Here is a 55,697-nt window from a genome sequence, read left to right on the forward strand (position 1 = left end):
CCTGTCCTTCCTATCCTGAAAACACGCAAAAAAAAAGCCATATAAAATGGCTTTTTTAGAATGAATACCGTTTTGCGCCGAGATAGCGCTGTTTCCAGTAGGAATTGTTCATGTCGCTGACAGTGACACCGGAATCGTTGGCATTGATAAACTTGTTGTTTCCTAAATAAATGCCGACGTGTGAAGGGCCCGCTTTATATGTTTGGAAGAAAACGAAGTCTCCTCTTGAAGGTTGGCTGACTGGTGACATGACGCTCCAGTATCCGGCTGCGCTCAGCCTTGAGACAGATGTGACTTTGTTCAACGTGTAATAGATGAATCCGCTGCAGTCAAAGCCTGAAGGGTTGTTGCCTCCCCATCTGTAAGGCACGCCGATATGCTTTTCTGCTTCTGCAATCATCCGTTCGACCTTTGCACTTGTCGAAGTGCCGGTTGAAACTGAAGAGTTCGGCGAGCTGGAAGACGGGCTGCCGGATGATCCGGAAGTCGATGCACCGGAGATTTTAAGCTTCTGGCCGACTTGCAGGACATCTGTTTTTAATCGATTAGCTTCTCTGATGCTTTGTACTGTCACATTCATCGAATTTGCAATTTTCCACAGAGAATCGCCTGGTTTAACCGTGTAAGTGGTCGTTTTTGAACTGCTGCTTGTGTTCGTTTTACTTGATGAAGAATTTGAAGACGAACCAGAAGATGTTTTGCTTCCGCTGGAAACCGTTCCTTTCACTTTAAGAACCTGGTTCGGGTAGATCGTGTCCGACTTCAAGTTGTTCAGCGTTTTAATTTCGGCGATTGTCATATTCAAATTATTGGCAATTTTCCATAAAGAATCGCCCAATTTGACTTTGTATGTGCTGCTTGAACTTTGCGAGCTTGAGGATGAGCTGGATGATTTCGAACTGGAACTCGAACTTGAGCCAGAGCTGGAACCGGTGTTTTTCGCGCTTCCTTTAATGACCAGCTTTTGTCCCGGGTAAATCATATCGCTGCTCAGACCGTTTAAGTTTTTAATCTCTTTTACGGTTGTTTTGTAGTCTTTGGCAATCAGCCACAAGGAATCTCCTAATTTCACTGTGTAAGTTGACTTTGCAGTGCTTGAGCTTGAGCTGGAACTTGCGGATTTTGTCTGTGAGCTGCTTTTTGACTTGCCGTCCGGTACTTTTAAAGTTTGCCCGACATAAATAACTGTAGATGAAAGATTGTTGGCTGATTGAAGTGCCGAAACACTGGTATTGTACTCAGCTGAAAGCTTCCACAGTGAGTCTCCGCTTTTCACCTTGATGGTTTGGGCTTCTACCGGTGACGCCGCCAATGAAGTTCCAACTACCGCAGAGGCCGCCAAACCTACTGCTATCTTCTTCTTCATAACCTCTTAACCTCCCGTTTCATTTTCGTTCTCTCTATGTATGCCATTACATTTGCCATTGCTTAAGACTTTATCCAGCCGGTCAGGCAGGTGATCTGATCACCGTATGGATGGCCTTTGGCTGAAAGCCCCCTTTTATATTCTTAAGCAAAAAATGCAATTCACGATTTGTATCGGTCTAATTTATATTTTTTTAATAGTCTTTTTGCCTTTTTACAAATTTCTTATTAAAAATACAGACTGATAGGCACATTGACAAAAATCAACACTTTTTTCAATGCTCGAGATATCGGGTGCTTTTTTTGCAAAGGTTTGAGTTTTAAGTTTTCGGAAATACGATGATCAGTTGTTTTAAAATCAGAGGTTCATGGTGAAAAACAGCGAGAAGGAGTTAACTGGATATGCTGCATGTGCCGAAACAGCCCGAATAGACGCCGTAACATGCGGATTTCTGTGCCGTTTTACAGCCGATTTTCTTTTTCGGATCAAACGGTCAAGCCCAGCGTTCAAGTTGAGGGTGTAAAAACTGCGTATTCTTATTCATTAGTTTACCGTAAATCGCCGATCAATCCTCATCTATTGCCTAATCGAAAAGCAAAGATCAGGATCACTTATACATTTCTACATTTCAGCACAAATTCCTCCACGAAACCATAAATTGACTATATCATACATTTTTTTTTGCCAACATCCGGAATTGGGAGTATCTTTTTTTTAGATCGAACGGCGTTTTACTATTTCATCTATAGATTCTTATTTCCTATCTTAATATAAAGATAAATGTAAAATTAACACTTAATACCCATTCTTTTTTGTATATCAATAGTCGTTATTTACTATTAGAAAACACATAAAAAAACTTCCGGTTTATTACCGCCGCTTTCATGCATGTTTCCTCCTTTTATGACGCATTTTAAGATATGGAGGTGAATCTTCTTGACCATTCAAAAAATATGTCAATATTTATGTACGTGTTTAGGAATTCTTTCTCTTTCCTTTATTTATGTGCAAATGTTTAAAAAAGCAAAACAGGCGAAAAAAGATTGAACAGACATTTATTGCATTTTATACATAACGTGTTATAATTTCTCTCGTTATCCAAAAGAAACGGGGAACTGATATGAGGGAAACAAAGGATTTGCGGGAGAAAACAAGGCAGTTTTTAACGATTTTAATTCCGATTTTGATTACGCAAGCGGGACTGTCGCTCATTACGGTTCTCGACACGGTGATGTCAGGCAAAGTCAGTGCCGCCGACCTCGCCGGCGTCGCAATCGGCTCGAGTTTGTGGACCCCGGTTTATACAGGGCTTGCCGGCATTTTGACGGCTGTAACACCGATGGTCGCCCAACTGATGGGGGCCAAGCGGCAAAAGGATGTCCCTTATACTGTTATTCAATCGATTTATGTGGCCGGAATCATCAGCATTGCCGTGATCGTCTCCGGGTACTTACTGATTGATCCGGTGCTTGAGAATCTCGATCTTGAACAGAAGGTAGCGGTCATCGCAAAGCAATATTTAATCTGCATCGGGCTCGGCATATTGCCGTTGTTTGTTTACAATGTGATGCGCTGCTTTATTGATTCACTCGGAAAAACGCGGGTGACGATGCTGGTTACGCTCTGTTCTCTGCCCATTAATTTTGTTTTGAATTATTTGTTCATTTTCGGGAACTTCGGCTTTCCAAAGCTTGGAGGAGCAGGAGCCGGTATGGCTTCCGCCATCACATATTGGTGCATTTGTCTGATCTCTTTATACATCGTCCACAAAAAGACGCCGTTTCACCAGTTTAGGATTTTTGGAACATTCTATTCATTTTCTTTTGCTGAAAGTATGAAACTGCTGAAAATCGGCATTCCGATCGGTTTCGCCATCTTCTTTGAGACGAGTATATTCGCAGCTGTCACTTTGCTGATGAGCCATTTTGACACGGTCACGATCGCTTCCCATCAGGCGGCAATGAATTTCGCTTCGCTTCTTTACATGCTTCCATTGAGCGTATCGATGACGCTGACAATTGTCGTCGGCTTTGAGGCCGGAGCAAAACGGTTTAAAGACTCGAGAACCTACAGCTATCTCGGCATTTCAATAGCGGTCGGTTTTTCATTATTCACCGCACTCATCATTTTACTGTTCAGAGAGCAAATCGCCGGTTTGTATGCGGCTGACCGGGATGTGCTGCTTCTGACAAAGGACTTCTTGCTGTTTGCGTTGTTTTTTCAGCTGTCAGATGCCATCGCGGCTCCGATTCAAGGAGCGCTCAGAGGATATAAAGATGTTAACTACACGCTTGTCACAGCTCTCGTCTCGTATTGGATTATCGGGCTTCCGGTCGGTTTTGTGATCGGAACGTATACTTCATTCGGAGCTTTCGGGTACTGGATCGGACTGATCACGGGGCTCGCAGCCGGTGCAGTCGGGCTGTTTTTCAGGCTCAAACGCATTCAAAACCGCTATATTCACACTCAAAGCGTGTAAAAAGGTGCCGGGCTCATATGCCCGACACCTTTTTTGATCATTTTAATCATTCCATTGATAGGTCCAAAATGTTTCTTTTTCAAACCATGTCTCAACAACCGGCTCGCCATTGGCGAGTTTTTTCTCTATTTCTTTCATAAAGCCACCTGTTTGAGATTTATGCGCTTTGAGCGCGTTCATTTTAATATCTGCGGCTTCTTTGATATCAAGAACGACGTCAGGTTTGCCAAGAACCTCTTCCCTGTGGTGGGTGATGGCCATGCATAAGACGCGCGGCCGGTCTTCTTTCTTTTTCCGCGATAATGCCCTGATGACCGCAGCACCGCACGCATCATGGTCAGGATGAACGCCGTGTCCCGGATAAAACGTCACAACAAGGCTCGGGTTTACATCATCAATGACAGCCTCTATTCGATCGGCCAGTTTTTCTTCATCCTCGAATTCGAGCGTTTTATCGCGGTATCCGAGCATGCGCAAGTCCTGTACATCCATTTCCCTGCAGGCGTCGATCAGCTCTTGCTTTCTGAGCAGCGGAAGGGTTTCCCTGTTGGCAAAAAGCGGGTCTCCCATATTTCTTCCCATCTCGCCCAGCGTCAGGCACGCGTATGTTACAGGTATATCTTCTTTTCGGTTTAAGGCGATCAAGCCGGCGACTCCGAAAGATTCATCGTCAGGATGCGGCAAGATCACGAGTAAATGTTTTTTCATCTATAACACCTTCTTTTTAGACTGCAAATGGCTTTTTGCTGATTTGAAGCGAAATGGCGAGTTTGCCGCCCGGCAAATAGCCGGCGAGAAGCAACCTTCCTTCATCATCAACCGTATAATCCGTCAGGCCTTCGGCGTAGATCCAGCCGTCTTCGATTTTCAAACCGGCGCGAAATGGCCCCTCGCCCGTGATTTTGGCGCGGGAGCATGTCACCTTCGCGTTTCTGATATACGCCACCACGGTCATGTTCTGCTCATCTTTATGCGCGGAATACGATCCGGTTGTCGTCTCCAAATGAATGTAAACAGGCTGGTTTAAAAATGTTTCCAAAGAAGCCTGCACATCTTCTTTTATTATTGCTTTCATGTTACTCCCTGCTTTCTTCGTTTGTTAATAACTCCAATCGTTCCGTATGCCATTCAATCAGCTTGAGCTTCATATCTGGTTCCAATTGTGAATTCACAATGCGCCGGATTGATTGATAGTATTTTTCGTGCTTCGTCTTTCTGAGCCTTGGATGGGTGCGGAGGTCGTTCAACTCATCATCAATCGCCCGATGAAGCGCCTGCCTGCCTTCTCCGTCCATCGTCCGGTTTTTCCAAAGGGTTTTATACGCCCGGAAAAGCTCTAGTTCGTCTGCCATGACGGAATAACCTCCGAAGTGCTTCAATAATGTTTAATTATACATAATCAGTGCTTATTGAAAAGAAAAAGGGCTTACGGATGAAAGGAATTTTTTCTTTTTAAAAATACCTTCTCCGGTTTCTTCCATTGAAATTGCGAAAGTGTAAACAAAATCAGCGCCGCCCATATGCAGGTAAACGTAAAGACCTTACTGCTGCTGAACGGTTCATGGTAGACGAACACGCCTAAGCATAATGTAATGGTCGGAGCGATATATTGCAAAATGCCGACTTGATAAAGCGGAAGTTTTTTCGCACCTTCCGCAAATAAAAGCAGCGGAATCGCAGTTAACACTCCTGCCAAAAACAGCAGTACCATCATGCCGATGCTCCCTGAAGCGGCTTGAGCCTTTTCCGGATGGCTGAAGAACAACAGATAGATCACTGCAACCGGAGCGATCATCATCGTTTCCAGGGTAAGTCCTATGGCGCTTGAGAGCGATGTCCGCTTTTTCGCCAGTCCGTAGAGCCCGAAACTGAATGCAAGTATCAGGGCGATGTACGGCACGGAACCGTACTGGAAGGCGGAAATAAGCACGCCGAAGGCAGCGAGAAGAACTGCCGCTCCCTGCATCCGCGTCAGCTTTTCCTTTAAAAAGACAATTCCGAGCACGATCGATACGAGCGGATTGATGTAATAGCCCAGGCTCGCTTCAAGAATATAACCGTTGCTGACAGCCCATATGTAGACATACCAATTGATCGAAATCAGAACGGACGACAAAATGAGCGGTACAAATTCCTTACGGTTTCCCGAAAGCGCGCGAAATGCTTTGACTCCGTTTTTCCACTGCCGCAAAACGAGAAGCACGCCGCACATGAAAACAAATGACCAGATAATCCGGTGCGCCAGTATATCGAGCGCAGCCGTCTGATCGAGCACTTTCCAATATAAAGGAAGGAGCCCCCACAGCAGATAAGAAAGCGCTGTGTAAATGATTCCTTTCGTTTGAGATGAATGATTCATGTCTGTTTCTTTCCTTTCTTCTCATCACTTTCCGCACTTTTTTGCATATACTGTACCGTCTATGTGAAAGGAAGTGTGATCGTGTTTGATTGGCAACGCTTTTTTCCATTTCAGCAGTTTTCCAAGGACGGATTAAAAAACGCTGACCCGAAAGATGTGGAGCAGTATATCCACCACATGATGAAAAGCGTTTTCGGCCCGGGGTATGCAGTTCAATTTCCTTTTCGTGACCCTCTCTCAAAAGAAACACAGGCGGCAGATGAATCTGATCCGATTGATATTTTTGAAACGACAAGCCATGTATTTGTTAAAATACCGCTCACCAAAGAACAGCTTAACCTTCTGAAAATTAAACATACTTCACAAACCCTGATCATAGAAAACTACCCTGAAAAAGGGCGGCAGGAAAAAGTCGTTCTCCCCTCTCTAGTGCGCAGAAAGGGTACGAAAGCAATATTTAAAGACGGCATTTTAGAAGTGATGTTCTTAAAAAATGAGGACTTTAACCTGTCTGAAATCGACATCACGTTTTGAAAACGGCCAGCTTGGCAAAGCAGGCTGTTTTTTTTCTTCCTGTACCATTTTAACACTAGTCCTCAAGGATGATCACCTCATTTGCCTGACATGCGGCTGAACTTTTACATTTCAACGGTGGTAGTCATTATTCCTTAAAAAATCTCTGTAACTATTTGCTCTTTCGGCTGTTGTCAGTTAGTCCTTATAATGATAATGGTTCTCAATTTATAAAACAGGAGGATGGATATGAAAAAGAAAATCAGCTTATTGATCACAGCAATGTTTTTGACGATCCTTTGTTTTTCACCTCAAGCTTCTGCAGCATACAACTCACTGCATAAGGGCTACGCCACTTACACGGGGTCGGGTTACTCCGGCGGTGCATTGCTTTTGGATCCTATTCCGTCCAATATGAAGATCACCGCTTTAAATCCGACAGATATGAATTACCGCGGAGTGAAAGCAGCTCTTGCCGGCGCCTATCTGCGGGTTGAAGGGCCGAAAGGAAAAACGACCGTCTATGTGACCGATCTGTATCCTGAAGGCGCGCCGGGAGCTCTTGACCTTTCACCGAACGCTTTTCGCCAGATCGGCGATATGAAAGACGGCAAAATCAACATTAAATGGCGTGTAGTCAAAGCGCCGATTACCGGCAATTTCACTTACCGGATCAAAGAAGGCAGCAGCCAGTGGTGGGCGGCAATCCAAGTCAGAAATCACAAATATCCCGTCATGAAAATGGAATATTACAAAGGCGGAAAGTGGATCAACATGGAGAAAACGGACTACAACCATTTCGTCAGCACCAATCTTGGGACAAGTCCGCTTAAAGTCAGAATTACAGATATCCGAGGAAAAGTCGTAAAAGACACGATCAAAAAGCTGCCGGAAAACGGGACGTCAAGCGCATATACCGTACCTGGAAAAGTACAGTTCCCTGACTGATCGATCCGGAAAGAATGAGACGGCGGCCAAAGGCGAAAAGATTCGCAAGCTTTGGCCGCCGCTTCATATTGGACATCCGGCATTTTAGATGCCAGCAACAATTGGCTTATTGATCAATAGCCCGGTCCCGCCCCTCTGAATGGAGCTGTGCCCGGAACACCTCCGTACGGAACGGCCCCAGGAGCTGACCCGTAGCCGTAATAAGGCGTGCCGCCGTAAGGTCCCGGGTATGGCGGCGGGTAAGCGTAAGGTCTTGGGTAGTTAAAAATCGCACTTCCGAGAAATCCGCCCAGCAATCCGCCGACAAGCGGCGCTCCAAAACCCCAGAATAACGGGAATCTGGCCGGGTATCCGGCAGGACCTGATCTCGAATAAAGCATATGAGGGTTCATTGGCTTTTATCCTCCTTTATGTCTGCCTATAGTAAAGGTATTCATAAAGTCGGGAAACGTTTGGGCTATTCTTCATAAATCATTTTTTTTGTCATTCCGCCGTCCACCGTCAAGTTTGTACCGGTGACAAAGCGATTGTCCGGATCGGTCAAGTAAAAGCATGCTTTGACGATATCCTGAGGGCGGCCGACCCTGTTTGACAAATGCTGTTCGTGGTCAATAGGCCGCAGGGCAGTATCATCACCGGTTTCGATCCATCCCGGGGAAATGCTGTTGACGACGATTGAATCTTTGCTTAAAGACGCGGCCAATGCGTGAGTCAAAGCGATTAAGCCCCCTTTTGACGCGGCATAGGCTTCCGAGTCAGGCTCGGACATAAACGCCCTTGTCGAAGCGATATTGACGATGGCTCCGCCTGTTTTCGCTTCTTTCATTTTTTTGGCGGCTTCTTTTGCGCAAAGAAACGCGCCTTTCAAATTGGTATTCAGAACATCGTCCCATTCTTCCGCCGTCAAATCATAAGGGGACTTCCAAACTGATCTGCCCGCGTTATTAATGAGCGCAGATATCGAACGGCCGTTTCGGGAAGCTTCCTGCATCAGCTGTTTCACATCTTCTTCAGATCCCACATCACAAGCTGCAAACTGAACCCGCGCTCCGGAAGCGGTCAGCTCTTTTTCAAGCTGTTCACCCTCTTCCTTCAGTACATCGGCGAATACGACGATAAAACCTTTTTGAGCATAGGCGGTCACAAGGTCTCTTCCGATGCCTTTGGCCCCGCCTGTAATGACGACTGTTTCTTTACTAGTCAATCCGGTCAGCTCCCTTCCGGATCGCAATGATGCTCGGCCCAGGTTTGTATCTCTCTGAGGACAGGCTCTAGCGCCGTTCCCTTGTCTGTCAATTGATAGATGACTTTTACCGGCGTTTCCGGCAGCACTTGGCGCTCGATTATTTTGCAGTGTTCGAGCTCTTTTAAACGTTCAGCCAGCATTTTTTGGCTAATCATCGGTATCATTTCGGTCAAGTCTTTAAACCGTTTAGGTCCATCCAACAATACATGGATGATCAATCCATTCCATCGTTTGCCGAGTAAAGAAAAGGCGGCTTCCATTCTAGGACACATTGTAAACCCCAATTCTCTCACCCCTCCATATCCAGTTGACAAATATAATGTGTGCCATTAAAATACTCAATAAAGTTACAAAAAGTAAGTTTCTAACTTTTTGTCTGACTCTATCATAACATGTTTAGCCCAAAGGAGGAAGTCACATGTCTTCACAAGAAAACACTGCTCTCAACATTCTGGAAGAGCGTACTTCGATTAAAGAATATGACACAAGCGTTTCCATTTCCAAAGAGGAGCTGACAAAGCTGCTGAGCGTCACAACAAAGGCTCCGTCAGCCTGGAATCTGCAGCACTGGCATTTTACAGTCTTCCACAGCCAAGAATCAAAAGATAAGCTCCTTCCGATCGCGTTCAACCAAAAACAAGTCAGCCAGGCATCTGCGGTTGTAGCCGTGCTTGGAGACTTACAAGCGAACCTGAACGGTGAAGCCGTATACGGCCCTCTGACAGAAGCAGGTTATATGACTGAAGACATTAAAAACACGCTGCTCGGACAAATCAACGGCGCTTATCAAAACAGCGGATTTGCAAGAGACGCCGCCTTTACTAACGCATCGCTCGCGGCCATGCAGCTGATGATTGCGGCTAAAGCTATGGGCTATGACACATGCGCGATGGGCGGCTTTGACAAGCAAGCGTTCGTTAAAGAATTCAACATCAACGAACGTTATGTACCGGTCATGCTGATTTCGATCGGAAAACCGGTCAAACCTGCGCACAAAAGCAATCGTTTTGATGTGTCTGACGTATCTACATGGCTGTAAACACGCTAAAAACCTTAGTCCCCAAAAAGGACTAAGGTTTATTTTTATGCTTTTATATGCTTTTCATACCAGATTTTCGCCTGGTCGATCTCGCTGTGTGTCAGCTGATGACCGCCGCTTTCCCAGTGAAGGAGCACTTGGGCGCCGGCGTTTGTGAAATAGCCGGCAAGCTCGCTTGATTCCTGCGGTGGGCAGAGGGGGTCTGTTTTGCCGGCTCCAATGAACACGGGCAGGCCTGTCATATCAGGGAGCTTGCGATTTCTAAACGGAACCATCGGATGATGCAAAATCGCCCCTTTCAGTACACGTTCATGACGGAACAGCAGACTTCCCGCGATATTGGCGCCGTTTGAATAACCGATTGCGACCACCCGGCTCCTGTCAAAGTGAAATTCATTTGCGGCTTCATCTAAAAACGCTTTTAATTCATCCGTCCGGTCGATCAAATCTTTCTCGTCAAACACCCCTTCTCTCAAGCGCCTGAAAAAACGGGGCATTCCGTTTTCCAGCACATTTCCCCTGACTCCGAGTAAATTTGCATCGGAATCAATCATCCTGCCGATCGGCAGAAGATCGTGTTCGTTTCCCCCTGTTCCATGCAATAACAACAGGGTGGTATCAGAATTCCCTTTCTCATATATATGATTCATTTCCTTTCACTCCTTTTCCCATTTTGTTTCAGCGATGTCATTGCGCCGGTGCTTTCCAGCGGTTCATCAATCAAAAAGCCCCCGTTCGCCCGTCTCTTTCCCATTCTTTTACTCAGCAGTCTCCTGCATGGTGATCCTCTTCATTCTGTTTTATCTCGAATTCAAGATATTAATTATTGTAAAGTTATACTTTCGAATATGCAAGCCAGAACGCCTGTTTAAATAATTTAAAAAATCACTTTTTTCTAATAATTATCTTGTGATTAAATCTGACAACTGCTATGATTATGAACATTAAAATCGCTAAAGGAGGAAAAAAGGTGAATCAACAGCTTTTTAAATGGGTTTTGTTCATCATCCCTTTTGTCGGGCAGCTTGCTTTGCTACCATTTGTAAACCGGATTGATCCGATCGTTTTCGGACTTCCATTTTTTCATTTTTGGCTGGTGCTGTGGATTGTGCTGACACCGATGATCACATTTGCGATTTACAGATTTGAGAAAAGAAACGGAGGTTATGAGTGATGCAGGGAAATTTAACAGCGCTCCTCATCACCGCCGGCATTATTTTGACCGTGGTCTGTATCGGGTTTATCGCCGGCAGCAATAAGCAGTCGCGGAAATCGGTTGAAGAGTGGTCTGTCGGCGGAAGGCGGTTCGGAGGGCTGCTCGTCTGGTTTCTTGTGGGTGCCGACTTGTATACGGCCTACACGTTTTTAGGATTGACAAGCACCGCTTTTACAAGCGGAAGCGTCGCTTTTTTCGCGATTCCTTATTCGGTTTTGGCCTATTTCATCGCCTATTTTTTTCTGCCGAAGATTTGGAAGGTTGCGAAAGTGCACCAGCTCACAACGCTGGCCGATTATGCAAGGGAGCGCTTCAGCAGCAAGCTCCTGTCTTCGCTTGTTGCGATTGTCGGCGTCTTAATGCTGATCCCGTATATCTGCCTGCAGCTCAGCGGAATTCAGGATACGCTTCAAATCGCGGGTACAGGGTTTATTAACGTCAATGTCGTCGTAATCATTTCGTTCGTCCTTGTCGCGCTTTATACGTTTTTCAGCGGCATCAAAGGTCCTACATACACTGCCATTATTAAAGACATTTTAGTTTGGGTGATGATGCTGTTTATGGTCGTTTCGTTGCCGCTCATCCATTTTAACGGCTGGACGCCGATGATTGACAAGCTGGCAAATGAAGCGCCGCATATGCTGACAATCCCTTCTGACGGACCTCGCGGAATCGCCTGGTTCATCACGGCATCGATCGTTTCCGCGTTTGCTCTGTTCATGTGGGCCCATGCGGCGACAGGCGTTTTCACGGCGAACAGCGCGGATGCACTCAGAAAGAACAGTATGTTTCTGCCGTTGTACAATATTGTATTGATTTTAGTCATTTTCTTAGGCTTTATCGCATTTCTCGTACTTCCTGATGACATTAACCCGAGATTTGCATTGCTGTATTTAATTCAAAGTTCCTACGGCGGCGTCACGCAAGGATTCGCCTATTCAACGATTGCCCTGGCAAGTCTGATCCCGTGTTCGATTATGGCGATAGGGGCATCCAACCTATTCGCTAACAATTTATACCGCGATTTGATCAACCCCCGCGTTTCGGGACAAAAGCTGACGATCATCACCCGCTCGATGGTATTCGTCGTCATCGGTCTGGCCCTTTTATTCGGAATGCTGTTCCCGGCAGCGCTTGTAACGCTTCAGCTGCTCGGTGTATCAGGCATGGTGCAGATATTCCCTGCCATCGTCATCAGCCTGTTCTGGAAAAACCAGACGAAGGAAGCGACGATCATCGGTCTTCTCATCGGCCTGGCCGTTACATTTACCGTTTATTTAACAGGTGCCACTTTCGGCATTTACGAAGGCTTCTGGGGGCTTACCGCCAATCTTTTGACCGTTGTCTTGTTGAATCCGTTTTTTGTGAAAAATGTAAAACACAATTCTGTGATCAGCTTTTTGTTCCATGCTAAGAAGGATGTGCAAAAAAGCGCTTGATCACTAAAAAACCCTTGCGCTTCGTGTGAGCGCAAGGGTTTCTTTTATTTTTCTTTTTTTAAGATCTCAATCGCTTTATCCAGCTGCGTATCATTGTCAGCAAGCTTAGCCTGCAGCTTACTTGTCATGCTGATCGTCGTCTCGCCCGTTAGGATGCCTGTCGTTTTCAGCTTTTGGTCTTTTTGAAAAGCCTTAACGGCAGCCTCTGTCTGTGCGTCGAATGCCCCCGTCGCATTCAGCTTATAGCCGAGCGCTTGGAGCATTTGCTGGGCAGCTTTCACTTCGTCTCCGGTGCTGCCTGCCTTATACTCTTTTTTGGAATCCAGGTACGGCAGTTTAGCATAGCTTGGGAGCTCCGCTTTATATTGAGGTTTGATTCCTTTTTCGTGAATCCAGTCACCATTTGGCGTCAGCCACTTGGCAATCGTCAGCTTGACGGTCGATCCGTCAGAGAAGCTCTCCGCATTTTGAACCGTTCCTTTTCCAAACGTATTTTCACCCACAATCGGGATGCCTGAAGACTGGTGAAGTGCTGCGGCCATGATCTCAGCGGCGCTTGCCGTTCCTCCGTTGACGAGAACGACGGTCGGCTTGTTCACTTTTCGCTCCTTCTCAGCTTTGTACACTTCTTTTTTCCCGTTTTTGGATTCAACCTGCATAATGGTTTTGCCTTTATCGACAAACATGTTGCTCATCATAATCGCTTGGTCCATCAGGCCGCCGGGATTTCCTCTGAGGTCAAGCACGAATCGTTCCGCACCTTTTTCAGACAAGTCATCAATGGCTTTCGTCAGTTCCTTAGCGGTATTTTCAGAGAAAGACGTAATTTGGATTTCACCGATGTTGCCGCCGATCATTTTAGAGTACACCGTTTCGATTGGAATCGTATCGCGCTTAATCGTAACATCGATTTGGCCGACGCCTCCCCTGTTGAGAACAAGCTTGACATTCGTGCCTTTTTTGCCGCGGATCATTGCTGTCGCTTCGTTGACGGTCTTGCCTTTTACGCTTTTGCCGTCCACTTTCTGAATTTCATCATGCGGCTTTAAGCCGGCTTTTTCTGCGGGAGATCCTTTAATAGGCGCGACGATTAGAATTTGTCCATTTTTTTCTTCTACTTGGGCGCCGATTCCTTCAAAAGAAGAGGTAATGCTTTCTTCAAAGCTTTTAGCTTCTTTCTTATCCATGTATGTTGAATATGGATCGTCCAAAGCTCCAAGCATCCCTTTAATTGCCCCGTCAGTCAGCTTTTCATCGTCTGCATTTTGATAATAGTCGCTCTTGATTTTGTCGTACGCCGCCATCAGCTTTTCGAATTTCTCGGAGTCTGAAGCGGAATATACTGAACCGCCGCTGCCTTTGCCCACCAGATAAAGCGTCAGTGCGGAGGCGGCGACAGCCGTAATCAATACAGCCAAAAAGAGTTTTAACTGCTGTTTCAAACGAACACCACCTTTTCTTCTTACCATATTATCATGGACGAATCTTTATTCGTCAACTCGAATTACTCAGGATCCGATTTTCCGGTCTGCTGGGATTCGATCGTTTTTCAACCATTATTCCTTTTTTGCATATGCATACAAAAAAGGAGGGATCTCAATTTGAGCGATTATTTAGACATGCTTGCCAGCTTCGGCGTCTCATCCGCTCATCCTGGCGGGATGTCCCTGTCAAAGGCAGTGCTCGCCAAAGCCGGCATCGACCCTGAGCAGCCGATTCTTGATGCAGGCTGCGGAACCGGCCAGACCGCCGCTTATTTGGGGCAGCTGCTGTTTCCTGTCACTGCCCTTGATGCCGACCCGGTCATGATCGATAAAGCCCGACAGCGTTTCAAAAAAGAACAGCTATCCATTCCGATTGTCCACTCTCCACTCGAGGAAATGCCGTTTCAGTCTGAAAGCTTTGCCTGTGTATTATCTGAATCTGTACTGAGCTTCACAGATATCCGGTCCGCTTTACAGGAAATCCGGCGGATTTTAAAACCCGGAGGGATGTTAATCGCGATCGAAGTGTGCCTTAAGGAAGGCAACGCTCTGACAGACGAAGCCAAAAAAGAAATCACGGACTTTTACGGATTCACCGCTTTATATGCCGAGAATGAATGGGTCAATGTCCTGCGGGAAGAAGGATTTTCAAAGGTTAGCATCATCCCTGTCCTATTGGAAGACACAGCAGACCCTGATGACGCCGTCGAAATGGATCTGTCGCCTTCGATTTCCGACAAAAACTATGAAACAATGGAAAAACACCTGCATTACCTGGAAAAATACCGGGATTCTCTTGATCATATTATTTTTATATCACATCTATAAACCATCATTTGTCCTCCTTCTTTCGTCCAACCTTTTCTATTGAAACTATCATAAGCTGACTAGGAATAGATTAGATGATGGAAGGAGCATTCAAGTGGACCGATATTATAGGTTTTGCCACCAAAATGTTGGCAGAGTTGCGAGAATCACCGACAAAGGAGGCCGCGTCCATGTCGGAAGAATCGTCCGTGTATCACCAAGCAAAGTGTATATCGCCCCGATGATCAGACGGGGAGGCCGCGGATTCGCCTACGGATATTACGGCGGCGGATGGGGTTGGGGCCCTGTATACGGACTTGGCCTTGGTTTAATTGCCGGTGTGGCCCTTGCAGGTTTGTTTTTTTGGTAACATGAAAAGGCCGATATCTATCGGCCTTTCCCTTTTATATCTTTTTCACCTGTTTAAAATACTCTTCAAGCGTCAAGCCGCGTTCTTGGATGACTTTAGCCGCTTTTTTGCCTACATAGCGCAGGTGCCATGGTTCATACTTATATTTCGTAATGTCTTCTTTGTTTTTCGGATAACGGATGATATAGCCGTATTTGTAGGCGTTCTTCTCGACCCATTGTCCGTCTTTCGTATTGCCGAAGTCCTCTGATAAGGCGAAGCCGTTGCTTTTGCTGGAAATATCCATCGCAAGTCCTGTCTGATGCTCGCTTTGACCCGGATATGCCACAGCTTCTTTCGCCTTTTCTTCTCCCTTTTGGCTCACTTCGTTGTTATAGATCGCTTTTTGTCTGTCATAGGATCTGTAGCCGGACACCGCAGCCAGTTCATAGCCTTCTTTTTTCGCGGCACTGAACATCTCTTCAAGCGCTTTGGCGGCTTCTTTTCTGATATACCGCTTGTCGATATCCTCGGTAAAAGAAAACGCGACATCAGGCACTGTCAAGTCGCTCGGTGCATAGTTGCCGGGAAGCGCGTACTCTTTATTGACAAGCGCCAGTATGTTTTCCGGATTTTGAATCGTCGGCAGCCCGTCTACATCTTTAATTTGATTAAAATACTTGCTCTCAAGTATGAACTCCTGATCTTCCAGGCTGCTGTCGTCCTTTTGGTCTTTCGCATCTTTGCTTGCATTTGCAGTGTTCTGTGTTTTAGCCGTGTCATTTTGCTTCTGTTCAGTCATGGTACATCCTGTGCCAAGCAGAACCGCTGCACTCAGCAATGAAGCAATCGTCACGTATTTGTACTTTCCGTTCATTCGAATCCATCCTTTTTCAGTGCATGTATCTGGTTACAATGCGGTATCCAGAGCCAGCAGAATCATATCATTAAAGGTCGTCTGTCTTTCTTCTGCTGTTGTTTCCTCGCCGGTAATAACGTGATCGCTGACCGTTAAAATGGAGAGGGCTTTTCGGCCGAATTTCGCAGCTAATGTATAAAGCGCCGTCGTTTCCATCTCGACCGCAAGCACTCCATGTTTGGCAAGCTTCTCAATTTGGCTGTCGTCATTATAGAATTGATCCGCCGTAAACACGTTCCCTGCCGTAACCGGGATGTTCCGCTCACTTGCAGCGTCATAAGCAGCTTTTAACAGGCCGAAGTCTGCGCAGGGCGCAAAGTCGATCGATCCGAATGCCACTCTGTTGATTTGCGAATCGGTTGATGAAGTCATTGCCAGAATGACATCTCTTACATTGACGTCTTTTCTGATCGCACCGCACGATCCGACGCGGATCAGGTTTTTCACATCATAGCTTCTGATCAGTTCATTGACATAAATTGAAATAGACGGCACACCCATGCCTGTCCCCTGTACGGAAACGCGCTTTCCTTTATAAGTGCCCGTAAAGCCGTACATTCCCCGTACTTCGTTATAACATTCAACGTTTTCCAAATATGTATCAGCGATATATTTTGCACGCAGCGGGTCTCCCGGCAGCAGCACCGTTTCTGCAATTTGTCCTTTTTCTGCGCCAATATGTACGCTCATGAATATTCCTCCTGCCTTTTTAAAGCTGATTGGTGATGATGATTGCAGCATCCACTCGCATATGTATTATAAACCAACATCGCGGAAAAAGAAAATAAAGCCCTGCAACGCTTCGGCATCATTCTTTTGTTGTCATGTTTAAAAAAGGACAGGCATACCTTTAAAAAAGAATCATTACGATTAGCTATTTCAGGATGGAGGAAAAGTGATGTTTCGTTCACTTAATAGTTATTTAATCGACTTTACCGGGCTTGTTGTCATCGGTGTTTTGCTATGCCTTGTGTCAGCCGGCGGATCGCTCGCCGCAGGCCTCCCCTTCCAGATTCCGGCTTCCGTTCAGCAGCTGAATACGATTTTCATCAGCATTTTAATCGAAGCTCTTCCCTTTGTATTAATCGGGGTATTGATCGCCGGTTTCATCCAGATTTTTGTAACTGAAGAGCACATCCGCTCGCTTTTTCCAAAAAACAGGTTTTCAGGAGTAATTGTCAGCTGTTTGCTCGGCGCTTGTTTTCCGGCTTGCGAATGCGGAATTGTCCCGATCGTGAGAAGGCTCGTCTCAAAAGGCGTTCCCATCTACGCCGGCGTCGGCTTTCTGTTGACAGGTCCGCTGATCAATCCGATTGTCATCTTATCCACTTTTATGGCATTTGGCAATGATTTGCGAATGGCCGTTTTAAGGGTTGCTGTCGGTTTTGCCGCAGCGGTCATCATCGCTTTTGCGATCAGCATGATGTTCCGCTCCAGCCAGCTGAAAACGGAAAGCAGCATAACAGCTGCACACTGCGCCCATTCCGGCAGACAATCCCCTTTTTCGGAAAAGCTATTTGATATGCTGAAACACGCTGTTGACGAATTCTTTGATATGGGAAGGTTTCTGATTATCGGCGCTTTAATTGCCGCACTTGTGCAAACCTACCTCCCGTTAAAATCGCTGTTTTTGTTCGGAGGGGGCATGCTCGACTCGGCATTGGTCATGATGGGACTGGCTTACTTTTTATCACTGTGCTCTGAAGCGGATGCATTTATCGGCGCCTCCTTCTCCAATTTGTTTCCTTCTTCGTCCATCCTTGCTTTTCTCGTATACGGACCAATGCTCGATTTAAAAAATACGGTCATGATGCTGCATGCGTTTAAGCCGAAGTTCGTCATTTGTTTGTCTATTCTGATCACAGTTGTTGTCTATGTTTGTATCAAATTTGTCAGTTTGCTTTAGAAAGGAGGTTTCACCAATGGTTTTTCAGCCTCGGCAATTTTTGCGCGCACTCGTGTTGGCGGCTTTTTCCGTCTTTATTTTCAAGCTCCATTACACAGGGGAAATTGATAAGCTGATCAATCCGAAATACGATTACACAAGCCTCATCGCCGCAGGTGTGTTTGCGTTTCTGTTTATCATTCAGCTGACAAGGGTCTGGACGGTGAAGGATGACCACTCTGGAGATTGCGGCTGCGGACATGATCATGACGAATCAAAGCCTTTTTTCATCAGGCTGATGCATTATGGCGTAATCACGCTTCCCCTTATCACCGGATTCACCCTTTCCCCGGCTGTACTGAATTCGTCTGTCGCCGCCAATAAAGGGACGATGCTCACCAAAACGGAGATCGCCCCTCAAACCGAAGGCGAAAAGGAACATGTCATGACACCGGAGATTCAGCAGGGGCTCGCCGATTCAGCGATGCCGAAGTCGGCGTATGACCGGAAGATGGAGCAATTTAAGCATGAAAAGCGAATTGTCATGAATGACGATATGTTTGCAGACTATTATGATGAAGTGACAAGCCGTCTTGATCATTACATTGGAAAAGAAATCACGGTCAAAGGCTTCGTCCATAAGGAAGCGGGGCTGAGCGCACGCCAGCTCGTGCTGTCCCGATTTATGATCACACACTGCATCGCAGACGCCAGCCTGATCGGGTTTCTCGCCGAATGGAGCGGCGCTGAGCAATTGCAGCCTGATACATGGATTGAATTGGAAGGAACGCTCGGCAAAGCATCTTATAACGGCGCTGTCATCCCGATCATCCGCACGAAGCGATGGAAGGAGATCAGCGAGCCGAAGCAGCCGTATGTCTACCCGGCCGCGATCAATATGACAGAATAAAGACGACTTTCTCTTGGATAAATAGCGGGGCGTTTAGTCATCCTATTTTTTAGGAAGGAGGTCATAAATGATGGGCAAAAAACAGCGAAACAGAGTCACCGGTCAGAAAAAGAACAACCACATCCCGACAAAGGACGTCATCGCGGCAGAGGATGCACACGAAAAGGAATTCAGCGCCAGAAAACGAAAGAATACAACATAAAAAAACTGCGGACAGCGCTTCCGCAGTTTTTTCAGCTTTACGATGACTGCAGCAAAATGCGGTTGATTTTGCTCCATCCCGTAGACAGCAGTTTATAATAGGTTTTTCCCTTTCTTCCTTCATCGATTAAAACGATGTCGCCTGTTGCAAGGAATCTCGCCTTATAATCATTCGGCACCGTGTCATAAACATTGAAAGTGGAAAATGTCCGTTCCAGCACATCTTCATGGGTTCTGCCGTTTATTTCCGTTCTGTAAACCATTTCATATCCCTTATCTTCACCAAAGCAAGGCGTTTGAAAAATCGTCACATCATAAGGTGTCAGCTTCTTTTTAAACAGTTGAAACATTAACGGCAATACAGATCCCTCCTTTTTTTATACAATTGGCGCTTCGCGGCTCAATCCCTTTGACTACTTTTGTCGAACAAGCGGGTACTTTTCGCCAATTTTTTTGAAGATGAAAAACAGCGCCAGACCGAGAGAAAATCCTGAGATGACATCTGTCATATAATGAACGCCGAGATACATGCGGCTGATGCCGATAAGTCCGACGATAAGGCCTGTCCACATGTAAAGTGCGCGGCTGCGTTGTTGAAAAAAAGGAATGCAGAGCAAAAAGAGATATGCGATAAACGGATATATGCTCGCCGCATTCATTGAATGGCCGCTCGGAAAGCTGTGTGACGATTCGTGGACGAGCGGGTTTATCGCAGGGCGCTCTCTGGCAATCCAGCCTTTTAAAGCTTCATTGGCCGTTCTTTCAACAAAAAACAGCAAATAAAGATACAGTGATGCCGCTGCTTTTTTATAGACGGCAAGTACCAAGGTTAAAGCAAGCATCAGCGGCAGCATGAAGCCGCTTGACCCAAGCTCTGTCACCGCTTTAAAAAACGCTGTGAGAACCGGGTGTCTAACAGATTCGAGAGCTTGTATCACGCTCACATCAAACGATTGAACCGCCGGGATGCGGATAAGAATGGCCATCATTGCAAAGACAGCGGCTGAAAATAGTGCTTTATACATTGAAAAAATCAGTGCCTCCTTGTCATTGTTTTTAAACATTTTACACCCGGCTCCCCCGCCGGGCAAATTTATAAGAAAAACCGGAGCAGGTGCGCCCCGGTCCCTTTTTTCAATCCTCTATATGCTCATCTATCATACATTTTGCAATCAGATAATCAAAGGTGATATCGGCAATTTCGAACAGTTCGTCCTCGCTCGGTATGTAGCCTCTTCTTGTCAGCTCTAGATAAAAAAAATCAGCGATTTCTTCTGTATCTATCATCAGTTCAATTTCTTTCATTGTGATCGCCTCCTTATTCTGATGTATGAGCTGGCATCCGGTTTTATAACCGGTTTGTCATAATGTTTGTCCTCTGTCATATACATGTCGTAACAAGACAAAAGCCGGAAGGGGAAAAGAAAATGATCCAAAAAACGCTTGAAGCACTTGACGGAGAAGGGTTTGACCTGGTATTGGGGAAGGTCTTGAAAGCCATGTTCGGCCTGATTGTGTTCGGCTGTTTTCCTTACTTTTTATATTTGTTGTTTATCATTTGAAATATTCTTTCAGGCTGCTTAACACAAACTCCATCATTTCTTTATATTCCGCATCCTGAAACATTTCATACAATACTTTATAGTCATTGTAAATATCAAGCAGCTCATCCACGACAGCAACAGCCATGTTGCGCTCATGCTCATGCTCCTCGGGATCCCCCGCGAATGGCAGAAACACCTTTTCAGATATCGGTTCATCAAGCTCTTGTCCGGCTTCGCCGACATAATGAACAAACAGAAGCTGATGGACGAACTGGTCCATTTCGTAAGTTCTGAGGACGAGCGTTAAATCTTCTTCTTCGGTTTCAAGCCATTCTCCGTCTTTCAAACGGGTCAGCTCGTAAATGATATCTTCCCAGCCATCCTCCACATATCTCCAAATTTCCGTTCTGTGCCCGGTGATTTTAAACAATTCTTTGCCGTAATCTTTTACATAGACGACATCCCCGATTAAAAATTCATATTCGATATCAAGCTTTTCCGTATCGACAATGACCCCGTCATAATCTTTGTAGAGCTGAAGAGAAGTTTCAAAATAAAGCACTTCATTATGATTGACTTCATACAAAAAATGCTTATCGATTTTATGAACTTTTGTAATCGTTCCGACCGTCCCGTACATCACGACAACGACAACATCCCCGACTTTGAATTTAGGCGCGTTTGACTTCATATTTGGATTCCCCCTTGCCTTGAAGCTTCCGTGTTACGCTTATCGTATGCTGAGTGCTGTTAATTCGCATGGGCTAAGGTTACAAAGCCCGATGAGTTTTCCGAAAAGCCCAGCCGGCTTTAGGCGAACGTAAAAAATCCGCAGTTATTCAGAACTGCGGATTTTTTATCGCTTTGTTTCCGAAATATATTGCTCCCAAGCCTCATCAAATGTCGTCATTGACGATAAATAATCCCCATTAAGCTCAAGGTAAGAGCTGATTTCATCGTAATGAGTTGATGTCTTGGGAAATCCGTGATCAAGATAAGCGTGGTTGGCAAATTCGCTGATCGCGTCCTTCGGTTTCGGATGGCGGTATTTCATTAAATAATGGTAAAAAGACTTCACGGTCTCCCCTCCTGTCCTCTTTTGATGTTCTATTATACAGGGCGTCTGAAAAAATACAAACAAAAAAAACCGGCAAAAAGCCGGCTTCATGAAGAAAAATCAAAGTAATTGCGCTTCAATATGCGCTCTGTTTTCATCAGCGCATCATACGAAACGGACGAAGGCAGTTTTTTTGTATCGATCAAGAGCAGCTGATTTTCAATTTCCCAAGTGACATTGTCCTCCTGATAGACCATGCCGCAGCCTTCGCATTCCACCGCAGGTGTATCGGTGATTTCGATCGCTTTCGTCCCGTCAGGAAGCTCCCAATAAACCGCCGTGCGGGCTTCCCCGGCTTTTTCTTCGCTGCACCATTCACACCTCTTCATTGCACACGCCCCTCAGCTTCGCCTTCTTTTTTTTGCTGGGCAAGGAATTTCTTTTCTTTCAATTCATCGCGCTTTGCCCGGCGGCTTTTCAATGTTTCATGATCGGGCCTTGTGGAATAGCTCTCCCTTCTTTCAAGCCGTTTTAAGCCGTCCGGTGTGTATGAAAGAGCTTGATCCGCATAGATTGCCGATATGCCGATCTCCTCTTTTTCCTTCATTACATCAGGGAAAATTTCGGCAAAATAGTCTTCCGCTCTTCCCGGAATATAGTTCTCAGGCTCAGGATAAGACGTAATGACGCCTTCAAAATTGCGGAGCACAACTTTATCAGGGCTTTGCGAAATCAAGTAATTCGGCTGTATGGCGATTTTTCCGCCCCCGCCTGGCGCGTCAACGACAAAGGTAGGGACTGCATAGCCGCTTGTGTGTCCGCGCAAGCCTTCAATGATTTCAAGACCTTTGGAGACAGGCGCTCTGAAATGGCCGATTCCTTCAGACAAATCGCATTGATAGATATAATACGGACGGACTCTGATTTTCACCAAATCATGCATCAGCTTTTTCATAATGGAAACGCTGTCATTTATACCAGCCAAAATCACGGCCTGATTGCCGACCGGAACCCCGGCGTTGACCAGCTTCTCACAGGCTTCCTTCGCTTCCTTCGTGATTTCGATGCTCGTGTTGAAATGCGTATTCAGCCAGACGGGATGATACTTTTTCAAAATGCTGCAAAGTTTGTCGGTAATCCGCTGCGGGAAGACGACCGGGGCTCTCGTGCCGATCCGGATGATTTCCACGTGCGGGATCGCACGGAGGTTTTTCAAAATATATTCAAGAATTTGATCGTTAATGAGAAGGCCGTCCCCTCCTGAAATCAGGACATCCCTGACATCGGGCGTATCCCGGATATATGCGATCGCCTGATCGAGCTGCTTTTTCGGCACGCCCATGCCGATTTGTCCGGAAAAACGCCGCCTTGTACAGTATCTGCAGTACATCGAGCATTGATTAGTGACGAGAAACAAAACCCGGTCCGGATAGCGGTGGGTTAAGCCGGGGACAGGCGAATCTTCATCCTCATGAAGGGGATCTTCAAGGTCGTATTTTGTTTTGTGCATTTCTTCTGCCAGGGGCACCGACTGCATTCTGATCGGACAGCGCGGATCATCCGGATCCATCAGTGAAGCGTAATATTTAAAGGGATCGTCTTTGTGGAGATTCTCACCCCTTCTTCTTCCTCTTTCGTAAGATTGACGACTTTTTTCAAATCGTCAAGCGTTCTGACGGTGTTGGTCAGCTGCCAGATCCAGTCGTTCCATTTTTCCTCGGGAACATCTTTCCAAAGCTCAATATCCTTCCAGTGCCTTTTCGGCTGAAACAGACCGTTTTCCATCTTTCATCCCCCTATCAGCATTTTCCCTATACTTTTCAGGTTATGTGACCGGTGTGAAAAGTGTCTCTTCAAATATAAAACCCGCGGAAGACCGCTTTTTAAGACCGGCTTAAATTTTTGCACCAGATGTTCATGTTCTCGATGGTTTTATAAATGAGGCAGTTGTTCAAAAGCCGGCCCCTATATGAGTATGATAAATGATAAAGACTGGCGTTCATCCCGAAAGAAGCTGCTCTTGCGATTGAATAAACGTAAAAGATACCCGCTTGTTTCAAATCGGTTTCGAGTGCGGCAATCAGCCGCCTCGTCAATGAAAAGCCCCTGTATTCCGGCAGGACGGCGCAGTCTGTTATTTCCGCATTCCCCAAAACGGGATTCACGTCTGCACCTGCTGATGCAATCACTTTTTCCCCGTCAAAAGCGAGGTAGTAAACAGCCCCTTTCCCCATCGCTTCCTTAAGATATGCCGGATCTGAAACAGGCGCGGGGTATACAGGAAAGACGCAGTTGTAGAGATCGGCGAGACCAGGCGCATCACTGGAGGCGGCCCGCCTGATTTGAAAGGAAGCGTTTTGGGCCTCCGCGATGCGGGGAGTGCTGAACAGCTCTGTCAGCATTTGATCCTGCGCAAGCCAGTCAGCGGTTTTTCGCCTGTCTTCTTTCACATATTTTACGAACACGTCAGCATCATGCCCGTTAAAGTATCCGTCAATTTTCCCTTCCGGTTCAAACGTCCGCTCAAGCAAAGCGTTTCTGTCATTCGTTTTGGTGAAAACGATCATTTTCCCTATGCCGTGTTTTTTTGCTTCTTTCAATATGGCGGGAAAAAATGAACACACATCGCCTTCATAATTGATGATTCTGATTCTTTTACTGAACAAGTCGACATCCGCTTCAAGCGTACAGCTGTCATTGCTCCATTTTTCCACCATATTTAACCTCCAAAACAGCTGATCTTTTCACCGTTCATAATCACACCAATTCATAATAAACAGGCTGATGATTTTGGCTGACTGAATCAGGGCGTCTTTTTCAATGTATTCATTTGCCTGGTGAGCCATTTTCGTTTCTCCCGGACCGAAGACGATGACAGGGGTGCCTCCGGCGTGCGACAATATTCCGCCGTCTGTCGCCCACGGGGAAGCTTCGATTAGGGGATCGTTTGCCGTGATGGTTTGATAGGCGGATTTCAGCACTTTCGTCAGTTCATGGTCTTCAGCCAAATCGTTTGGGAGCCACATGGCGCCGAACCATTCTATGTCAACAGGGTAGTGTTTAAACCATTCATCATGGTATTGAAGATCATTGAGCCAGTTTTCAAACTCGGACTGGACGGCTTCAGGAGATTCGTTCGGAGCGATTCCGCACCTTCCTTCCAGTGTCACCGTGTCAGCGACCGATGAAGGCCATGCGCCTCCTTTGATCGTGCCGATGTTAATCGGAACCGGAATCGGGATATTGTCATACAAAGAATCTGTTATTCTCTTATTCCTGACCTGTTCAAGCTGGCGAAGCGACTGGATGACAAGCATGCTTTTTTCAATGGCGCTGACACCTTCATATCTTGTGCCGCCGTGTGCAGAAAGCCCTTTGACCGTGATTCTGAACCACATCGACCCCTGCTGCTTAATAAACATTTTCATATTTGTCGGCTCGGGAATCAAAGCGCCGTCCGCCTTGTAGCCCCTCATGACGGCCGCCAGCGTCCCGGCTCCGCCACACTCCTCGTCTACGACACTTTGAAAAATCAGGTCTCCTTTTAATTGAACCCCGCATTGCTCCAGCGCTTCCATCGCCATTAAAAGAGCCGTATTGCCGCCTTTCATGTCAGTTGTGCCCCGGCCGTATATCCGTCCTTGCTTCATGACCGGCTGAAAAGGCTCCGTCTCCCAGTCTTTTCTGTTTCCTTCAGGCACGACATCGATGTGTCCGTTTAAGATCAGCGATTTCCCGCCGCCCTTTCCTCTTTTGACAGCCGTAATATTCGGGCTTTCTTTAAAGCTTGTTCTGTCTGCTTTAAACAGCGGGTGCTGTTCCAATTGCTTCATGCTCGGCTCCCAGACATCGATTTCAGCTTCGAATTGCCTCAGTTTCTCCAGGACGACAGCTTGGGCGGTAAATTCACTGCCCATTGTGCTTTTTTCTCCGACGAGTTTTTTCAAAAGGCGAACCGCTTTTTTCTCGTGCGAATCGATCCAATCGCACACCTTTCTCTCTATGTTCTCCATCCAATTCCTCCTCTTACGAAAGCGGCAGTTCGATCCGGACCTTTCCATCCGTCAGCCGCAGCACATCATCAAGATCCTCTTCATTCATCAGCTCTTTTAATACAAAGCCGCCGCTGTCAATGGTGATCACGGCTTTTTCTGTAATCACCATGTCAACGCAGCCTTTTGCAGTCAGTGGCAGAGTGCAGTCGGCGACAAGTTTGGGGGCGCCGTTTTTATCGGTATGGCTCATCACGACAATGACTTTTTTCGCCTTTTGGGCAAGCTCCATCGCCCCTCCCATTCCAGGAACCTTTTTGCCGGGGACGATCCAGTTGGCCAGATCCCCTGACTGGCTGACCTGCAGAGAACCAAGAATCGTGACATCAATCGCGCCCTTTCTGATCATGCCGAACGACAGAGCCGAATCAAAATAAGAAGCGCCTTTTACTACGGTGACAGGCCAGCCTGCCGCATTGCAAAGATTCTCATCTTCCCTTCCTTTTTCAGGCGACTCGCCGATGCCGAGAAGCCCGTTTTCAGATTGGATCATAACGGAAGTGCCCGGATCTAAAAAATTGGGAACTAAAGACGGAATGCCGATGCCCAGATTGACAATCATTCCGCTTTTGATTTCGCGGGCCGCCCGTTTTGCAATTCTCTCCCGCTCTATGACTCCCAAACCCATTTCCAGTTCACCCCTTCCGTTTCAGCGACACCTTCGACAAAAACACCGGGTGTTACAATTTCTTCTTCATCCAGCTCTCCCAGGGGAACGATCCGCTCCACTTCGGCAAATGTCCGATCAGCAGCCATCGCCATAAGCGGGTTCATGTTACGCGCCGTTTTGTCGTAGATGATATTGCCGAATTCATCGGCGGTTTTCCCATAAATAAAAGCGTATTCCGCACTCAGCGCTTCTTCGGCAAGGTATGCACGACCATTCAAAGAAACGATCTTCTTTCCTTGACGCACCATGTCATTATCGATCCCAATATCGGTCAAAATGCCGCCAAGACCTGTGCCGCCCGCACGGATTCTTTCCGCGAGCGTCCCTTGCGGTGAAAATTCAACGGCGAGAAAACCGTCAGTCATTTGTTTTCCCGCAACGGGATTTGATCCGATATGGGAAGCGATCAGCCGCCTTACGCGGTTATTGACGATTAATGGCCCGATGCCGATGCCGGGAAAGCCTGCGTCATTGCATATGACCGTTAAATTTTTTACGCCTTTTTTCAAAATCGCACTGATGAAAGAAGGCGGTGAACCGACTCCCCCAAATCCGCCAAACATGACGGTCGCTTCGTCTTTCAAATCGGCAATCGCATCTTCAACAGCAATTCGTTTGTTCAGGACCGTCATCTTTCGCGTATCACCTTTTCTGCTTGTTTTTCAATCTCGTGTACGGCATGTTTAAATATATGAATAAGTTCTTCCAGCTCTTGATCCGATATCGTAAGGGGCGGCGCAATGATGACCGCATCTCCCCCGCCGCCGTCAATGCCCGCCTGGGACGGATAAAGAAGCAGGCCTCTTTTTTTCGCTTCGGAAATGACGAGAGCCGACACCGGCATTGATGAAGGAAATGTCTTTTTGCTTTTTCGATCGGCGACAAATTCAATCCCGATAAGAAGCCCCTTGCCCCGAACCTCGCCAATGATGCTCGACTGTTTCATGACTTCTTTCAGCATCTTTTTCAGCTTTTCCCCTTTTATCCTGGCTTGTTTGACAAGATCGTGCTTCAGAATGTAGCGGAGAACGGCGAGCGCCGCACGGGTTGAAAAAGGGTTTGCGCTGTACGTATGTCCGCTCATGATGACTCCTGAGCCGTTTTTGACCGTTTCCATGATGTCATCGGATATGACAGCTGCGGCAATCGGTGAATACCCTGCGCTCATCCCCTTGCCGAGTACGGCAATATCCGGGGTCACACCCCAATGTTCAATCGCCAGCAACCGGCCGGTTCTTCCCATCCCACTCATGACTTCATCCGCAATAAAAAGAATTTCATTTTCTTCGCAAATCTTTTTTACTTTTTTGTAATAACCATCGGGCGCTGTTATGGCTGCTCCAGCAGCCCCGATGACGGGTTCGGCCACGAAGCCCGCGATAAATTGCTTGCCGATCCTTTTTATGGCGAGCTCGATTTCTTTCACGCACGCTTCCTGGCAGTCGGGATGAGAAAGCCGGCATCTGTAGCAGTTTGGCGCGGAAGCGGCGGGATACTTGTGCAGCATGTGCGTAAACCTGTAGCGGCGCTCATAAAATCCCGACAGCGACAGGGCTCCGTTTGTAATTCCGTGATAGCTGTTCCATCTTGAAAGGAAAATCGTTTTGTCGTTTTGTCCTTTTTCCTGCCAGTATTGAACGGCGATTTTCATGGCGGTTTCAACAGCTTCCGACCCGCTGTTGACAAAAAAAGACCAATTCAGATCACCCGGCAGCCATTCAGCAAGGAGTTCGGCAAGCTGTTCAGCCGGTTCACTCGTAAACTGTGAACGGTAGACAAATGAAACGGAATCAAGCTGCTCTTTGAGAGAATCAATCACTTCTTGTACACCGTGCCCGAGATTGCAGGTAACAGCCCCCGAACAGCCGTCAAGGTACCGTTTTCCGGAATTGTCGACAATCCAGCTTCCTTTTGCATACTGAACGACCGGATAGCTTGCGTGCAAATCCGGCTTAATCAAAAATGACATGAAAACATCCCCCCTTCCCCAATGAGAGGTTTTTCTTTACATTATATGAATGGGGAAAAGGCGGCATTCTCTTTTCAAGTGAAATGGTTGATTTCGGAGCGATCGCCGTTAGTGTAAACAAAAAAATAAAAGGACATGTCCTTTTATTTTTCCAAGCGCGCTTATTCACATTGACGTTTTGTCCTGCAAAGCAACGGTTTCCTTCGTCTGTTTTTCCCATAAATAAAATGATCTCATCATCGAAAACGCAGCAAACGGCGCGGGCAGTGCGACGATGAGGAATAAATATTCGGGACTGACAGCATCCGACAACATTCCCGCGGCCGCATAGCCGAGCGGCATAAAAGCGCTGTTGACCGCAAAAAAAGCGCCCAGCGATCTGCCTCTGTTTTCACCTTCCGTTACCCTTTGCAAGTAACCTTCAATATAGATGTTGACTACGCCGCTGATCATTCCGATGACGATCAAAATCGCGGCGCCGAGCACGACATGATTAATCCAGCCTAGAGGCGACAAAAGCAGGCCGAAAATCAGCATTAAAGCGGGCACAGCAGCTTTTGCGTGCTCCGGTTTTGCGATAAAAGACAAGAAAAGCGCCGCAGACAGCGTCCCGCACGCCCAAAATGATTGAAAAGCGCCGCCCAGCCAAGCCTGATCTTTTAATAATAGCGAGGTCCAAATGACGATATATATTGGAAAACCGCTGAATACAAGCTGCTGTATGCTCGTCCCATACAACAAATACTTGAGCGGCTTATTTTGAAGCAAGCTTGTAAAACCGCTGAACAATTGTTTGTTTGTAAAAGGAATACGCTTTTGGCTGCCCCTTTTATCTTTGATTCTCCACTCCAAAAAGATGGATAGGAAGGAGAGGCTTCCGCACAGCACCCATAACCAGCCGAAATGCAGAAAGGAAAACAGAATCCCTGTGACAAGCGGAACGATCACTTGGATAAGCTGTGTGATCACTTCTTGAAATGCGATTCCTTTTTCAATTTGTTCTTTCCTCAGTGTATCCGGCAAGAGCGATCTTGCAGCAGGTTCGATTGCGGTCAAACATGCCGATACAATCACCCTTGCAACCGCCAGTAACATAACTGAACTCATGCCTGACAGCGCCAAAAATCCGATTATTAAAAATACAGTTGAAATGATCATATCTGAAGCCGCAATCAATTTCCCCCTGTGAAACCTGTCGGACAGCCAGCCTGTAAACGGCGATATCAAAATCGAGACAGTCAGCCCGATGCCGATCACGACGCTTCCCGAAAGGGCGCTTCCGGTTTCAGCTAAAGACCACCATACCAATGAATAATAGAAAAGAACCGAACTAAAGAGCGATAAAAACGTTCCAGACCACAGTCTGAAAAAGTCCCCTTTAATGACCCAAGCATATTTCAAAGTTTCTCCCCCGTTTGTCCGATATTTTCACCTCATGATTATATTACATATATATGTAAAATTTTACAACAAAAACAAAAAAACCTTCCGGATGGAAGGCTTTGTGAGCATGTCAAGCGACCGGGCGTTGGGCTTTTAGCTAGCAAATGAAAGCCGCACCGACAATGATGAGCAAAATAAAGAGGACAACGATGAGCACAAATGTGTTTCTGCCGTGAAACCCGTAGCCGTATCCTCCAGTAGGACAGCAATAATGGGAGTAATGCACAGGCTTATCATCCTTTCGTATAAAGTCTACACCCCAGCCTATGCAGGCCAAGTCCCAATTGGTATGTGCACCTGCCTACTTTATTCGAACAAATATTTAAATATCGTCGTAAGCTTTCCCTTCTGCTGAAAACCCAGCTTTTCATAAAACGTTTTCACCTGATCGCTTCCCGAAGTCACAAGATAGCACGATTCCATGCTCGATTGTTTGGCAGCGACGAGCATCTGCTTGATAAGGCCCGATCCATAGCCTTTCCGCTGATAAGGCTCCAAAATGGCGACTTCCTCGATTTTAGCAACGTTTTCGTCCTGATCGAGATAAAGCTCGGCACATCCAATCGGTTCTCCTTCTTCCGAGTAGCAGACACACAGCTGGATGATGCCTTCCTCGTAAAAACGATACTTGCGCAGCAGCTTTTCCTTCGCAAACGCTTCATTGATCGACAACGAATCATAAGCCTGCATGATGCGGCAGCCGTCAATGAGAGATTTCTTCGTCCCCCATTCTGTCCGCACAGGGGAAACTCCTTTCCAATCTGCAAGCCGGATCGAATAAAACAATTCTTCATCAAGAATGTATCCAAGATCAAAGAGCGACTTTTTCATTGTGGAAGGGAGATCGCGGTTAAAAGAGCTTTTCACATGAATATAATTTCGGTTTAAAATATCGGGTACCCCAACGAGCAGGGAGTACAGCTCTGTCAGCGGAAATTCGTCCTGCAGCTGCAGAAAATGAGATGAAAACATTTGCGGGATCTGGTCATCTGTGTATATATGATAATGCGACTCAACTTTTTTGCTGCATGTCAGCATTAAATAACGGTCTTCTGTGTTTGAAATGGATGTCACAACGGCTGCCTCTTTTCTCATGATGTTCTATTATATTGTTTTTCGCTTTCAGAGCAGAAAATCCTCTAAAAAAGATGGCCCTTTTGAAAAAAGTCATCTGAACATGCCGTTTTTCTCAGCTTTCTTCGTTTGTATTTCGTGGGATGTTAACAGATTTTTCTGTATGCTGGGTATCCTCACGGCAGTCTGATGCCGCTTTACTTTAGCAATAGAAACTACTCGACTTTCTAGCTCGGAGTATTCAATTCCAAATTCGGAGATGAAAAAGCCCTCTCTGCTTTGTGAGAGCAAAGAGGGCAAACCATTGGTTATTTATCATACCAAGGTACACGACGAGTGCCTTTAAGATCTATTTTTCCCCTTCAAACAGCTTGGCATATTCGCCGTACCCTTCTTTCTCAAGGTCATCCTTCGGCACGAAACGGAGGGCTGCTGAATTGATGCAATAACGCAGGCCGTCCGGTCCGGGGCCGTCCGGGAACACGTGTCCAAGATGGGAATCGGCAGACTTGCTTCTCACCTCAGTCCGAACCATGCCGTGTGAAGTGTCAAGTTTTTCTTCGATCTCCCCGGTATCGACCGGTTTTGTGAAGCTTGGCCAGCCGCAGTGTGCGTCAAATTTGTCAAGCGATGAAAACAGCGGTTTTCCCGACACGATATCGACATAGATTCCGTCTTCGTGCAGATCCCAGTATTCGTTTTGGAATGGAGGCTCCGTCCCGTTTTTCTGCGTCACTTCATACTGCATCCGGGTCAGCTGCTTCAGCCGTTCTTCTTTATTGTTCGCCATGCTTACGCCCCCAATGCTGTTGTATAAATCCTTCTCTTCCGCTTCCGATCCGATACTGTGTGTAGCGATCAGGATGCTTTTTATGATAATCCTGATGATATTCTTCAGCCGGATAAAATGGCGCGGCTTCCAGAATGTCGGTCGCGATTGGATCTTTAAAGATGCCGCTTTCTTCAAGCTTTTTCTTCGATTCCTCAGCGAGTTTCCGCTGCTTGTTATTATGGAAAAAAATCGCTGTCCGGTAAGACTCGCCGCGGTCTGCGAATTGTCCTCCGCTGTCAGTAGGATCGATTTGCTGCCAGTAGAGTTCCAGCAGTTTTTCGTATGGAAAGACATCGGGATCAAACGTGATTTGCACCGCTTCCCTATGTCCCGTTGTATTGCTGCAAACCTCTTCATAGGTCGGATTTTCCGTATGGCCGCCGGTATAGCCGGATTCGACTTTTATAATGCCCGGCTGTTCGTCAAAAGGCTTGACCATACACCAAAAGCAGCCTCCGGCAAATGTGGCGAGTTCTCGTTTTTCAGCCATCTGTTCTGCCTCCTTCTTTTCAACATTTGTTGGGAACCATTATATCACAGCATGCTCATTTTTAAGCCCTCTCCCGCTCATCGCAAAATCAGCCGCTGCCTAAAAAGAAAAAATGACAATAATATGTCATTGCCATCACTATATTCTAAGAAACAGCAGTATTCATCTATCATTGTCATGGACCGTTGTTCAATTGATGGTCAAATGAACTAAAAATCTTCTGAAACATACACTTGAAAAACGAAAATTATGGTATCATAGTGATATCATGTTCATGAAAAATAATATTCATGCTGATTCGGTCATTCCTTTTTAAAAAAAGCTGAAATTTGCTACTTATATGGAGGGGCGAAATTTTGAAAGTTAGAGAACAAATGATGTATGATATGGAAGCACTGCTTCGCACAGTATTTAAACAGATACGTGATGAGATAAATGAGCTGCTCGAAAAAGAGATGTCCCGCAATGAATTCATGATTCTCCGCCTGCTGAGTGAGCAAGGTCCGAAGAAAGTCACGGAGTTTGCAACGATTTTAGGCGTTTCTGCGAGCCATATCACAGCTGTAACCGATGCGTTGGTTGAAAAAGGATGGATCACGAGAGTCCGGTCAAAAGAAGACAGACGGATCATCAAAATCCATCTGACAGACGCGGGAAAAGAAATTATCAGATATTTTGAAGAAAAGAAAACGGAATATTATTTCAAGCGGTTCAGCAGCTTCAGTGATGAAGAGCTGAAAACGCTGATTGAACTGTTCAGCAAATTGGACAAAAAACGGGAACAGCGCTAATCGGGTTTTCATAAATTGGCCCGAATCTGTGCACCTTAATTAAAAAAGAGGTGTATTGACATATGACAGCTCCTTATCTTTGTCCAAACTGCAAAACAAACCGAACACGGTTCAACTTAATCGAACAGTCCCCGACATCCGTTAAGATTGATCCGGCAACAGGGGAGATCATGGAAACGTATTCAGATGACGAGCTTTCTCCATTTCACCTGCCCTACAGCGGTCCCGCCATAAAAGTGCAGTGCGGCGCGTGCGGATTAATTGAAGACGAAAAGACTTTTATCAAACTTGCGGAATTCGATAAACGAACATAACAAAGACAGGATAGATGGACATCGTTTCATCTATCCTTTTTCGTGCAGCTTAACGTGAATTCAAACGGAGGCGCACACCCGGTTTCTCCCAAGGTGTTTAGCCCTGTACAAACATTGGTCGGCTTTTTCAATCAACTCGTCCGTACTGCGAATGACCTCCGGAAATGCCGCAACCCCAATCGAAACGGTAATATGAATCTTTTTAGAATGAGAAATTGAAAAAGTGTGTGTCTCCACTTCCTTGCGTATCCTTTCAGCAATCTCTGCAGCCTGCGAATGAGAACTGTTCGGCAATATGACCGAAAACTCTTCTCCGCCGTTTCTTGATACGATATCTTCCGCACGTGTTGACTTTTTTAAAATCGTTCCCAGTTCTTTTAAAATCACGTCTCCATTTGAATGTCCGTATGTATCATTAATCCTTTTGAAATAATCGATATCGATCATAAGCAAAGACAGTTTCTCGTTCTTCTCCCTTGCGTTTGAAATATGAGCATTCCATATCGCATCAAAATGGCGGACATTATTCAATCCCGTTAAATAATCAAGCGACGATTCCTCTTCATACTTTTTCAACAGAAAATGAGATTTTTTTAAATATGAGACGACATATACTGATGTAAATCCGCCGATAGTAGATAAAATCCAGAACCATATCATTAAAATTTTCACTAAATGGAAATCATGGAGGAGCATCAAGATCACAATTGAAATCGCCACATTAGCAAAAATAACCAAAGCAAATGTCTTTCGATAAGTGTCAGCGTCTTTATCCATGACCCTGAGGATGAGATAATATCCTATGAATATAGCGATCATTCCTGTAAGCGCTGCAATCGAAGATATATTCCCCCCGTAAACAAATCTTCCTCCTATAATCAGTAGAGAACAAATAAAGGCCGGAAAGACGCCCGTAAATAGAAACAAAATCATAACGGGCACATAACGCAAATCAACGATCGTTTCATCGGTTGCCTGGATCGAAAAGAACATGAGCACATTCCCGAGCAATCCTCCCATGACGCCGTCAATCCAATTAAGTTGTTTGTTTGTAGCTTTTCGGGAAAAAATATTCCACTTTAGCTGAGTGTAGATAAAGAGTGAAGTAATTAAAATGCACAAATTCAAAAATAAATCGATTAAAAACATGACAAGCCCCCAACACCAAACTCATTTTATATTGTATATATCGTCAATTATTAAGACGTTAACAGCATTTTTGTTTCTTTGCTTCAGATGCCCGGCGGGAATCGCTTCCGGGGCTTGCCGCAGGAGCTTGTTCTTTCATTTTTCAAATAAAACGAGGTGCTTCCACTTCCCGTAGCGGTAATATAAAAACGCGGTCAGGCTGCTCAGCATAAAGCTCATTCCAATGCCAACCGCTATGCCGTTATCTCCAAGCCACTTTGAAAATAAGTATGTAAACGGATAGCGCAAAACCCAAAAAGAAATCACATTCAGCACCAAAATTTGAAACATCGCGCCGGCTGCCCTTACAACACCGTTTAACACAAAGTTAATCCCGATAAACGGATAGAAAAAAGCAATCGTTTTTAAATATTCTTCCCCGAATGCAGCTGAATCGGCTTCCGAAATAAACAGCCTGACCGCATGATAGCCTGTCAGAAATATCGCGGTGCTGACGACAGCCATAAACAGCAGAACATAAATGACGCCGTAGTGAGCGATTTTTTTCGTACGCTCCATATCGCCGCTGCCGACGGTTTGGCCAGCCATACTGTTGACAGCCGTGCCGATGGCCATCGCCGGGAGTATCAGCAGGCTGTCAAGCCGCTGTACCGCGCCAAACCCTGACACGACACGTTCTCCAAATGAATTGACAACGCTCATAATCGCCATCGAGCCGCCTGAAATCACCATCATTTGCAAGCCGGCAGGCACTCCGAGCTTCAAAATGACGGACGTCTCTTCCAGAGACGGAAGCGCGGGCTTTGAAAATGGAACAAGCCGCTTTCTCACCGTATAGACCACACCGTAAATGAAAGCAATCCCTTGGGAAACGACGGTTGCATAGGCCGCTCCGGCAATTCCGAGGTTGAATACCGAGATAAACAGCGGATCCATGAACAGGTTCAGGATGACGGCCAAGAGGACGAAACGCAAAGGTGTTTGACTGTCGCCGACCGCCCTTAACACTGTACTGATGAAATTATAGCCGAATAAAAATATAATCCCGATAAAATGAATGCTCAAATAGCTTGCAGCCAAATCCATCATATTTCCGGGCGTTTGAAGAAGCGAGAGCAGAGGCTCTGTGAAAAAATAGCCGATAACCCCGAGCAATACGCTCATCGCTGTCATCAGAACAACAAACGCGTTGATATATGAAGCAAGTCCCTTCTTATCCCTTTTTCCTTTCTGCTGCGCAAGAATCGTCAGCGCCGCATTGTTGACGCCCAATACGAACGACAGCACCGTAAAGAAAACCGTCCCCGAGACGGCCGCAGCACCGAGTGCTTTTGCTCCGAGCAGATTTCCGACCCACAAGCTATCGACGAATTGAAATGAAATCTGCAAAAGATTGGCTAAAATGATCGGGCCGGAAAAAAAGACCAGCTGTTTAAACACATTTCCGTATGTAAAATCCGTTTTCATTGTTTACTCCTTTTCATCTGTCGTCTTGATCGCGATGTGACCGATCGCTTCTCAGCCTCATATAATGTCAGAAAGCATGCAAAGGGGCGTGACAAAATGTTCTCTACAGATCATGATGCCCGGCAAATGGCGGAGGGTTTTCGGAGGAACTGCTACCATCTTCCGCCTGTAGAGGCGCCCTTTTATTTTCGAAACGGCGGAAAAGCAGCGATGATCAGACTGCTCCACGCTGCTCCTCACACCGACAATCTCGACGTATTCATAAACGGCATATCCGTTTTTCAAAACATCTCCTATACAGATTTATCTTCTTATGTCCGGTTTCCTGCCGGCCGTATTCAAATCGATGTTTTTCAAAGAGGCAGGGCGCACGGTCCCTTGCTGTCGGTACAGTATCACCTGATCCACGGCGGGTACTGCACGGTTGCCGTTACAGGCACAGCTGCAAAGCTCATTCCCGTCGGAATGTATGACCGGCCTGCGGCTGATCCGGAAAGCCGCAGCATCCGTTTCGTTCATTTATCACCGGACTCTCCGGCTCTTGACTTTGCAGTGCAAAACGGACCTGTCCTGTTTTCAGGTGTCCCCTTTCAAACGGTCACGCGGTACATCCAGGTGCGTTCACAGAAAATCGACATGGAGGTAAAGGCCGCCGGTTCAACAGCGGTCCTGCTGAAGGTTCCGAAAATCACGCTTCACGCCGGGAAATCCACAACTTTGTATGGCCTCGGTTTCGTCAACGGCTCCCCTTCTCTCACAATAAAAACGGCGCCGTTTCCTGCCAAAGCTCCCCCTTCATAGCGAAAAAAAAGAGACCTGATGTCTCTTTTACAGTCTGCTGAAGCATGGACAACAAAATCCTAAAACGGTCTCATGTTTTAGGATTTTGCCGGCAATTATTGATTGTGATGGTCAGTTTTTTTATGTTTTTTCGCATCTAGGGTAAAAATCATAATGCTTAAAAACAACGCACAATACCCGATGTTCAAATACATCTTGTCCATGTTTTCATCGATGAAACTGAAGGCGGCCAGGCCGCCGAAGTACAGTGAAAACAACATAGACAGCAAGCTGAAATATGTGTAGATACGTTCCATATGTTCACCCCTGTAAATCCCGCCGCACGATCTATGAATCTGTTTGTGCAGGCTGATAATAAACAAATTCGATTTGATCTTTTTCTAAATCAATGTCTTTTGCTTTCACATACATTCCGTTTTTAAGCGGCATCTCTGACAGACGGACTTGAATTTCTTTAGCATCCGAACGAACGTGTACAAAATCAGGAAGATCATAAAATTGATCCATGTAGTTCAGCACCATCGATATCGGAACATTTAACTTGCCGATCGAAAATCTCGTCACGTCAAGAACCACATCTCCGTTTTTTTCCACTGTCGGCCGAAAGGACACCCTCGCATCGACTGTCGAGGAAAAGGCGCGGATCGCACCGACGATGTGGAATTCATCGTCGATTTCGATTTGATAGTCAAGATCCGGCGAAGACTCCTTCTCCAAATATGTGTTGATGAATGCGGCCAATGATTCTTTCGTGCTCGTCACGTTCAATTGGTATTCGCTCGGAGTCGGCCGCGACGGTTCCTTTTGACCGCCGGGCATGAATACGAGAATGAAAATCCCGGCAAGTATGATGACGTTGACTGCTGCTAAAATTAAAAATAAGTTCTTCCATTTCTTCATTTTTTCACCTTATTCTGCTTGGGGGTCTTCGTTTTTAATTTGTTCGTAAACGCGTTTCGCTATTAAAGAATACCCGTATTGATTAGGATGAAACTCATCTTTTGCAATCTTCTTTTCATCGCTGTATTCCTCAAAAATATCAGCGATATTTGCCATTTTCGTATTGGAGACCTTTTTCAGCCTTTTTTCTGCGCCTTCATTCCATTCGTCTACGACTTGGTCAATTTCCCTCAGTTCAGACAGCGTAAACTTAAACGGATTATACATACTGACATAAATCAATTCAGCGCTGGCGTTTTGCTCTCTGATTTCCGCTAAAATATTCGAAAACCGCTTTTCAAACAGTTTTTGTTCAACGCGGAAAGGTGTGAGCGTTAAGTGCGCGAAGTTTTGGCGGACGACTTTCATCAGGTCGTTGCCCCCGATTGTAAACAAAATGTAGTCTGCATCTTTCAGGCCCTCTTGTACTTCTTTTTCTTTTAATCTTTCAAGCAGCTGATCAGTCCGGGAGCCTTTAACGGCATAATTTTTGACCGTTACGGACTTCACATCGCTCCGGTTTTCAAGCTCGTCGGCCACCATGCCGACATAGCCTTTCTTCTCTTGATCGCCTACCCCCTCTGTCAGAGAATCGCCCACTGCTGCAATCACGATATCGCGCTTAGGGGAGACCGATGTTTTTTCAACGCCCGCCTTCCATTCCGTACAGGCTGAAAGCAGACAGACGAGGGCCATCATGACTGTTATAAACCGTATGTTCAAAAATGATGCCCCTTCCTTCTAGATACCTAAAAAAAAGTGTACCATGTTTTAATTCTTTTGAAAATGATTTGACAGGTGTAAAAAAAAGCCTGTTTCCGGTGGTCAGGAAGCAGGCTTCAGCGGCAGGCCGCCCGTTTTTATCAACGGTTTTCCAGCGTCTTAATATCGGCGATGATTTCATCGTACGGCGTATTTTTTGCACCGTCATAATCCTTGACGACTTTGCCGTTTTGATCGACTAGATAAAATGACGATTGGTGAATCACCTGATCCTCATCTTCAGGTTTTTTCACGATTGATTTAAAGCTTTTCAGCGCAAATTTTTCGATTTCCTCCTGCGAGTATCCGGTTAAAAAATCCCAGTTTTGAAAATTGAGCGGATAGTTGGCCGCAAATTTTTTCAACTTTTCCGGCGTGTCATTTTCGGGGTCAACGCTGAATGAGACGATGCGGGCCTGCAGGTTTTCCTCTTCCATTTGTTTTTGCAGTTCAGCCATATGTGAAGTCATCGGCGGACAGATCGTTTTACAGTTCGTAAATATAAAGTCGGCCACCCACACCTGGCCTTTTAAACTTTCAAGAGACACGGTTTTCCCATCTTGATTTTGAAAAGAAAAAGATTGTACGTCATAGTTTAAAGAATTTTCAATCTTGCTAGTTCCGCAGGACGAAAGAAACACTGTGAGAATCCCTGCAAGGAAAATGCCAAAAACGTTTTTCAATCCTTCCATCCCCTTTTTCAATCGGTGTAAAAAGTAAAACCGATCGCTCCTTTTCCGGTATGAACAGAGATAATCGGCGTTGTGTACGCAATATCAATATCGATTCCCGGGATATGTTCAAGCAAAGAGTCTTTCAGCCTATGAGCAAGGTCGAGTGCATCGGCATGGGCGATTCCGATCGCTTGCACCGTCCTTCCCTTCACCGCGGAAAGAAATTGACCCGTTAAATAACGGATAAGCTGACTGGTGCTCCTAACATTTTTTTCAGGCGTATAGATTCCGTCCTCAAGCCTCGCGATCGGCTTAACCTTGAGCAAAGAGCCGATCAGCGCTTTTCCTTTCCCGATGCGGCCGCCTTTGATCAAGTTATCAAAATGATCAATTGTCACATAGAGGGATGTCCGGTCGCGCAAGTTTTCCAGGTCTTTTACAATCGCTTCGGCTGTCATTCCCTTTTCGGCCAGCAAGGCGGCTCGTACGACCTGAAAGCCGAGGCCTTTTGAAATATACATGGAATCAATCACCGTAATATTCCCGTCGACCATGTTTGAAGCGCTTACAGCCGTCTGGTATGTCCCGCTCAATTGGCTTGAGAGATGAATGCTGATCACTTCGCTTCCGTCAGCGGTCAGCTCTTCGTACAGTTCGATAAAAGCGCCTAAAGGCGGCTGTGAACTTTTCGGGAGTTCTGCGGCGCTCTCCATTTTCTCAATAAATTCGTCCGGCTGAATATCGAACCTGTCTCTGTAAACAATGCCGTCGATTGATATCGAGAGCGGGAGAACGGAAATATGATATTCTCTGAGCAGTTCTTCGCTCAAGTCAGCTGTTGAGTCCGTTACAATTTTAATGCTTGGCAATTCCCTTCACATCCTGTCGGTTCAAATGGTGAATTTCCTAGTGAGGCCAAATTCGGCATGAAAAATTCTTTGCCGGCCGAATGCCGTCTTCCGCCCTTTTCCAAGCGGATTTGGCTGTCTTCATGGGCCGGCAAAGAATGCTATCAATTCTTATGCATTATGCTTCAATTCTTCCTGTTGATAAATGGCGAGGTAATCCTGCCATTTCAATGCTCTCTTTAAGTAGTCCCTAAAGGAGTAGACGTTTTTTTTCCGCTTTGAGCAATAGAGTGTCTTTAAAAAGATTTCGAGCCTCAGACTGGCCATAAAAAAATGCGGGTCGTCCTCCTTCAGCAGGGGTATTTCCGTCACCTTCACCTTCTGTCCATCCGAACGTTTGAACTCCAGGCTTTTAAGTAACAAGCTATCAATCCTCATTTATGAGATATTTTCTTTATTATACATAATCTCAGGAGCCGTTGTCTTTGATTTATGCGTGTTTTCAAAAAAATTTCTTAAATCAGCAAATGAAAGAGCCCTTCATCTTTATTCACTTCGACATAGCGGAAGCCTTTGCGGTCCATTCTCGCAATCAGCGGCTCGTAGTCTTCGCGCTGTTTCAATTCGATGCCGACGAGCGCAGGGCCGCTGCTTTTATTATTTTTCTTCGTATATTCAAAGCGGGTGATATCATCGGTCGGCCCGAGCACTTCATCTAGAAATTCGCGCAAAGCTCCCGCCCTTTGCGGGAAGTTCACGATGAAATAATGCTGGAGTCCTTCATACATCATCGATCTGTCTTTGATTTCCTGCATTCTGCCGATATCGTTGTTTCCTCCGCTCACAATGCATACGACATTCTTTCCTTTGATTTCATCTCTGTAAAGGTCTAAAGCGGCGATCGGCAGCGCTCCCGCAGGCTCGGCGACAATCGCGCATTGGTTGTACAGCTCAAGAATCGCGGTGCATACCTTTCCTTCGGGAACGAGCAAAATATCATCTACAACGGTTTCAAGCGTTTTAAATGTCTCTTCGCCGATTTTTTGCACGGCGGCTCCGTCTACAAATTTATCGATTTTCTCGAGGGTCACGACTTCGCCTTTTTTGTTTGATTCAAATAGAGCCGGCGCGCCTTTGGGCTCAACCGCGATCAGCTTTGTATCCGGGGACACGTTTTTCATGTAGGTTCCCACTCCTGAAAGCAGGCCGCCGCCGCCTACACTTGCAAATAAATAATGGGGTTCTGTTTCGATATCGTTTAAGATTTCGACCGCAACCGTTCCCTGTCCGGCCATGACGGCAGGATCGTCAAACGGGTGGATAAATGCCCGTTTTTCTTCCTCGCAGCAGGCGACTGCGCTTTGATATGCATCATCGAACGTGTCGCCTGTCAGGATGATCTCGATGTATTCCTTGCCGAACAATTCGACTTGAGAAATTTTTTGCCTCGGAGTCGTCGACGGCATAAAAATCTTTCCGTGAATACCGAGATGTTTACAGGAAAAAGCGACCCCCTGCGCATGGTTTCCTGCACTGGCGCAGACGACCCCGTTTTTCGTCGTTTCTTTTGAAAGCTGCTTCATTTTATAATAGGCGCCTCTCAGTTTAAAAGAGCGGACAACCTGCAGGTCTTCTCTTTTTAAATATACGTTGCAATCGTACCTCTCGGAGAGCCTCTCATTTTTTTGGAGGGGGGTATGAATGACAACATCTTTTACATTTTGATGGGCTTTTAAAATGTCTTTGACTTGGATGAGAGAGTTTTCTTTAAGCAACGGTTTCATGTATAAGATCCTTTCTGTATAAAGCTTTATTTAATACGCCATTATATCATGAATATTCAAAATTTAAAGGGCAATTCTTTGTTATTTACAGAATATTATACACTTTCTCAATATATACGGAGTTCTTTTCGATTCTTAATGTGCAGCCAAATATACTTTTTTTCAAAAAACTCTTTATTTGTTCTAATTGGGTGTTATAATAGAACCAATTAGAACCAAAAGGAGATCCGCCATGATTAAACACACGTACCCATCCATAGGGTTCTCCGAGCTGATCGGGGAATGCGATTCCTTTTTGCAAACGAAAAACAGAGCGATACAATTTGCAGCCTCTTCCCATCCGATTCTGATTCATGGAGAAACAGGCACAGGCAAAGAGCTGTTCGCCAAAGCCATTCATTCCGGATCATCTTTCAACCATGATCCCTTCACACACGTAAGCTGCAGCACGCTGAATGAAGATGAAGCGGCTGAAGACTTTTTTCTTTCAGAGATGAATGAATCCGGAACCTTGTTTCTCGATGAAGTGTGGGGGCTTTCCTTGCCTCTCCAGGGCAAGCTTTTGGCAGCCATTGAAAAAGGGATGCCAAAAAGACTGATTGTCACCTCAAGCGTGCCGCTCGGTGAACGGATTGAAAGCAGCGAATTCCGCAAGGATTTGTACTACAGGCTCAATGTGCTCGACCTTCCGCTTCCCCCCCTTGCTGAACGGCGAAGCGACATCCCCCTTCTCGTGCATCATTTTTTAAAAAGCGGGGATCATGACATATATGTCGAACCGGTCGTTTGGAAGGCTTTAGAGCAGCATGAGTTTGAGGGGAACGTCAGAGAACTCAAAAACATGACGGATTATATGAAAACCGTCTCAGACGGGAAAACGATTCAGCTTTACGACACTCCGCCGGCGTTAAGAGAACAAATCGAAAAGAAGAAGCCAAAAGATAAAAAAACGGCTTCAACATCACTGACTTTGATGGAAAAAGAGGAGTTTGCGTTTTTGCTCGATGCAGTCAAGCAATTAAATGAAAAAGGAGAGCCTGCCAGCCGCAGAGTTCTGTCTGAACTGAGCAAAAACGGCAAGTCGGAGCTTACCCCCCAGCAAGTGCGCAGCAGATTGGATTATTTGGAAAAAAGAGAGTTTATTACAAAGGGCCGCGGAAGAGCCGGGACAAAAATCACGCTTGAAGGCCTCCGCTTTTTAAGCTCTTTAAAGCATCACATTATTCAAGATTAGAAAGGGTGTCTTGGTATGTACACGATTAAAGAAGAAATTGCGAATGCAATTACCCATGGGCTCGGCGTTCTCCTCTCCATACCCGCCATCGTATTTTTGGTGATATTTGCGATTCGCTACGGCAGTCCGGTGGATGTTGTCAGCTTTTCGATTTTCGGCGCTTCCATGCTGTTCCTGTATTTAAGTTCGACCCTTCTGCACAGCATTCAGCACCAAAAAACAAAAGATATTCTTGAGATCATCGATCACTCAGCCATCTACGTACTGATTGCGGGTACATACACACCGCTGCTCCTCGGACCTTTGAAAGGCACGCTCGGCTATACAATGCTTGCGGTCGTCTGGGGACTTGCGATTGGCGGAGTTGTATTTAAAATCTTTTTTGTGAAACGATTTATCGTGGTCAGCACGCTGGTGTATCTTGTGATGGGCTGGATGGCGATTATTGCGATCAAGCCGCTTTATACGGCCTTGACCGGAGAAGGATTCGCCCTGCTGCTCTTAGGGGGAATATTGTATTCTGTCGGAACGATCTTTTATTTATGGAGAAAGATCCCGTATCATCATGCGATTTGGCACACCTTCGTACTCGGCGGCAGCGCCTCCATGTTTTTCTGCGTGCTTTTCTACGTGGCAAAGGTGCCGTTTATATCATAAACGGCGAAAACCAGGCTCCCATAAAGGAAGCCTGGTTTTTTTATGCCCGAAGCTGTTTGTTTTCGGTCAGGACGTATGCCGGGTGGATCGTCAAGTCGATATCAGCAGGTCTCAGCCTCTTGAACAACTTGCCTTTCTTCATGTCTTCCGTACCGGTTGTTTCGACTGCAACGATCGGAATGCCGAGCTTTTTGGATAAAGATTTGTAATCGAGCCCGTCATCTTCAGACAGAATAAAGCTTTGGCCTTTCCTGACGATCTCTTCCACTTTTTCAAGTGATGCTTCCTTGTCGGCGCTTTTTTTGACCGCGGCCATTTTATTAAGCCAGCCGCTGAGCAGCGGATAACGAAAGGCGCGCGGATCAGCAAAAAACGAAGCCGTTTTATCAAGGTGTCCGAGCAGCACGGCGAGCTCTGACAGGCCGAGCTTTGGATGCACGTAAAGGACGGGGCCAGCCGGGGATCTTCCGTTCTGATGGATGGAAACGGTCGAACCGGTTAAGCCGATGCACCCCCGCAAAAAAGCTTTCGGCTTATCAAAGACAGCTTCCATCTGATTGGCGTACGAAAGGCGCGGGTCAAGTGTCTGTAGCGCCTGCAGGAGCTTGATATGCTTGATGAACATATAGGCCGAATACATCCATAAAAAACAATAGCGAAACATGAAAATCCTCTCCTCTATCCTTTTCTTTGATAAACGAGGAATTCGTAGTCATATGGATTTTTGTCATCTTTCAGGCCTTTCCGCCTCGAAACGATTTCCCACTCAGCTTCGCTGAATTCAGGAAAATACCGGTCCCCTTCAAAGGTTTCATCGATTTTTGTCACATACAGCTTGTCCGCAAAAGGCAGAATCTCCGCGTACAGTGTTGAACCGCCGATGACAAAACATTCTTCGTTTTTGTTTTTCGCAAACCGCACCGCTTCTTCTGCCGAGTGCATCACCTGACAATTCGGAATATCCAGTTCTTTATTGGATGTAACGATGATGTTCTCCCGGTGAGGCAAAGGTTTGCCGATGGATTCAAACGTCTTTCTCCCCATGATCACGGCGTGTCCTTTCGTCACCTCTTTAAAATACTTCAAATCCTGCGGCAGATGCCATGGCAGATCATTATCTTTGCCGATCAGGCGGTTTCTGTCCATGGCGGTAATCAATGAAATCATTAATTTAAAGCCCCCTTATGATGTTTGTAGCGAAATAATGCCGGATGATGCTCATCTCTTTGTGTGATCATCTGTGAACATGATGCATGAAGATGGAGGTTAAAGCTGTGATGAGAGGAAACCTTTCTTCGAGGTTTTCATTCTGATCAGGCCGCCCGAATGCATTGGTGTCATTCCCCGTTTTGTTCAATTCCGGTTCTCTAACATATGACGGGATATATCCGCATGATGTTTCATTTTTTTCATCCTTTTGTAGTGTATCTTGTTTAACCTTTCGAAAACAAGACATTTTTCGGGAAAAGACATAAAATACGGCATAAAAAAACCCCGCCTGATGGCGGGGAGGGCGAGGTCTTTCAACGGCTTTTCGCAACGCTCTGTCCGTCTGTTCTCTCTTCATCCTCAAGATCCTGATGCGAATGGGCAATTCGGCTTGCAGCAGCTGCCGCCAAGGCAGCGACGATATCATCAAGGAACGTGTGAACCTCATCGTCCGGACAGTCGTCCAGTTCTTTAATGATGCCGAACTTTTCTTTATCCAGATAGCCGAAGTTCGTCAAGCCGATCGAACCGTAGACGTTTACGATGGAAAGCGGAATAATCTCGTCGATCCCGTAAAGGGGTTCATCCGTTTCGACCAAATATTGAAGCGGTTCAGGCAATAGCTTTTTCTCGGCAAGCTGGTCAAGCGCTATCCCCGTTAACACGGCATGAACGATTTCCCTTTTGTTTAAGACCTTTTCGACATTCTCAACGCATACAGCAAGCGACAGATCAGGATGGTATTTTTCCTGCAGCTTTTGTACGATCAGTGCAATATCCTCAATCGTAACCCCGCGCTCATTCAGCATATTTTTCGTTAAGTGCACCATTTCATTCATCGTATACTTCTTCATCTGCATCAATCTCCTTTAGTGGCTCATCCAGTTAGGCGGTGTATTGCGGTCCCAGTATATGCTTCCGAGATCGTGATGTTTTTGAAAGCCGTCTTCGGCAGTATGATAATGAAAGTTAAACCAGTACCCTTTATGCGGCGGCTTGTCCCTGCGCACATGGAACCTCAGCACATCCTCCCCCGTTTTCCGGTTGTAAACGTGGAAGATTCTCTCCGACTTCCCCGCCGTCGGCGTTTTGGAAATGACAAGATCCTGGTAAGCGTCATTGTCCTGCATTGTCATGAGATGGCTGACGATGATCTCCTCGACCTTTGGAAGCACTTCTTCCCTGTACTCGTCTTCGATGACCGGCGATATCCTGCTGCCGAATTTTACGAATGACAGATCTTCTGCTTCATTGAGCAGTTCATCCTTGTAGCTGTCAAATGAAGATTTGGATTCGCCGTCTTCTTCAAGTTCGGGCTCTTCCTGCTTTTGATAAACAGCTGTATACCCGGATTCTTTCATGCTCTGATGCTCCTGCGGCTTGTCCGCCATTAATGCCGCAGGAGGAGATACAAGGCCGAACGTTGCAATTGTAAATAATGTGACAAGCGCTTTTCTCATCCACATCTTCATGACTGATTAGTCCCCTTTTGGATCGCTTTCTCGTTTTCTCTTATTCTATCATAGGTTGAATTTTCAGTCATTCATAAAGTGACGGTGCAAATAAACAAAACGCCTTTTCTTTTGGCGATAAAACGTTTACAATCAAAGATGAAAATTCCAAAATTGGGAGTGATCGTTCATGATTGAAGGTCTTTTTATAACCGCTTCATTGATTACCCTCGCTTATTTTATCGTCATGGAAATCGCAGATTAAAAAATCCCAAGGTATATACCTTGGGATTTCATTTTTCGAGAACACCGTAATGAAACAGGGCCGTTTTGCGTTTTTTTACGCGAAATCCGTATTTTTCGAAGCGCGGACTTTTCCAGTGGTCTTTCAAGACCACTCTTTTTCTGGCGACCCGAAGGGCTTCATTTAAAGCACCGTCAAGCATAAACTCGGAATGCGCCCACTTTCTTAAAGGGGCGATGCCGTTTGATTCTTCGATTCCATCATCAAACATCGGGTCAAAGTAAACGATATCTGCTGAATCATCATCAAGCTCCAGCAGATATTCAAAGCTGTCGCCGGAATGAACCCGAATCCTTTTCATCGCCTGATCCAAAGCGTCAAGGCCTGTCTCCCACGATTGAAGCCCCGCCTCGACAAGAAAAGCGAGGAGCGGGCTTTTTTCAATTCCGCACACCTCGCCTTGTTCGCCAGCGGCAAGGCTTGCAATGATGGCGTCTGATCCAAGGCCGAGCGTACAATCGAGCAGCTTGTCTCCCGGTTCAACTTGTGCAGCTTCGACAAAAGGATCCGGTTCGCCTCTTAACATGCGCTTCGCCCGGAACATCGCAGAGTTCGGGTGGAAAAAGAACTTTTCGCCTTCTGAATGATACAGCTCGAAGCGCTCTTTTCCAACCACGAGAACATCTTCCTGCTCTGTCTCCCGGATTTGGCGAATCGGCCGTTTTCTCCGTTCGGAAAAGCGGGCGCCGAGCGTCCGGCTGATTTTTTCCGCCGTTAAAACCGTGTTTTCAGTCGGTCTGTAGCTTGTTGTGACAATCATGTTCTTCTCCGTAAAAAATGCCCTTCAAAGGGCATTTTAGCAATGTTTTTCAAAAGCGTCCGTGATGTTTTTCATAATCTCCGTCATTTCACGGCCTTCAATCTGTTCACGAGGAATGAAATGAACGACTTTTTTGCCTTTCAGCAGTGCCATTGAAGGTGAAGACGGTTCATATCCTTCGAAGTATTCCCTCATTTTCGCCGTTGCTTCGCGGTCCTGTCCGGCAAAGACTGTAACGGTCTCATCAGGCCCGTTTTCGCTTCCGGAGGCGGCCTGAACGGCTGCCGGTCTCGCCAGCCCTGCGGCACATCCGCAGACTGAATTGACGACGACGAAAGTCGTGCCTTCTGCACCTTCCATGAATGTCTCAACTTCTTCCGCGGTCGATAACTCTTTAAAGCCGGCCTGCACCAATTCCTGACGCATCGGAAGAACGAGCTGGCGCATGTATTCTTCATAAGCTGTTGACATATTAAAAAGCCCCCTCTATAAACCTTGACTACTGATGTCAAGGATACTACAGCGGGGGCTGAATTTCAAACACCGGGCGAAAAAACCGCTAGATTTTCATAATGCCGCCGGTATTGGCAGATGTCACCAGCTTTGAATACCGGGCGAGATAGCCCGTTTTCACTTTCGGTTCAAATCCGGGCCAGTTTGCTTTTCTTTTTTCCCACTCTTCATCGGAGATTTCGATGTTTAAAATCCGCTTTTCGATATCAACAATGATATGGTCGCCGTTTTCTACGAAAGCAAGCGGGCCGCCTTCAGCTGCTTCTGGCGAAACGTGGCCGATCGAAAGACCGCGGGAGGCTCCGGAAAAGCGGCCGTCGGTAATTAAAGCAACTTTCGGACCAAGGCCCATTCCGACGATCTGCGAAGTCGGTGCAAGCATTTCAGGCATTCCCGGTCCGCCTTTAGGACCTTCATAGCGGATGATGACGACATCTCCCGCTTTTACTTTACGGTTAATGATGCCGTCAAGCGCTTCTTCCTGTGAGTCAAAGACAACCGCAGGTCCTTCATGGCGGGTAATCCCGTCTTGGACGCCGCCGGTTTTAATGATCGCACCGTCAGGCGCCAGGTTGCCGAACAGGACGGCGAGTCCGCCTTGCTCTGAAAACGGCTGATCGATCGGATGAATGACCTCGTAATCTTTCACTTCGCGCCCGGCAATATTTTCGCCAAGCGTTTTTCCCGTTACGGTCAGCGTATCCAAGTGAAGCGCGCCTTCTTTTTTCGACAGCTCGTTTAAGACTGCTGATACGCCTCCAGCTTCATGCAAATCTTCAATAAACACATCGGAAGCCGGCGCAAGCTTTGATAAATGCGGAACCCTTGCCGCTACCTCATTGATCCGTTCAAGCGAGTAGTCGACCCCCGCTTCATTGGCGATCGCAAGCGTATGAAGGATCGTATTCGTTGATCCACCGAGCGCCATGTCTAAAGCGAACGCGTTGTCGATCGCTTTTTCGGTCACGATGTCGCGCGGTTTAATATCCGACTTGATCAACTCCATCAGCTGGCGGGCCGACTGTTTGGCAAATTCCCTGCGGTCGGGCGATGTCGCCAAAATGGTGCCGTTGCCCGGCATGGCGATGCCAAGAGCTTCAGAAAGGCAGTTCATCGAGTTGGCCGTGAACATGCCCGAGCATGATCCGCATGTCGGACAGCCGAACTGTTCAAGCTCCTCAAGCCCTTTCTCATCGATTTTGCCTGATTGATAAGCGCCAACGCCTTCAAATACAGAGGAAAGCGAGATTTTCCGTCCGTCGCTCGTTCTTCCCGCTTCCATCGGCCCCCCGCTGACAAACACGGTCGGAATATTGATCCGCATTGCTGCCATGATCATACCCGGAGTGATTTTATCGCAGTTTGGAATACATACCATTCCGTCAAACCAGTGCGCTGATACAACCGTTTCCACTGAATCGGCGATGATTTCGCGGCTCGGAAGAGAATATCTCATTCCGATGTGCCCCATCGCAATTCCGTCGTCGACCCCGATTGTATTAAATTCAAACGGAACACCGCCGGCCTCTCTGATCGCCTCTTTGACGATTTTTCCAAACTCCTGCAAATGGACATGACCCGGTACGATATCGATATATGAGTTGCAAACGGCAATAAACGGTTTGCCGAAGTCCTCTTCTTTTACCCCAGCCGCGCGCAGCAAACTGCGGTGCGGCGCTCTGTCGATCCCTTTTGTAATCATGTCACTGCGTAAACCTGTCATCGTGATCCTCCTAAACATCTTCGTATTTACATTCTATATTTTCTGAATATTCAGTTTTAAAAAACTGTCTGCTAACCGCTTGCCGGACTGATCCGCAAGATGACGGCTGTTTTGATCTTCATCTGTAAATCATTCCCCATGAATCAGAACCTCCACATTCCATATGATTGCTAACTACTATATATATTTTCAGCGTGTTTTTCAACAATATTCGAAATATTTTTATAGAAAAAGTGATATTTTATAACAAGACGCGTGACTTTTTTCAAAATTCCCGGATGGATCGCCGCTGCAGAGCGAAGAGCTTAAGGCATAAAAAAAGACGCTGTTTCCAGCGTCCTTGTCAGCCGTCTTTTTTGCGGCTTTCCGTCATTTGCTTCCATACGGAGCCTTTCGCTTCTTCACCGTATTCGATCCGTTCGACCGCCATTTTGACTTGAAGGCTAACTTCAAATTCGGGATCGTTTTCAGCTTCTTTTAAAGCGGGAAGCGCGCTCTCATCGCCGACTTCGTACAGAAACATGGCGGCTCTCCAGCGCACAAGCTTGCTCGGGTCCTTGAGCGCTTTGATCATTGCCGGAATCGCTTCCGGGTTTCCGATGTCTGACAGACAATCACCGGCTGTTCTTCTGACCGTGATCGTTTTGTCTTCGAGTGCTTGATATAAAAGAGGAAGCACCGCAGGCGTTTCGATCATGCCCAAATAAACGACAGCAAGTCTTCTGATCGATGTTTTCGGGTCATTGAGCGCTTTTTCGAGTACTGGAATGTCCTTTTCATCCGGATCCATTTGTTCAAGATGGGCATAGCGTTTTTGCCAATCTTCCTCATCCATCATTTCAAGCGTTACCCGGTAAGACTTTCGCTGCACAGCCGCGCGTTTATCCTCAGCATCGCTTGATGCGGCTGATTCCGTCAGCTTCCGCAGGCGCTCCTCATCGTAAGCCGCCTCAAGCTCTTCCGTTACTTCACGGCCGATTTCTGAAAAATCGCCGAATCTGACGCCTTGCTCTTTCCAAGACCGTTCGAGCACGACGTTGGAAGACGCGGTTTTAAGCTTCAAGATCGCTTCTTGGAAACGTTCCGGAAGGCCGAAGCGCTCCTCGCGCTCGCCGTCGGTCAATTTCACCTGCATCGGTATCCCGCTGAACATTTGCACGAAGACTTTAACTTCGCCAAACGATTCTTTTTCTTCGGAACGGCCCCCCGCCTCTTCGGCTTCGTCCATTCCGAAAGCAGCACGCACCGCAGGGAGGATGTCTTTCCAGTCAAATCTCGCATTGCGCTCGACAGCGATAAAATCGGCCACATGGTAGACGCCTTTTACTCCCTCTATGTTTAAAACCTCTTGGATGACGGGAGGCGCGCCTTCCGCATGGTCCTTTTTATAATTATTGCTTTTTCCGCCCGGCAGTTCTTCGGTCAAAATCACCTTCATTGTATTCGGGCTCGGTGTCGGTTCTATCGATTTAATTTTCATCATTGTCCCCCTCTGTTAAAAGATCCGGTCTTATTCTACCATAACCCCCGGCCCTGATCTATCAAGGCGGCTTTCTCCGGAGAAGGCGCATTCATTTTCCAGTTCGCCGAGAAATTCGAGCATCAGCTGATGCCTTTTTTCTGCGAGCATCCTTCCCGTCTTTGTATTCATCAAATCTTTTAAAAGGAGAAGCTTCTCGTAAAAGTGGCCGACAGCAGTAGGCGCATTGGCGCTCCCGTAGAGGAGATGACCCTTTGCCCCTGCATACATCAAAGCCCTGGCGATCCCGACGGCGCCGATCGCATCAAGCCGATCGGCATCCTGAACTGCCATACCTTCTTTTGAAAGGCGTTCGTCTTTATATTTTTCTCTGTCTCTGAATGACATTCTTGTGATGATGGCAAGAATCCCGTCAACCGTTCCAGGATCGACCTTCCAGTCTTCTGAGAGGCGCCTTTTCAACTCATCAAGCGGAACCCGGTGTTCATCGTCCAGCTTTACATCAATCATATCGTGGAGAAGGGCGGAAGCTTCGGTCACAAACAGGTCTGCACCCTCTTCTTTTGCAATCTGAAGGCTTATGTTCCGAACCCTTTCGATATGCAGCCAGTCATGTCCTGTCCCTTCGGCTGCGAGCTTTTTTCTTACCCATTCGGACATCAAGCAGATCTGTTCTGTTTGTTCCTGATTCAGCCCAGCCATTTCTGAATGGCCTCCTCCATCTCCTTTGGATTGGTTTGCGGTGAAAAACGCTCAACGTTCTCCCCGGTTTGATCAACGAGAAATTTTGTGAAATTCCATTTGACCGCTTTTGTTCCAAGCATGCCCTTCGCCTTGTTCGTCAAGTGGCGGAACAGCGGGTGGATTTGATCTCCTTTTACATTCACCTTCGAAAACATCGGAAACGTGACCCCGTAGTTTACGCTGCAAAATTCTTCTATGCTCTTTTCATCGCCAGGCTCCTGATTCATGAATTGGTTGCTGGGAAAGCCCAGAATCTCAAGCCCCCGGTCTTTATATGTTTCATACAAGTCTTGAAGCTGTTGATATTGGGGTGTAAATCCGCACTTTGAGGCCGTGTTGACGATGAGAAGCACTTTGCCTTTATACGGCCGCAGTGTCGTGTCCTCGCCTTTAATCGTCTTGACGCTGATATCGTAAATGGACATGACGGTCCCTCCTTTTTAGAATAAACCTTTGGCCCTGCCGTCTTCACCGACATCCATTTTAAGTGCAGCAGGATGTTTCGGCAGCCCGGGCATTGTTAAAATGCTGCCAGTTAAAGCGACGATAAATCCCGCGCCCCTCGATGGTTTTAATTCACGGACGGTGATGCTGAAACCTTTCGGCCTGCCAATTTTCTCCGGATCATCTGATAAAGAATACTGAGTTTTGGCCACGCATACTGGCAGCCCGTCCAATCCGTTCTTTTTCAATTCCAGCAGCTGCTTTTTCGCCTTTTCGGTAAACTCTACCCCCTCGGCTCCATAAACGGTGCGGGAAATTTTGGCTAATTTGTCTTCGATCGAGTCGGTTAATTCGTATAAATAGGAAAAATGATTGTCCTTTTGCTCCATGACATGAATGACTTCCCTTGCCAGGTCAATCCCGCCTTTTCCGCCTTCTTCCCAAACATTGCACAGTGCAGCCGGATGCCCGTTGTCCCTGCACCAGCCAAGAACCGTCTCAAGCTCATCCTCCGCATCGTGGACGAACCTGTTGACGGCCACAACGTACGGAAGACCGAAGGCGTCTATCGTTTCGATATGCTTGGCAAGGTTTGCGATTCCGCTTTTTAATGCGTTTACGTCTTTTTGCTTCAAATCGGCGAGAGGCATTCCGCCGTGCATTTTCAGCGCTCTTACGGTGGCGACGATCACGACCGCTCCCGGGGTGAACCCGCCGGCTCTCGTTTTGATGTGCATGAATTTTTCCGCACCCAAATCCGCGCCAAATCCCGCTTCAGTCACGACATAATCAGCCAGTTTCGCCGCCGTTTTAGTCGCGATCAAACTGTTCGCCCCGTGTGCGATGTTTGCAAACGGGCCTCCGTGGACGAGCGCCGGTGTTCCTTCAACAGTCTGAACAAGGTTTGGTTTGATGGCATCTTTTAACAGGAGAGCGAGCGCTCCTTGAACACCGAGCATGCCGGCCGTCACCGGCTGTCCGTCAACAGTGTAGGCAACGATCATTGCTGCCAGACGTCTTTTTAAATCGGCCAAGTCTCTGGCCAGGCATAAAACGGCCATGATTTCCGATGCGACAGTAATGTCAAAGCCGTCTTCCCGGGGAAATCCGTTCGCTTTTCCGCCTAAGCCGACAACGGTTTCGCGCAGCGCCCTGTCATTGAGGTCAAGCGTCCTTTTCCAGACGATTTTTCTAATATCGATGTTTAATTCGTTTCCCTGATGAATATGATTGTCTATAAAAGCCGCCAAAGCGTTGTTCGCAGCTGTGATCGCATGCATATCTCCTGTAAAGTGAAGATTGATATCCTCCATCGGCAGAACCTGGGAATATCCTCCTCCGGCAGCCCCGCCTTTCAGTCCCATTGTCGGACCGAGTGAAGGTTCCCTCAGTGCAACGATCGATTTTTTGCCAATCTGCCAGAGCGCCTGGCTCAATCCGACGGTGACAGTCGACTTCCCTTCGCCGGCCGGGGTCGGGTTGATGGAGGTTACCAAAATCACCTGTCCATCGTTTTTTTCTTTTAAACGCTCAAAAATTTTTAAAGAAATTTTCGCTTTTGTGCAACCAAAACACTCTATTTCATCGTCATTTATATTGAGCTTCCGTGCAATTTCGGCAATCGGTTTTAATTCCGTGCTTTGGGCGATTTCTATGTCTGATAGATGGGATTTCATTTGCAAGAGGATCCTCCTTTTGGTTCATCACACGATGATTTTCCATATTTTTCACACACTTCTTTCATTGTAACACAATTCACACATTGAAATATCGCCAAAAAGTTCCTATAATGAAGAAAAATCAGCGGAGAAAACCGGAGGTGGCGTGTTGCCTATCAACATACCTATCAATTTGCCAGCGAAGCAGATTCTTGAAAGTGAAAATATTTTTGTCATGGATGAAAAACGGGCTTTTCATCAGGACATCAGACCTTTAAATATTGTGATTCTTAATCTGATGCCGCAGAAAATCAGGACCGAGACACAGCTGCTCAGAATGCTCGGAAATTCTCCTTTACAGGTATATTTCACTTTTTTAATACCGTCTACACACACGCCAAAACATACACCAAGGCAGCATTTGGAACAGTTTTATACAACTTTTTCTTCGATCAGGGACAAAAAATTTGACGGCATGATCATTACCGGCGCGCCGATCGAGCACCTGGAGTATGAGGAAGTGTCCTATTGGAAAGAACTTCAGGAGATTTTAGAGTGGAGCAAAACGCATGTCACGTCAACGCTTCACATCTGCTGGGGAGCGCAGGCGGGGCTTTATCATCATTACGGAATTCGCAAAGTCAAACTGCCGAAAAAAACATTTGGCGTTTTCGAACACAGAATAATGGAGAAAAATGAAAGACTGGTCAGAGGCTTTGAAGAGTTCTACTATGTCCCGCATTCAAGGCATACAGATATAAATATGGATGACCTAAAAGCCGTTTCTCATTTAAAAGTGCTCAGCGTATCCGATGAAGCGGGCGTCTGTTTAATTGCTTCAAAAGATGAAAAACAAGTTTTTTTAACTGGACATCCTGAGTATGATACAGATACTCTTAAAGAAGAGTATGAAAGGGATTTGGCCAGAAACATGGACATTGATCCGCCGGTGAATTATTTTAAAGACGGGCCGGACGGCGCGGCGCCTGTAAACCGCTGGAAAGCCCACGCGACTCTTTTGTTCATGAACTGGCTGAATTATTACGTTTACCAGGAAACACCGTACGAGTGGAAATGAAATTCTCATGCCCTGGTCTGATGCAAGACATTCAAAATGTGTTAAAATACTGTTGGGTTAGTCTTCCATAAGGGGGTTCGGCTTGGCCGCGAAAGCAGGAATAATAAGGAACCCAGTGCTTTCCTGCCGATCCATACTTTAAAAATACCTTAATTTTTGTTCTTCATTTATAATTAAAATAATATTTATGGTATGGTATGTGTGGACATTGACTCCTGTTTTTTTACCATTTTAGCTCTTGCTGTTTGAATTAATTGAGGTGAATATGCTTGAATACCAATAAAAATATATTAATTTTGACTGCAAATTACGGAAATGGCCATGTTCAAGTAGCCAAAACGCTCTACCAAGAGTGCGAACGGCTCGGTTTTAAGAATGTAACTGTTTCGAATTTGTATCAAGAATCAAACCCGATTGTGTCAGAGATCACACAGTATCTCTACCTGAAAAGCTTTTCAATCGGTAAACAGTTTTATCGCCTTTTCTACTATGGGGTCGATAAAATTTACAATAAAAGAAAGTTTAATATTTATTTCAAAATGGGAAATAAACGGCTGGACCAACTGGTTAAAAAACATCAGCCAGACATCATCATCAATACGTTTCCAATGATTGTCGTACC

Annotated in this window: 67 protein-coding genes and 1 pseudogene (1 of these 68 running past the window's edge); 19 read left to right on the plus strand and 49 right to left on the minus strand. The window is 46.3% G+C overall.

Annotation, left to right across the window (positions count from 1 at the left end):
- Positions 1–55: 55 nt before the first annotated feature.
- Positions 56–1,366, minus strand: a complete 1,311-nt coding sequence (locus MKZ04_RS06625; protein WP_023857359.1) for a C40 family peptidase — start codon at positions 1,364–1,366, stop codon at positions 56–58.
- A gap of 1,120 nt (positions 1,367–2,486) precedes the next feature.
- Here MKZ04_RS06625 and MKZ04_RS06630 point away from each other — a divergent pair.
- Positions 2,487–3,845: an MATE family efflux transporter gene (locus tag MKZ04_RS06630; RefSeq protein ID WP_023857362.1), complete on the plus strand. Its 1,359-nt coding sequence runs from the start codon at positions 2,487–2,489 to the stop codon at positions 3,843–3,845.
- Between the two features lie 42 nt (positions 3,846–3,887).
- Here MKZ04_RS06630 and bshB2 read toward each other — a convergent pair whose 3' ends face one another.
- From bshB2 to rarD, 4 genes are all read right to left on the minus strand, one after another.
- Positions 3,888–4,553, minus strand: coding sequence for a bacillithiol biosynthesis deacetylase BshB2 (bshB2, locus tag MKZ04_RS06635; RefSeq protein ID WP_025811289.1), 666 nt, complete (start codon positions 4,551–4,553; stop codon positions 3,888–3,890).
- Positions 4,554–4,569: 16 nt separating this feature from the next.
- Positions 4,570–4,920 (minus strand): YojF family protein, encoded by a 351-nt coding sequence (locus tag MKZ04_RS06640; RefSeq protein ID WP_020451827.1) that lies wholly within the window; start codon positions 4,918–4,920, stop codon positions 4,570–4,572.
- A 1-nt stretch (position 4,921) separates the two neighbouring features.
- On the minus strand, positions 4,922–5,197 hold the full coding sequence (locus MKZ04_RS06645; RefSeq protein WP_023857365.1) for a hypothetical protein: 276 nt from the start codon (positions 5,195–5,197) through the stop codon (positions 4,922–4,924).
- Between the two features lie 74 nt (positions 5,198–5,271).
- Entirely contained in the window at positions 5,272–6,204 is a 933-nt protein-coding gene (gene rarD, locus MKZ04_RS06650) for an EamA family transporter RarD (protein WP_020451828.1), read from the minus strand.
- Positions 6,205–6,285: 81 nt separating this feature from the next.
- Between rarD and MKZ04_RS06655 the strand changes: the two genes are divergently transcribed.
- Both MKZ04_RS06655 and MKZ04_RS06660 read left to right on the plus strand, forming a co-directional pair.
- A complete protein-coding gene (locus tag MKZ04_RS06655) occupies positions 6,286–6,738 on the plus strand; it encodes a germination protein GerT (RefSeq protein WP_020451829.1) in 453 nt (150 codons plus the stop codon).
- 228 nt (positions 6,739–6,966) lie between these two features.
- The gene (locus tag MKZ04_RS06660; protein WP_020451830.1) at positions 6,967–7,665 is read left to right on the plus strand and encodes an expansin EXLX1 family cellulose-binding protein; all 699 of its coding nucleotides are present in this window, start codon (positions 6,967–6,969) and stop codon (positions 7,663–7,665) included.
- Between the two features lie 113 nt (positions 7,666–7,778).
- Here MKZ04_RS06660 and MKZ04_RS06665 read toward each other — a convergent pair whose 3' ends face one another.
- From MKZ04_RS06665 to MKZ04_RS06675, 3 genes are all read right to left on the minus strand, one after another.
- Positions 7,779–8,057, minus strand: a complete 279-nt coding sequence (locus tag MKZ04_RS06665) for a hypothetical protein (RefSeq protein WP_043054342.1) — start codon at positions 8,055–8,057, stop codon at positions 7,779–7,781.
- Between the two features lie 65 nt (positions 8,058–8,122).
- Positions 8,123–8,869, minus strand: a complete 747-nt coding sequence (locus tag MKZ04_RS06670) for an SDR family oxidoreductase (protein ID WP_025811284.1) — start codon at positions 8,867–8,869, stop codon at positions 8,123–8,125.
- A 5-nt stretch (positions 8,870–8,874) separates the two neighbouring features.
- Complete coding sequence (locus tag MKZ04_RS06675) at positions 8,875–9,195, minus strand: winged helix-turn-helix transcriptional regulator (RefSeq protein WP_023857369.1); 321 nt, start codon at positions 9,193–9,195, stop codon at positions 8,875–8,877.
- Between the two features lie 134 nt (positions 9,196–9,329).
- On the opposite strand from MKZ04_RS06675, the gene MKZ04_RS06680 reads away from it, so the two are divergent.
- Complete coding sequence (locus MKZ04_RS06680) at positions 9,330–9,950, plus strand: nitroreductase family protein (protein ID WP_020451833.1); 621 nt, start codon at positions 9,330–9,332, stop codon at positions 9,948–9,950.
- 44 nt (positions 9,951–9,994) lie between these two features.
- Here MKZ04_RS06680 and MKZ04_RS06685 read toward each other — a convergent pair whose 3' ends face one another.
- Positions 9,995–10,600, minus strand: a complete 606-nt coding sequence (locus MKZ04_RS06685; RefSeq protein WP_020451834.1) for an alpha/beta hydrolase — start codon at positions 10,598–10,600, stop codon at positions 9,995–9,997.
- A gap of 320 nt (positions 10,601–10,920) precedes the next feature.
- On the opposite strand from MKZ04_RS06685, the gene MKZ04_RS06690 reads away from it, so the two are divergent.
- Complete coding sequence (locus MKZ04_RS06690; RefSeq protein ID WP_059230618.1) at positions 10,921–11,124, plus strand: DUF3311 domain-containing protein; 204 nt, start codon at positions 10,921–10,923, stop codon at positions 11,122–11,124.
- Positions 11,124–12,605 (plus strand): sodium:solute symporter family protein, encoded by a 1,482-nt coding sequence (locus MKZ04_RS06695; protein ID WP_020451836.1) that lies wholly within the window; start codon positions 11,124–11,126, stop codon positions 12,603–12,605. The genes MKZ04_RS06690 and MKZ04_RS06695 overlap by 1 nt, the downstream gene beginning before the upstream one ends.
- 44 nt (positions 12,606–12,649) lie before the next feature.
- Here the strand turns inward: MKZ04_RS06695 and MKZ04_RS06700 are convergent, their stop codons facing one another.
- Entirely contained in the window at positions 12,650–14,047 is a 1,398-nt protein-coding gene (locus tag MKZ04_RS06700) for a S41 family peptidase (RefSeq protein ID WP_020451837.1), read from the minus strand.
- Positions 14,048–14,206: 159 nt separating this feature from the next.
- On the opposite strand from MKZ04_RS06700, the gene MKZ04_RS06705 reads away from it, so the two are divergent.
- Complete coding sequence (locus tag MKZ04_RS06705) at positions 14,207–14,917, plus strand: class I SAM-dependent methyltransferase (RefSeq protein WP_316072984.1); 711 nt, start codon at positions 14,207–14,209, stop codon at positions 14,915–14,917.
- Between the two features lie 94 nt (positions 14,918–15,011).
- The gene (locus tag MKZ04_RS06710; RefSeq protein WP_020451839.1) at positions 15,012–15,266 is read left to right on the plus strand and encodes a hypothetical protein; all 255 of its coding nucleotides are present in this window, start codon (positions 15,012–15,014) and stop codon (positions 15,264–15,266) included.
- Between the two features lie 34 nt (positions 15,267–15,300).
- Here the strand turns inward: MKZ04_RS06710 and MKZ04_RS06715 are convergent, their stop codons facing one another.
- Both MKZ04_RS06715 and deoD read right to left on the minus strand, forming a co-directional pair.
- Positions 15,301–16,122, minus strand: coding sequence for a M15 family metallopeptidase (locus MKZ04_RS06715; RefSeq protein ID WP_025811280.1), 822 nt, complete (start codon positions 16,120–16,122; stop codon positions 15,301–15,303).
- A gap of 33 nt (positions 16,123–16,155) precedes the next feature.
- Positions 16,156–16,854 carry a purine-nucleoside phosphorylase gene (gene deoD, locus MKZ04_RS06720; protein ID WP_003182742.1) on the minus strand — a complete coding sequence of 233 codons (699 nt, stop codon included), beginning with the start codon at positions 16,852–16,854 and terminating at the stop codon, positions 16,156–16,158.
- A 208-nt stretch (positions 16,855–17,062) separates the two neighbouring features.
- Between deoD and MKZ04_RS06725 the strand changes: the two genes are divergently transcribed.
- From MKZ04_RS06725 to MKZ04_RS06735, 3 genes are all read left to right on the plus strand, one after another.
- Positions 17,063–18,070, plus strand: coding sequence for a permease (locus MKZ04_RS06725; protein ID WP_043054345.1), 1,008 nt, complete (start codon positions 17,063–17,065; stop codon positions 18,068–18,070).
- 16 nt (positions 18,071–18,086) lie between these two features.
- Positions 18,087–18,959: a TIGR03943 family putative permease subunit gene (locus MKZ04_RS06730; protein ID WP_043054346.1), complete on the plus strand. Its 873-nt coding sequence runs from the start codon at positions 18,087–18,089 to the stop codon at positions 18,957–18,959.
- A 70-nt stretch (positions 18,960–19,029) separates the two neighbouring features.
- The gene (locus tag MKZ04_RS06735; RefSeq protein ID WP_020451843.1) at positions 19,030–19,161 is read left to right on the plus strand and encodes a hypothetical protein; all 132 of its coding nucleotides are present in this window, start codon (positions 19,030–19,032) and stop codon (positions 19,159–19,161) included.
- 37 nt (positions 19,162–19,198) lie between these two features.
- On the opposite strand, the gene MKZ04_RS06740 is transcribed toward MKZ04_RS06735, so the two are convergent.
- The 3 genes from MKZ04_RS06740 to MKZ04_RS06750 all read right to left on the minus strand — a co-directional run bounded on the left by MKZ04_RS06740 (position 19,199) and on the right by MKZ04_RS06750 (position 20,465).
- A complete protein-coding gene (locus MKZ04_RS06740) occupies positions 19,199–19,510 on the minus strand; it encodes a YodL domain-containing protein (RefSeq protein ID WP_173636688.1) in 312 nt (103 codons plus the stop codon).
- A 63-nt stretch (positions 19,511–19,573) separates the two neighbouring features.
- Complete coding sequence (locus MKZ04_RS06745; RefSeq protein ID WP_230368172.1) at positions 19,574–20,185, minus strand: phosphatase PAP2 family protein; 612 nt, start codon at positions 20,183–20,185, stop codon at positions 19,574–19,576.
- Between the two features lie 109 nt (positions 20,186–20,294).
- Positions 20,295–20,465 (minus strand): YozD family protein, encoded by a 171-nt coding sequence (locus MKZ04_RS06750; RefSeq protein ID WP_020451846.1) that lies wholly within the window; start codon positions 20,463–20,465, stop codon positions 20,295–20,297.
- A 122-nt stretch (positions 20,466–20,587) separates the two neighbouring features.
- On the opposite strand from MKZ04_RS06750, the gene MKZ04_RS06755 reads away from it, so the two are divergent.
- On the plus strand, positions 20,588–20,722 hold the full coding sequence (locus MKZ04_RS06755) for a hypothetical protein (protein WP_020451847.1): 135 nt from the start codon (positions 20,588–20,590) through the stop codon (positions 20,720–20,722).
- Here MKZ04_RS06755 and MKZ04_RS06760 read toward each other — a convergent pair.
- The 14 genes and pseudogenes from MKZ04_RS06760 to msrA form a co-directional block, all read right to left on the minus strand.
- Positions 20,715–21,395 (minus strand): hypothetical protein, encoded by a 681-nt coding sequence (locus tag MKZ04_RS06760; RefSeq protein WP_020451848.1) that lies wholly within the window; start codon positions 21,393–21,395, stop codon positions 20,715–20,717. The two genes, MKZ04_RS06755 and MKZ04_RS06760, sit on opposite strands and share 8 nt — an antisense overlap.
- 165 nt (positions 21,396–21,560) lie before the next feature.
- A complete protein-coding gene (locus tag MKZ04_RS06765) occupies positions 21,561–21,782 on the minus strand; it encodes a YozE family protein (RefSeq protein ID WP_020451849.1) in 222 nt (73 codons plus the stop codon).
- An 86-nt stretch (positions 21,783–21,868) separates the two neighbouring features.
- Positions 21,869–22,150, minus strand: a complete 282-nt coding sequence (locus MKZ04_RS06770) for a YokU family protein (protein ID WP_020451850.1) — start codon at positions 22,148–22,150, stop codon at positions 21,869–21,871.
- Positions 22,147–23,546 (minus strand): annotated as a pseudogene (ablA, locus tag MKZ04_RS06775) (lysine 2,3-aminomutase). The gene MKZ04_RS06770 and the pseudogene ablA overlap by 4 nt, the downstream one beginning before the upstream one ends.
- Before the next feature lie 98 nt (positions 23,547–23,644).
- Positions 23,645–24,478 carry a putative beta-lysine N-acetyltransferase gene (gene ablB, locus MKZ04_RS06780; RefSeq protein WP_023857378.1) on the minus strand — a complete coding sequence of 278 codons (834 nt, stop codon included), beginning with the start codon at positions 24,476–24,478 and terminating at the stop codon, positions 23,645–23,647.
- A gap of 27 nt (positions 24,479–24,505) precedes the next feature.
- Complete coding sequence (locus MKZ04_RS06785; protein WP_075213125.1) at positions 24,506–25,774, minus strand: peptidase; 1,269 nt, start codon at positions 25,772–25,774, stop codon at positions 24,506–24,508.
- Between the two features lie 13 nt (positions 25,775–25,787).
- The gene (locus MKZ04_RS06790) at positions 25,788–26,441 is read right to left on the minus strand and encodes a 3-oxoacid CoA-transferase subunit B (RefSeq protein ID WP_020451854.1); all 654 of its coding nucleotides are present in this window, start codon (positions 26,439–26,441) and stop codon (positions 25,788–25,790) included.
- A complete protein-coding gene (locus MKZ04_RS06795) occupies positions 26,423–27,115 on the minus strand; it encodes a CoA transferase subunit A (RefSeq protein ID WP_020451855.1) in 693 nt (230 codons plus the stop codon). Before MKZ04_RS06795 ends, MKZ04_RS06790 begins: the two co-directional genes overlap by 19 nt.
- A complete protein-coding gene (locus MKZ04_RS06800; protein ID WP_212110768.1) occupies positions 27,112–28,452 on the minus strand; it encodes an aspartate aminotransferase family protein in 1,341 nt (446 codons plus the stop codon). Before MKZ04_RS06800 ends, MKZ04_RS06795 begins: the two co-directional genes overlap by 4 nt.
- 165 nt (positions 28,453–28,617) lie before the next feature.
- Positions 28,618–29,853 carry an MFS transporter gene (locus MKZ04_RS06805; RefSeq protein ID WP_043054354.1) on the minus strand — a complete coding sequence of 412 codons (1,236 nt, stop codon included), beginning with the start codon at positions 29,851–29,853 and terminating at the stop codon, positions 28,618–28,620.
- A gap of 139 nt (positions 29,854–29,992) precedes the next feature.
- Positions 29,993–30,121, minus strand: coding sequence for a YjcZ family sporulation protein (locus MKZ04_RS06810; protein WP_003182774.1), 129 nt, complete (start codon positions 30,119–30,121; stop codon positions 29,993–29,995).
- 80 nt (positions 30,122–30,201) lie between these two features.
- Positions 30,202–30,969, minus strand: coding sequence for a GNAT family N-acetyltransferase (locus MKZ04_RS06815; RefSeq protein WP_095291666.1), 768 nt, complete (start codon positions 30,967–30,969; stop codon positions 30,202–30,204).
- A 349-nt stretch (positions 30,970–31,318) separates the two neighbouring features.
- On the minus strand, positions 31,319–31,759 hold the full coding sequence (gene msrB / locus MKZ04_RS06820) for a peptide-methionine (R)-S-oxide reductase MsrB (RefSeq protein ID WP_020451861.1): 441 nt from the start codon (positions 31,757–31,759) through the stop codon (positions 31,319–31,321).
- A complete protein-coding gene (gene msrA, locus MKZ04_RS06825; RefSeq protein ID WP_075213126.1) occupies positions 31,746–32,291 on the minus strand; it encodes a peptide-methionine (S)-S-oxide reductase MsrA in 546 nt (181 codons plus the stop codon). The genes msrB and msrA overlap by 14 nt, the downstream gene beginning before the upstream one ends.
- Positions 32,292–32,647: 356 nt before the next feature.
- Between msrA and MKZ04_RS06830 the strand changes: the two genes are divergently transcribed.
- Together MKZ04_RS06830 and MKZ04_RS06835 are read left to right on the plus strand one after the other, a co-directional pair.
- On the plus strand, positions 32,648–33,082 hold the full coding sequence (locus MKZ04_RS06830) for a MarR family transcriptional regulator (protein ID WP_020451863.1): 435 nt from the start codon (positions 32,648–32,650) through the stop codon (positions 33,080–33,082).
- Positions 33,083–33,144: 62 nt separating this feature from the next.
- A complete protein-coding gene (locus MKZ04_RS06835) occupies positions 33,145–33,396 on the plus strand; it encodes a hypothetical protein (RefSeq protein ID WP_020451864.1) in 252 nt (83 codons plus the stop codon).
- Between the two features lie 60 nt (positions 33,397–33,456).
- Here the strand turns inward: MKZ04_RS06835 and MKZ04_RS06840 are convergent, their stop codons facing one another.
- Positions 33,457–34,545, minus strand: coding sequence for a GGDEF domain-containing protein (locus MKZ04_RS06840; RefSeq protein WP_105981026.1), 1,089 nt, complete (start codon positions 34,543–34,545; stop codon positions 33,457–33,459).
- A gap of 135 nt (positions 34,546–34,680) precedes the next feature.
- Positions 34,681–36,012: an MATE family efflux transporter gene (locus MKZ04_RS06845; protein WP_105981027.1), complete on the minus strand. Its 1,332-nt coding sequence runs from the start codon at positions 36,010–36,012 to the stop codon at positions 34,681–34,683.
- Positions 36,013–36,108: 96 nt separating this feature from the next.
- Here MKZ04_RS06845 and MKZ04_RS06850 point away from each other — a divergent pair, with 96 nt between their 5' ends.
- Entirely contained in the window at positions 36,109–36,813 is a 705-nt protein-coding gene (locus tag MKZ04_RS06850; RefSeq protein WP_195536693.1) for a DUF4397 domain-containing protein, read from the plus strand.
- 95 nt (positions 36,814–36,908) lie between these two features.
- On the opposite strand, the gene ypmT is transcribed toward MKZ04_RS06850, so the two are convergent.
- From ypmT to ilvA, 7 genes are all read right to left on the minus strand, one after another.
- Complete coding sequence (ypmT, locus tag MKZ04_RS06855; protein WP_020451868.1) at positions 36,909–37,109, minus strand: protein YpmT; 201 nt, start codon at positions 37,107–37,109, stop codon at positions 36,909–36,911.
- A 31-nt stretch (positions 37,110–37,140) separates the two neighbouring features.
- A complete protein-coding gene (locus MKZ04_RS06860) occupies positions 37,141–37,713 on the minus strand; it encodes a YpmS family protein (protein ID WP_020451869.1) in 573 nt (190 codons plus the stop codon).
- Positions 37,714–37,722: 9 nt separating this feature from the next.
- Positions 37,723–38,475: an SGNH/GDSL hydrolase family protein gene (locus MKZ04_RS06865; protein WP_212110767.1), complete on the minus strand. Its 753-nt coding sequence runs from the start codon at positions 38,473–38,475 to the stop codon at positions 37,723–37,725.
- A 140-nt stretch (positions 38,476–38,615) separates the two neighbouring features.
- On the minus strand, positions 38,616–39,206 hold the full coding sequence (locus MKZ04_RS06870; protein ID WP_280639422.1) for an SCO family protein: 591 nt from the start codon (positions 39,204–39,206) through the stop codon (positions 38,616–38,618).
- Positions 39,207–39,214: 8 nt separating this feature from the next.
- Entirely contained in the window at positions 39,215–40,057 is an 843-nt protein-coding gene (locus tag MKZ04_RS06875; RefSeq protein WP_075213130.1) for a DegV family protein, read from the minus strand.
- Between the two features lie 150 nt (positions 40,058–40,207).
- Positions 40,208–40,459: a YpmP family protein gene (locus MKZ04_RS06880; RefSeq protein ID WP_103749499.1), complete on the minus strand. Its 252-nt coding sequence runs from the start codon at positions 40,457–40,459 to the stop codon at positions 40,208–40,210.
- Positions 40,460–40,551: 92 nt separating this feature from the next.
- Positions 40,552–41,820, minus strand: coding sequence for a threonine ammonia-lyase IlvA (gene ilvA / locus MKZ04_RS06885; RefSeq protein ID WP_020451874.1), 1,269 nt, complete (start codon positions 41,818–41,820; stop codon positions 40,552–40,554).
- 232 nt (positions 41,821–42,052) lie between these two features.
- Here ilvA and MKZ04_RS06890 point away from each other — a divergent pair, with 232 nt between their 5' ends.
- Entirely contained in the window at positions 42,053–43,054 is a 1,002-nt protein-coding gene (locus MKZ04_RS06890) for a sigma 54-interacting transcriptional regulator (RefSeq protein ID WP_123032387.1), read from the plus strand.
- Positions 43,055–43,069: 15 nt separating this feature from the next.
- Positions 43,070–43,711 carry a PAQR family membrane homeostasis protein TrhA gene (gene trhA / locus MKZ04_RS06895; RefSeq protein ID WP_020451876.1) on the plus strand — a complete coding sequence of 214 codons (642 nt, stop codon included), beginning with the start codon at positions 43,070–43,072 and terminating at the stop codon, positions 43,709–43,711.
- Between the two features lie 40 nt (positions 43,712–43,751).
- On the opposite strand, the gene MKZ04_RS06900 is transcribed toward trhA, so the two are convergent.
- From MKZ04_RS06900 to MKZ04_RS06950, 11 genes are all read right to left on the minus strand, one after another.
- Positions 43,752–44,375: a 1-acyl-sn-glycerol-3-phosphate acyltransferase gene (locus tag MKZ04_RS06900; RefSeq protein WP_341045585.1), complete on the minus strand. Its 624-nt coding sequence runs from the start codon at positions 44,373–44,375 to the stop codon at positions 43,752–43,754.
- 14 nt (positions 44,376–44,389) lie between these two features.
- A complete protein-coding gene (locus MKZ04_RS06905; protein ID WP_020451878.1) occupies positions 44,390–44,878 on the minus strand; it encodes a dihydrofolate reductase in 489 nt (162 codons plus the stop codon).
- 356 nt (positions 44,879–45,234) lie between these two features.
- Entirely contained in the window at positions 45,235–45,774 is a 540-nt protein-coding gene (locus MKZ04_RS06910) for a phosphatidylglycerophosphatase A family protein (protein WP_025811261.1), read from the minus strand.
- A gap of 15 nt (positions 45,775–45,789) precedes the next feature.
- Positions 45,790–46,392 carry a YpjP family protein gene (locus tag MKZ04_RS06915; RefSeq protein WP_023857393.1) on the minus strand — a complete coding sequence of 201 codons (603 nt, stop codon included), beginning with the start codon at positions 46,390–46,392 and terminating at the stop codon, positions 45,790–45,792.
- Positions 46,393–46,664: 272 nt separating this feature from the next.
- Positions 46,665–47,435 carry a class I SAM-dependent methyltransferase gene (locus tag MKZ04_RS06920; RefSeq protein WP_341045587.1) on the minus strand — a complete coding sequence of 257 codons (771 nt, stop codon included), beginning with the start codon at positions 47,433–47,435 and terminating at the stop codon, positions 46,665–46,667.
- A gap of 36 nt (positions 47,436–47,471) precedes the next feature.
- Complete coding sequence (locus MKZ04_RS06925) at positions 47,472–47,906, minus strand: BrxA/BrxB family bacilliredoxin (protein ID WP_309539368.1); 435 nt, start codon at positions 47,904–47,906, stop codon at positions 47,472–47,474.
- An 88-nt stretch (positions 47,907–47,994) separates the two neighbouring features.
- Entirely contained in the window at positions 47,995–49,671 is a 1,677-nt protein-coding gene (gene ilvD / locus MKZ04_RS06930; protein WP_020451884.1) for a dihydroxy-acid dehydratase, read from the minus strand.
- Between the two features lie 343 nt (positions 49,672–50,014).
- Entirely contained in the window at positions 50,015–51,151 is a 1,137-nt protein-coding gene (locus MKZ04_RS06935; RefSeq protein ID WP_026579412.1) for a conserved virulence factor C family protein, read from the minus strand.
- A gap of 30 nt (positions 51,152–51,181) precedes the next feature.
- Complete coding sequence (locus tag MKZ04_RS06940) at positions 51,182–51,853, minus strand: HD domain-containing protein (protein ID WP_271725277.1); 672 nt, start codon at positions 51,851–51,853, stop codon at positions 51,182–51,184.
- Positions 51,841–52,320 carry a glutathione peroxidase gene (locus MKZ04_RS06945; protein ID WP_020451887.1) on the minus strand — a complete coding sequence of 160 codons (480 nt, stop codon included), beginning with the start codon at positions 52,318–52,320 and terminating at the stop codon, positions 51,841–51,843. The genes MKZ04_RS06940 and MKZ04_RS06945 overlap by 13 nt, the downstream gene beginning before the upstream one ends.
- Before the next feature lie 15 nt (positions 52,321–52,335).
- Positions 52,336–54,015 carry a formate--tetrahydrofolate ligase gene (locus MKZ04_RS06950; protein WP_048350165.1) on the minus strand — a complete coding sequence of 560 codons (1,680 nt, stop codon included), beginning with the start codon at positions 54,013–54,015 and terminating at the stop codon, positions 52,336–52,338.
- Positions 54,016–54,166: 151 nt separating this feature from the next.
- On the opposite strand from MKZ04_RS06950, the gene metA reads away from it, so the two are divergent.
- Positions 54,167–55,075, plus strand: coding sequence for a homoserine O-acetyltransferase MetA (metA, locus tag MKZ04_RS06955; protein WP_195258119.1), 909 nt, complete (start codon positions 54,167–54,169; stop codon positions 55,073–55,075).
- Positions 55,076–55,344: 269 nt separating this feature from the next.
- On the plus strand, positions 55,345–55,697 hold the 5' end (the start) of the coding sequence (locus MKZ04_RS06960) for a diglucosyl diacylglycerol synthase (RefSeq protein WP_020451890.1). 799 nt of this gene lie beyond the right edge of the window; 353 of the gene's 1,152 nt are visible here — the first part of the coding sequence; its start codon is at positions 55,345–55,347; its stop codon lies beyond the right edge, outside the window.

Origin of the sequence: Bacillus sp. FSL W7-1354 (genome assembly GCF_038002405.1) — a bacterium.
GTDB lineage: Bacteria > Bacillota > Bacilli > Bacillales > Bacillaceae > Bacillus > Bacillus paralicheniformis.

Coding starts and splice junctions, on each gene's coding strand:
- MKZ04_RS06625 (WP_023857359.1), bottom strand. CDS start 1,366: ATGAAGAAGAAGATAGCAGTAGGTTTGGCGGCCTCTGCGGTAGTTGGA.
- MKZ04_RS06630 (WP_023857362.1), top strand. CDS start 2,487: ATGAGGGAAACAAAGGATTTGCGGGAGAAAACAAGGCAGTTTTTAACG.
- bshB2 (WP_025811289.1), bottom strand. CDS start 4,553: ATGAAAAAACATTTACTCGTGATCTTGCCGCATCCTGACGATGAATCT.
- MKZ04_RS06640 (WP_020451827.1), bottom strand. CDS start 4,920: ATGAAAGCAATAATAAAAGAAGATGTGCAGGCTTCTTTGGAAACATTT.
- MKZ04_RS06645 (WP_023857365.1), bottom strand. CDS start 5,197: ATGGCAGACGAACTAGAGCTTTTCCGGGCGTATAAAACCCTTTGGAAA.
- rarD (WP_020451828.1), bottom strand. CDS start 6,204: ATGAATCATTCATCTCAAACGAAAGGAATCATTTACACAGCGCTTTCT.
- MKZ04_RS06660 (WP_020451830.1), top strand. CDS start 6,967: ATGAAAAAGAAAATCAGCTTATTGATCACAGCAATGTTTTTGACGATC.
- MKZ04_RS06665 (WP_043054342.1), bottom strand. CDS start 8,057: ATGAACCCTCATATGCTTTATTCGAGATCAGGTCCTGCCGGATACCCG.
- MKZ04_RS06680 (WP_020451833.1), top strand. CDS start 9,330: ATGTCTTCACAAGAAAACACTGCTCTCAACATTCTGGAAGAGCGTACT.
- MKZ04_RS06685 (WP_020451834.1), bottom strand. CDS start 10,600: ATGAATCATATATATGAGAAAGGGAATTCTGATACCACCCTGTTGTTA.
- MKZ04_RS06695 (WP_020451836.1), top strand. CDS start 11,124: ATGCAGGGAAATTTAACAGCGCTCCTCATCACCGCCGGCATTATTTTG.
- MKZ04_RS06715 (WP_025811280.1), bottom strand. CDS start 16,122: ATGAACGGAAAGTACAAATACGTGACGATTGCTTCATTGCTGAGTGCA.
- deoD (WP_003182742.1), bottom strand. CDS start 16,854: ATGAGCGTACATATTGGCGCAGAAAAAGGACAAATTGCAGAAACGGTG.
- MKZ04_RS06725 (WP_043054345.1), top strand. CDS start 17,063: ATGTTTCGTTCACTTAATAGTTATTTAATCGACTTTACCGGGCTTGTT.
- MKZ04_RS06730 (WP_043054346.1), top strand. CDS start 18,087: ATGGTTTTTCAGCCTCGGCAATTTTTGCGCGCACTCGTGTTGGCGGCT.
- MKZ04_RS06735 (WP_020451843.1), top strand. CDS start 19,030: ATGGGCAAAAAACAGCGAAACAGAGTCACCGGTCAGAAAAAGAACAAC.
- MKZ04_RS06740 (WP_173636688.1), bottom strand. CDS start 19,510: ATGTTTCAACTGTTTAAAAAGAAGCTGACACCTTATGATGTGACGATT.
- MKZ04_RS06745 (WP_230368172.1), bottom strand. CDS start 20,185: ATGTATAAAGCACTATTTTCAGCCGCTGTCTTTGCAATGATGGCCATT.
- MKZ04_RS06750 (WP_020451846.1), bottom strand. CDS start 20,465: ATGAAAGAAATTGAACTGATGATAGATACAGAAGAAATCGCTGATTTT.
- MKZ04_RS06755 (WP_020451847.1), top strand. CDS start 20,588: ATGATCCAAAAAACGCTTGAAGCACTTGACGGAGAAGGGTTTGACCTG.
- MKZ04_RS06760 (WP_020451848.1), bottom strand. CDS start 21,395: ATGAAGTCAAACGCGCCTAAATTCAAAGTCGGGGATGTTGTCGTTGTC.
- MKZ04_RS06770 (WP_020451850.1), bottom strand. CDS start 22,150: ATGAAGAGGTGTGAATGGTGCAGCGAAGAAAAAGCCGGGGAAGCCCGC.
- ablB (WP_023857378.1), bottom strand. CDS start 24,478: ATGGTGGAAAAATGGAGCAATGACAGCTGTACGCTTGAAGCGGATGTC.
- MKZ04_RS06785 (WP_075213125.1), bottom strand. CDS start 25,774: ATGGAGAACATAGAGAGAAAGGTGTGCGATTGGATCGATTCGCACGAG.
- MKZ04_RS06790 (WP_020451854.1), bottom strand. CDS start 26,441: ATGGGTTTGGGAGTCATAGAGCGGGAGAGAATTGCAAAACGGGCGGCC.
- MKZ04_RS06795 (WP_020451855.1), bottom strand. CDS start 27,115: ATGACGGTCCTGAACAAACGAATTGCTGTTGAAGATGCGATTGCCGAT.
- MKZ04_RS06800 (WP_212110768.1), bottom strand. CDS start 28,452: ATGTCATTTTTGATTAAGCCGGATTTGCACGCAAGCTATCCGGTCGTT.
- msrB (WP_020451861.1), bottom strand. CDS start 31,759: ATGGCGAACAATAAAGAAGAACGGCTGAAGCAGCTGACCCGGATGCAG.
- msrA (WP_075213126.1), bottom strand. CDS start 32,291: ATGGCTGAAAAACGAGAACTCGCCACATTTGCCGGAGGCTGCTTTTGG.
- MKZ04_RS06835 (WP_020451864.1), top strand. CDS start 33,145: ATGACAGCTCCTTATCTTTGTCCAAACTGCAAAACAAACCGAACACGG.
- MKZ04_RS06840 (WP_105981026.1), bottom strand. CDS start 34,545: ATGTTTTTAATCGATTTATTTTTGAATTTGTGCATTTTAATTACTTCA.
- MKZ04_RS06845 (WP_105981027.1), bottom strand. CDS start 36,012: ATGAAAACGGATTTTACATACGGAAATGTGTTTAAACAGCTGGTCTTT.
- MKZ04_RS06850 (WP_195536693.1), top strand. CDS start 36,109: ATGTTCTCTACAGATCATGATGCCCGGCAAATGGCGGAGGGTTTTCGG.
- ypmT (WP_020451868.1), bottom strand. CDS start 37,109: ATGGAACGTATCTACACATATTTCAGCTTGCTGTCTATGTTGTTTTCA.
- MKZ04_RS06860 (WP_020451869.1), bottom strand. CDS start 37,713: ATGAAGAAATGGAAGAACTTATTTTTAATTTTAGCAGCAGTCAACGTC.
- MKZ04_RS06870 (WP_280639422.1), bottom strand. CDS start 39,206: ATGGAAGGATTGAAAAACGTTTTTGGCATTTTCCTTGCAGGGATTCTC.
- ilvA (WP_020451874.1), bottom strand. CDS start 41,820: ATGAAACCGTTGCTTAAAGAAAACTCTCTCATCCAAGTCAAAGACATT.
- MKZ04_RS06890 (WP_123032387.1), top strand. CDS start 42,053: ATGATTAAACACACGTACCCATCCATAGGGTTCTCCGAGCTGATCGGG.
- trhA (WP_020451876.1), top strand. CDS start 43,070: ATGTACACGATTAAAGAAGAAATTGCGAATGCAATTACCCATGGGCTC.
- MKZ04_RS06900 (WP_341045585.1), bottom strand. CDS start 44,375: ATGTTTCGCTATTGTTTTTTATGGATGTATTCGGCCTATATGTTCATC.
- MKZ04_RS06905 (WP_020451878.1), bottom strand. CDS start 44,878: ATGATTTCATTGATTACCGCCATGGACAGAAACCGCCTGATCGGCAAA.
- MKZ04_RS06910 (WP_025811261.1), bottom strand. CDS start 45,774: ATGAAGAAGTATACGATGAATGAAATGGTGCACTTAACGAAAAATATG.
- MKZ04_RS06915 (WP_023857393.1), bottom strand. CDS start 46,392: ATGAAGATGTGGATGAGAAAAGCGCTTGTCACATTATTTACAATTGCA.
- MKZ04_RS06920 (WP_341045587.1), bottom strand. CDS start 47,435: ATGATTGTCACAACAAGCTACAGACCGACTGAAAACACGGTTTTAACG.
- MKZ04_RS06925 (WP_309539368.1), bottom strand. CDS start 47,906: ATGTCAACAGCTTATGAAGAATACATGCGCCAGCTCGTTCTTCCGATG.
- ilvD (WP_020451884.1), bottom strand. CDS start 49,671: ATGACAGGTTTACGCAGTGACATGATTACAAAAGGGATCGACAGAGCG.
- MKZ04_RS06935 (WP_026579412.1), bottom strand. CDS start 51,151: ATGAAAATTAAATCGATAGAACCGACACCGAGCCCGAATACAATGAAG.
- MKZ04_RS06940 (WP_271725277.1), bottom strand. CDS start 51,853: ATGGCTGGGCTGAATCAGGAACAAACAGAACAGATCTGCTTGATGTCC.
- MKZ04_RS06945 (WP_020451887.1), bottom strand. CDS start 52,320: ATGTCCATTTACGATATCAGCGTCAAGACGATTAAAGGCGAGGACACG.
- MKZ04_RS06950 (WP_048350165.1), bottom strand. CDS start 54,015: ATGAAATCCCATCTATCAGACATAGAAATCGCCCAAAGCACGGAATTA.